We start from the raw sequence: 57057 nt of genomic DNA on the forward strand, positions 1-57057 counted from the left end.
TATTTAGAACGGAGAGGGAGGGATTTGAACCCTCGAAGGATGTTAACACCCTTAACAGATTAGCAATCTGCCGCTTTCGACCACTCAGCCACCTCTCCAAGATGACAGTAACTAACTATAGCACACACATCTTCTTTTTGCCAACCCCTAATTCAAAAATTCCTCAATCCCTTACTCTGTATACTTTCCGCCGCAGGCAAAAGGCAGATTTTACTCAATATCCGCCTCTGGCCCAACTCCAGACTCCAAACCTATTCCCCAAAGCCCCGAGCCTTCAAGTGCTTCTCCCAACTAAAATTGGAACTCAAAAAGAACCTTTTAGTATACAAATACCCCAAGCGGTACAGGTGAGCCTTGCGATCGCCATCGAGATTAAAGTCCGTCGTCGTCACCCCAGCTTCAGTCACATCAATATTAATCACCCTGCCCTTATCCATTTCCCGCTGGTGATAGCGGTCTCTTGCTTTCATCATCGTTCTGAACATCGCCGCCAGCATCGACAGGGGAGTATCAATCTTAGCTTTAGTCTCAATTCCGGTATCGACTAATCGAAACCCAAAGGTAAACCAGCGCGGCGACGCAGGAGTCGCACCGACGGATTGTTTGTCATAAATCCACAGGGGGAAATTGCTCAAAATTCCGCCATCTACAATTAAGTCATCGCCGAGTTTTCCTGGTTCAAAAAATAGGGGAATACTCATCGACAACCGAACGGCTTCAGCCACGCTAAAATGTTCAGCGCTTGGGAGGTGCAACTGCTCGTACAAAGCATCGGAATCTGTCGATTCGCGCCGATGTAAGTCGTCGGGAAGCACCAACATTTCACCGCGAGTGAGGTTGGATATTACTACTTTTAATTCCCGGTCTTTTACGATTTGTTTGACATCGGCAAAAGTGTGCAAGTTACCTCGACCGAGCATTGCTTCCAGCCACTGCCGGAACGGCTGCGCCGAATATTCTCCCATCTGACGGCTAACTGTTAGGAAAAGCAGCGTCCAAGCAGGAGATTGCAAGTCGTCGGCGGGGTCGCCGTTTAAAATTAGAGGACTATTTTTTTTAGTTAAAAATATGCTGTAATCGAGCTGACCTAAAATTTCCTCTAAATCATCAATTGACAAGTCGGTTGCCAATACTGCGGCAGTAATTGCACCTGCCGAAGTGCCGGCTAATTTTCGCCACCGGATGCCCAAATCGCTACAGCACCTGAGTGCTCCTAAAAATGCAACTCCGCGCACGCCGCCGCCTTCAAAAACCCCATCGGCATAGATTTGACCGTTTTCGTCGGGAGGCGGAAATTTGCTGAGAATTGTTTGTTTCTCGGTTGCGGTGATTCTGACACCGGGTTCTTGCAAAATTTGCTGCGGATACCACTTGCTCATGGGAAATACCTCCGATCAATTTTGGGTTTTAGATTTTAGATTTATATCTATTGTTCTTGATTTTTGTCGGCATCCATTGCCTCTTTGACGTATTGTTGAACTTGCGATCGCACTTGTTCGTAGGCCACCGACGCGCACCAAGGTCGGAGAGATAAAATAGTTGTATCGGGAGTAATCTCGGCCACCAAACAAGTCGGGGGCGGATTCTCCAGTACCAGCGGGTGAGAGTGGGCAATCTCTAATAACTCAGCCACTGTCTGACGGATCGGTCGATCGCCAATATCAATCTTCAAGTCTACTCGCCTCGTTCCCATTGCCGTTGTATTTTTCAATGTACCGTTAAACAACTGATTGTTCGGGACAATAATTTTTATGCGATCGTCTGTCACCACGGTTGTTGAAAAAATCCCGATGCTGTCCACCACTCCCTTAACATCCCCAGCTTCGATCCCATCTCCGACTTCAAAGGGGCGCAAACTAATCAACATTACCCCAGCAGCAAAGTGCGACAAAGTATTTTGCCACGCCAAACCGATCGCCAAACCCGCGGCACCCACCACCGCAACCACACTGCTAGTTTGAATTCCCAACTGACTCAAAGCGGCGACTACTCCCACTACCAAAATCGTAATTTCAGCAGCTTGAACTAAGAATTTCCGCAGCGTGGCTTCGGTGCGACTCAGTGCTCGGCGAGTCACGCGGCCCGCAAAGCCGATCGCAAATCGCGTAATTAACAAAATGCCGATCGCCCACAGCAGTTGAGGTACAATTTTAAACCCCAATTCTACGAATTTTTTCGAGAATTCTTGGGCTACTTCCAAGGCTTGTGTTCTTTCTGCATTTAGCTGAGTATAGAAAGTTTGAGCTATTGGTAAAAACGTCTGAATAACTGTCATATCAATTGGGAATTGGGAATTGGGCATGAGGAATTGGGCATTGGGCATTGGGCATTGGGCATTGGTAAACGCAGTCTCAGTCTTCTGCATAAGTCGGAGAGTCCGACAGGGGTTAAAAACCCCTGTTTCATAGCGGAAGTCCTCTAAAAGAGGACTAAAGTCGATAATTTTATCCTTCAAACTCTTGAGTCGGTTTTAACCGACTTTTGCTATGAGGCAGGGGTTTAAACCCCTGCCGGACTACTGCTAATAGTGTACTGCTACGCGGGGCAATCGGTGTTTAAAACTGCAGAGAATTTCCCACGAAATAGTTCCTAAAGTCGCGGCCCAATCGTCTGCAGTAATTTGATATTCCCCATCTTTGCCCAACAGCGTCACCACTTCGCCGACTTCTAAATTGGGAATATCAGTTACATCCAGCATTAATTGATCCATCGTTACCGCGCCCACTTGCCGCACGAACTGACCCCGGACTAAAACCTGCATTTTATTAGAAAGATTGCGCGGAATGCCATCTGCATAGCCGATACCAATTACGGCAATCTGTGTCTGGCGCTGAGCTATAAATTGATAGCCGTAACTGACGCCGGTTCCTGCTTCAATTGTTTTCACCTGCGTTACCCTAGCTTTTACCTGCATTGCAGGCTTCAAATTGGCGATCAACTGCAAGTGAGGAGCTGGATAAAGACCGTAGGTAGCTAAACCGACTCGCACTAAATCGTAGTGCAAAGCCGGGTCAGCGAGGGCTGCTGCAGAGTTTGCCAAGTGGAGGCGAGGGGGGTTAACTCCTGCTATTTTAATTTGCTCGATCGCCTGTTGAAACCGCTGGTGCTGCTCTATCATAACTGCGGGGTCGGGACTATCTGCTGTCGCCAAGTGAGAGTAAATACTGGCTAATTTTAAATTGGGCAACCGCTTGACTAATTGCACAAATTCTGTAGCTTCCTGCCAGGGCGTACCCAAGCGAGACATTCCCGTATCCAACTTAGCGTGAACCGGCAAAGATTGGTTAAGATCGGCGAGAACTTCCGAAAAAATTAGGGCTTGTTTGGCAGTACAAATAGTGGGCTGCAAGTGCCAATGGGCGATCGCCTTTACCTGTTCCGGTGTATGGGTTGCCCCCAACAGCAAAATCGGCGCTTCTATCCCAGCTTCTCGCAATTCTATTCCTTCGGGAATTGTCGCCACTCCCAGCCAACTAGCCCCTGCTTGCAATGCTATTTGACTGACTGCAACAGCACCGTGACCGTAAGCATCGGCTTTCACAACTGCCATCAGTTCTGTGTGGGGAGATAAGAGCTTTTTAAGCTCTTTTACATTGTGAGTTAAAGCTGCTAAATCCATTTCTACCCAAGCCCGCTGGCAAAGTCCCCCGTCGCCGTCCCCCAGCAACGTCTGGCGGGATTCTTTTGTCGTTGATTCTGCGGTTGTTTTTTCCCCACTCCACATTGTCGATCGCTCCTACTTGCTTGCACCATTAAAAACTGCTTGGAGATTTTACCCTAAGTTTGATTATAATAAGATTCTCTCTTTCATCAAAGTTAACTGGTGTATCATAGCACCAAAAATACCCGGTAAAAACTATGGACGGACTGGCCTACCTACATTTAGCTGAAAGTTGGGAAACGGCTGCGGGTCAAGCTCGATCGACCCACTCAAAAATGCACCGGAATTTAGCCTATACTCCTTTACTTTTCTTTACGATCGCTCTCACAATTGTCAATTTAGTCAATCCCGCACTCGCCATCAAAAAAGGTGATTCAGGCCCGGAAGTAGCCCAACTTCAGAAAACTCTACAAAACGCAGGCTATTTTAGCGGTAAGGCTACAGGATTTTACGGTTCTCTCACCCAGGCTGCTGTGAAAAAGTTTCAAGCAGAGAACCACCTGAAAGTTGACGGAATTGTTGGCCCTAAAACCTTGTCAGCACTGAAAGGTAAGCCGGAAGATACCAGCATGGAAGCTGCGGAAAAAATCTCGCCAAATGTCGATCGATCTTCGCCATCTCCTACCGCCACAGATAACACAAACGAACTCGACGAAGAGCAAACTAAAACTCAGCCCCAAGAACCTCTATTTCAAGAACCGTCTTTGCCACCATTTAAAAGTGAAAATTCCGAGGATAAAGAAAGTGAATTACCACCCCCAACCCTCGTAAATCCTCCCGATAATACTCAAGGAAAAATGACCTTGAAAAAAACCATTTACGGTAACATTTCGCCAAAATCAATAGTTTATTCGGGAGCGGGTTTGTTTTTTGCTCAAAACATGATGTACCGCCACACAATCACAGTTTACGACAGGAACTTTAAATTAGTCAAGACTATTCCCGATACAGTAAACTTGTCGAACTTCGGCTTTTCTAAATTCAAAGGCAATTATAAAGGCTCTCCCGTAGAAGCGGCTTTTTCAACCGATGGCAAATATGCCTACGTCTCCAACTACAAAATGTACGGTTCCGGGTTTAGAAATCCGGGAACCGACAGGTGTTCTCCAGCGGCAAAACACGACCAAAGTTTTCTGTACCGCATCAATACCCAAACTTTGAAAATAGAAAAGGTAATTCCTGTAGGTGCAGTTCCGAAATTCAATGCTGTTTCACCTGACAATCGCTTCGCGCTCGCTAGCAATTGGTGCAGTTGGGATTTGAGCGTAGTTGATATCAATAAAAATCTCGAAATCGAGCGAGTTAAACTGGGTGCATATCCTCGGGGTATTGTTGTTACTCCCGACTCAAAAAATGCCTATGTTGCCATCATGGGTTCTTCCGATATTGCGAAAGTGAATCTCATCGACTTTTCGGTAGAATGGCTGAAGAATATTGGCAATGCGCCGCGTCATTTGACGATCGATCCCAATGGAAAGTATCTTTATGCCACTTTAAATGGTGAAGGAAATGTGGCAAAAATTGACCTAAAAACGGGTAAAGTGGTAGACAAAGTTTCTACAGGAAAAGCACCTCGCAGCATGACAATTTCCGATCAGGGAAAACTGCTTTATGTGGTCAACTATTTGTCGAATACTGTTAGCAAAGTTAGGACGAGCGATATGAAAGTGCTGCAAACAGTGAAGGTTAATTCAAGTCCTATCGGGATTACTTACGATCCGGAAACTAATCAGGTTTGGGTAGCTTGCTATTCGGGCAGTATTATGGTGTTTCAAGATTAATTTAGCTGCTTCGTAGTGAAGGCTTCAGTCCTGACTACAAACAATAAGGATTAAATGTTATTGTGGGGCGGGCTAGGAGCAACGCCCCTAAAATATTATTTGGGCAACTTTACAGGCTTCACAACATACTCAGAAGACTTAGCAGGTACTTGGCCTTTTTTGGCCATAGCTTGGTAAACCATGGCTGCTACTTCAGCTCGAGTTGCTGTTTTATTAGGCTGCAAAAGTGTGCGCTTCGGGTGGTTGACAACAATGCCAGCTTCTGTGGCTGATGCTACTTTGTTAACTGCCCATTTCGGCACTTTTGCCCTGTCTGTATAAACTTGTAAAGTTTTGGTTGCTTTTGTGGATGGTTTCAGGCTCAAACCGCTCGCTAAAGCTGCGATGACTTCGACACGCGGAATCTGTTTTTCGGGACGGAACTCATTGTTTGGGTATCCTTTAAGATATCCAGTTTTGACGGTGTGGTCGATCGCAGGACCGGCAGGACTCTTGTCTTTTACGTCTTTAAAATCAATTGGTTTTCGGATCGGTTGTTTGTCGTCGGACATTCGCTGAATTAAGCGCGCTAGTTCGGCTCGCGTCATCGGTTCGTCGGGGCGAAATTTGCTGTCGGTGGACTCAGCAAAAATTTTCCGATCGACTAAAGCTACAATGAACGGACGCGCCCAATATTTGTCTGGAACATCGGAGAATCTAACGGGCCCAACTTTGGGTTTATCGGCGTTGGGTTTATCAGCTTTCGGTTTGGTAATTGCTGGAGCGGGAGTCGATCGCGCAATTGGCTTGGGAGGAACAACGATTACACCCACCGGAGGATTTTGCGGTAAAACCGGCCCTAAAGGTCCCACAGGTGCGGCATCCGGTTCTGAGGGAAGGAGCGTTTTAGCGGGCGATCGCAAATCGGAACTGGGCGATTCGGGTGTTAATATTCCCGGAGTCGCGGGCGTAACAGCAGGTTGAGAAAAAACGGCTGGAAATTGCCAATTTCGGGCATTCAATCGATCGGGATTTTTACCTGTTACCCAAAATAAAATTGCTCCCATCGTGCCGAAGGCAACCAAGATCGCAATCAATTCATCCAATCCTAGAGGGTTTCTTTCCCCTGAGGGGGGTTGTGAAGAAGACATATTGTCACCTACATATCAATGTAGAAATTAAATCACATATTTTTTGGGTCTGGTAGTGACTGAAATAAATAAATCAACTATTCTAAGGTTTTCACTGTTAATACTTGCGGGGGCGTAGAATCGGGAGGATAAATAAAATCAATTTTTAGAGATCGCGTTTCTGTCGCAGCTAACCTCAACTTTACCATCGGTTCCACAACTTGACCGACACGATGCCATAAATGCAAGTAGCGAGTTACATCGTAACCTCCATCATCTTGGTAGCGCAGCCGCACAGTACCTCGAAAATAGGGAAAATCTAGGGGAGGTTGACGAAATCGCAATCCATTTGTTGAGAGTCGATCTTCTTTTAAAGGCGTTTCCAAACTCACCGCTACCGTTTGCGGTTTTTGGGCAGTGTTATGCAGCGGCAAAATCAGATTGTAGTGTACGCCGTAATTGCCGTGGGCTTCGTAAGCGGTGTCGGGATAGCGCGCCAGCATTTTTCCGGCTTGCACTTGTTGGGTGCCCAAAGTGCCCCCGCGCAAGCTAGAGATCGCATAGGATATCGCTTTTCCAGTCTGGGGAATTGCCAGATTTTTAGCATCGCGATCGACTAATTCCGCTTCCCATCCCGAACCTTGCTGTACCCCTGCCACGCGGCCGTAAATCAGGCTTCCCGAAGTCGCGTCGGGGGGAGTCGGGGTTTTGTCGCGGGGGCCTGCCAAACCGCCATTATTCAGCAATTGCTGCCATTCTTCCAGAGTTGGCGCGCGATCGCTCCCATCAGCATTTTCAGGTGCATACATTGCCAAAGTTGCGGCGTAAACCTTGCCACTACTCTTGAGTTGCACAAAGGTAGAACGACCATTTATCGGCTTTTCCAGACCCCGCACGGGAATAGGGCGATTCATCAACAATGCGGTTTCTCCCGGTGCAACGAGCAGTTTTTCGGGAAAATCCGGCTGCCGGATTCCCCGCAAAACGCTATCGACAGCGCCAATCCCAGGGCCGGAATATACTTCGCCGTTGGAATTCTCACTTAGTGCGGGTTTTTGTTTGAACGGTGCGTCTGGTTCCATCAGGTAACTCGCTGCCTGCAAAACTTCCACCGTCACGGGTTCGGATCTGGGATTGTAGAGCAAAGCACCGATATACAAAGTTCTAAAATTCAGCGGAGTGTGAGAAAAATGGTGAGCAAACAGGTTGAATTGCCCTTGAAAGGCAAAGTTAAGGTGAGCTGCGGGGACTTTTTTGCCGTCTGGGGGAAAGGTTGAGAGCAAAATGCCTTCTTTTTTGACCCATTCGGGACTGTTGCTGTTGAATAGGGGGATGCTGTCGAGTTTTCCGGGGAGCGATCGCACTTCGGCATCTAGTACAATTTCCTCTGGTGCTGGTTTTGCGGGAATAGATTGTACGGGTTTTTTAAGTAAAAAAAATCCGCCGACTGCACAAAGGGCGAGTGTAGAAATACCAGCAATTCGAGAAAAGAGATTTTGTTTCTGAATCATGAAAGTTAACTGTCAACCCAATCTCTGTACATCTTCCACCGACAGCGACAGCGCCTGAGCCACTTGCTCTACGGTTAAACCCATTGCCAGCAGTTGGGGAATCGCATCCCGTTGGGTTTGTTCTGCGCGCTCGGCCCTTTGGCGTTCCTGTTCGGTCTGGAGGCGTTCGAGTCTAGCTTGTTCGCTACCAGTTAACAACAAATTACCCTCATTATCCCACCAACGCAACCATCGCTGATGCTGATTTTGATAGCTACCTTCCCACACACCTAACTCTACTCCCATCAGGTCGATCGGATAATGTCCGCGATCGTTCGGTTGCAAACGGCGATAACGAGTATTCACCCAGTTATAGACTTCCAATTCGCTCGTTTTAATGATGTATATCGCATAGTAAGGAATGTGAATAATCTGCTCGTATACCCAAAACTTTCCGGGTTTCTGGTTGACACCTTCTGGTAAGCGAGATAAGGGAGTATTGTTTCGTTCTTCAGAGCCATTACCACTAGCAAATTCGATCGCAATCAATGGCACAATATACTCGCGCCAAATCACGTAAGAGCGGCGAATTTCCCCATCTATTAGGGGCGGAACGTTGGGAACGTAGAACCAGTCAGGCGCTTCGGCTCCCTTTTCTGGAGGGTCGGTTTCGCGCCAGTAAATGCCACAATCTTGCCCGATCGCATATTGTCCGTCCGGGTGGAGGGTTTGCAGCGTAGTTTCCAGTGAGTCGGTGAGTAGGATACTCTGGGGATGTTCTTGGAAGTTTTTCACAAACGTGCCGTCGGAGTCTGGGAGTTGCGTGTGATCGGGAAAAGCGGGGGGTAATGTTGTGGGGTTGAGGCTTTGGGTCATGTCAGCTATCCGATGGTGAAAGGACAGATGCTTTATTAATTAGAGCATAGCGATCGCCGATTGAGGGCTTTAGACTGACAAAATCGTGTCTATCCAGCGCTGTTTATCCCAGCCTGTAGCGATAATCCGTGGGATCGGTTAAAATTAAAGCGTTTATCGCCTCAACTATATTTTTTAGGGTAGTAAAGATGGTTGACTTTAAAAAGAAACTGGGTTTGAAATCAATAGAGAAAAAGGTAAATCCAGTTGAAATTTACGATGAGTTAGACAGAAGAAGCCAGACCGGCCCTCTTCGTACAGTACAAGAAGAGGTGCTAACAAACTGGTGGTTAAATCGAAAAGATGAAAAAGATTTGGTCTTAAAGTTACATACTGGACAAGGTAAAACCCTGATTGGTTTATTGATACTTCAGTCCAAACTTAACCAAAAGAAAGGCCCCTGCTTATATATATGCCCTAATATATACTTGGTGGAGCAGACGTGCCAAGAAGCAGAAAAGTTTGGTATTGGATATGTAACTGTTGATAACAGCAAGTCTTTGCCCGATCAATTCTTAAACTCGGATAAGATATTAATCACCCACGTTCAGAAGGTTTTTAATGGAAAATCAATTTTCGGGATTGGCGGAAAATTTGCGAAAGTAAATACGATTATTTTAGACGATTCACACGCTTGTATAGATTGCATAAATGAATCTTTCAAAATAAGGGTGGGCAATGATCATAAGCTCTATCAGAGGCTACTCCAATTGTTTGAAGATGATTTAAGAGAACAAGGTGAAGGGAGTTTTTTTGAGATTAAAAATAATGGTGACAGTACAACTTCCCTGCCAGTACCTTACTGGAGTTGGCAAGATAAAAAGTCAGAAGTTGTACAAGTTCTTCTTGAACACGCAAATGATCGAAAAATAATGTTCACTTGGGACTTAATTAAAGACAATATCGATAATTGTCAATGCTTGTTTAGTGGAAAAGAATTAGAAATTTCAACATTTTTTAGTCCAGTGAACCAGTTTGGTACTTTTAGCAAAGCTGAACATAGAATTTTAATGTCAGCAACTACACAAAATGACTCTTTCTTCCTCAAAGGTCTTGGATTAAACATTGAAGCCCTAACCAACCCGCTTATTCCAAGGCAAGAAAAGTGGTCTGGTGAAAAAATGATCTTAATTCCTTCACTCATCCATGAAGATTTGAATAGGGATTCCATTATTGTCAGATTTTCTAAGCCAGATACAAGTCGAAAAGCAGGTTTTGTAGCAATTACATCGAGTTTCAAGAAATCGGAGGCATATCAGAATCAAGGTTCTGTGGTTGCTGAAAGTAAAAATATTTTTCAAGAAGTCAGTAAGCTAAAGGCAGGTGAGTATAGCAATACAGTGGTTGTTGTAAATCGCTATGATGGAATAGATCTCCCAGATGATTCTTGTCGTCTCCTCATTATTGACTCTATGCCATATTCAGATTCATTAACTGAGAGATACGAAGAAGAATGTCGGTCAAATAGCGACTTAACAAATATTAAGGTTGCTCAAAAAATAGAGCAAGGTCTTGGCAGAAGCGTAAGAGGTGAGAAGGACTACAGCGTTATTCTTATCATCGGAGACGATCTAGTGAAGTTTCTGAAAAGCGCTAGTTCAAATCAGTTTTTTTCGTCTCAAACAAGAAAGCAGATAGATATTGGGCTTCAAGTCTCTAAGCTGGCAAAAGAGGAAGATTTAAAGAGCGATAATGATTATACGAAAGTAATACTTGACCTAATTAATCAATGTCTAAAAAGAGATGATGGCTGGAAGGAATTTTATCGAGAGAAAATGGATACCAGCATCAGTGAAAATTCGATTTCTACAGGCAATATACTAGAAATTCTAGAGTGAGAAAGAAAAGCAGAAGAGAGTTTTTACCAAAACGAGCCTGAAAGTGCAGTTAATCATGTGCAAAAAATAATTGATTCATACTGTACTAAGGATCAGACAGAGAAAGGATGGTATCTACAAATTCTTGCCCGATTCAAATACAAAATTAGTAAGGTAGATTCTAATCATACCCAAAAAAGTGCTTTCAAAAATAATTCTCAGCTTCTGAAGCCTAAAGGAGGCATTAATTATAAAAAATTAAGTTATATAAGTGAAAATAGAATAAAAAGGATTCAGGCTTGGATTTCTTCGCATGATAATTACGAAGAACTTATTATGGCTGTAAATGGCATACTTGAAAACTTAAGTTTTGGGCAGCCTTATGAGAAATTTGAAAAAGCACTCCAAGATTTGGGTGACGCGATTGGTTTCTTAAGTCAAAGACCAGATAGAGAGTTTAAGAAAGGAGCAGATAATCTTTGGTGTGTTTCAACTGATGAATATTTCATGTTTGAGTGTAAAAGCGAAGTCGAGGATTCACGCCGCGAAATAACTAAAACTGAAACAGGACAAATGAATAATCATTGTGCTTGGTTTGAGCAAGAATATAAAACGGATAAGGTCAAGCGAATACTGATCATTCCAACAAAAAATGTTTCAACACAAGGAAACTTTACTCATGAAGTCGAAATTATGAGAAAAGGAAAACTTAAATCACTAAGAGATTGTGTAAGGTCGTTCTTTAAGGAATTTAAGGATTACTTACTCACTGAAGTTAGTGATTCCAAGATGCAGGAATTACTATTTTTCCACAAACTTGATGTTGAATCTCTGAAGAAGGAATACTCTGAAAAGCCCTATCAGAAAAACTAAAAGAACGGACTGTCACTACTGGCTCTCTCGTATTTATGGTGATAAGTGATGCTGATGATCTAGAAAAATCAAGGGTTTCAGCTTTCATGGTTAATGAATTTAGTATTATTTGCTACATTTGTCACCAAACGTCCCAGAGAGCCAGCACGAATCTCTTGAACTCCTATGTCTTGCAGAGTAACTGTCAACTGTCAACTGTCAACTGTCAACTGCTATAACTCCATCTACCTTGGTAGTTGTAGGGTGTGTCCCTGCAGGAAACTTCCCACTAAGGCGCAGATATTCGAGGGCGACGCACCCTACATTCTTACCGCCTTCTGCTGCCAAAAGAACGACTCCGACTCGGTTGACGAGAATTCCTGCCGCTACCAAAACTCGGACTCCGCCTTTGCTGCCGGGAATTTGAGTTGGGCGATCGCCTCAAAGTGCTGCCACCGTAACCCGAACCGGTCGATCGATTGCCATTTGGGCGTGCTGAGGGTCTTACTGGCTGGTTATAGGTGGGCGATCGCAAGCGGCCGGTCGTCCTTAAAACTTGACGGTTTCTCACAGCCGGAGGCGGAGTTCGATAGCGAGTTTCATACTGCTGAACAGCTTGGCCGTAAGTATTACCATACCCGCCATATCCTGTCATAATCCCCGGCTGATAGACTGGCGGCATATAATATCGCGGTCTAAATAACAAACTGCCGATCGCCTGACCGGCTATAGCCCCAGCAAACGGTGCCCAGAAGCCTGATTGCTGTCTCACTACTACGGTTTGGGGCTGACCTGTTTGAGGATTCGGAACAGTTTCGGTAACGTTGTGAACGTACTCAATTTTAAAATCTTCTGTCAAATGCAAAACCGCTTGATTGTTATCCACATTTAGATAACTTTTCTTGCCTGCCGATATTTCTTCATCTGTTAAGCGAGCCATTTGCAAATCCCTAGTGCGGTAAACTGGGGGACTTCCGGGGGGAGTATTCAGCAACATCAAACTGTATTCGCCATCAGCATCGTCGTAGGTAGCTTGCTGTACGGGATATTGGCCTTGAGCCAAGTTATTGTTTGGTGCCGGGCGCACTGTGTTAATATTTGGATTGCCAGCAGGATTTGTATAAGTTTGTGTGCGAGGTGAACCGCAGCCGATTGCCGTCCCCAAAAAAGTTAAAGCCATTAAATAAATTGTCAGTTTTCGCAGCATCATAAATAGTAATTGGTAATGAGTAAATACAGCCTATTCCATCTTTAACAAGTACAGTAGCAGCTATATTGTGTGGTATTAATCTGTAGGGTGCGTCCCTGCAATATAGTGGATAAAACTTGCAGATTGTTGCTAGCGACGCACCTTAATCCCTAGAAAATTCTGTGTACTACATATACAGGGAATGTGCTGTGGTAATTTTGGTAAATAGTAATTTGTAATTTCTCCCTCTTCCTTCTTCGTTCCTTAAATGGGAATAAGTTCCGGGAAATTGACCAACACTTGGTCGTTGGTAAGTTCGTCTCCCAACTGTGCGGGAGAAAAGTGAACTTGCACAGCTCGGAGCCTTTCTTGGTAATGTAAATTAATCAGGGCTTTTAAACCGACTTTCAGCGTGCTGATGTCAGCGAGGTCAGTTTCTAGGGCAGGAACTTCGCCTTCATACGCAACTGTCAGCATCACTACGATATTTCTAGTTATCGGCAAAGACAAGGGGGATTTTTGATCGTAAACAGATGTGCTGTATTGAGGCTCGCTGAGATAGCGATCGGCTGAATCAATGAAAAGTTCATCAACATAATCGCCGGCTTCCCCTTCATTCCAAAAAACATCGCCCTCATTGGCGGCTGACTGCCAGTAGTTGTCGTACTGCAACAGGTGATTGCAAATTTCTACAAGACCTTCTCCTAAAACTACTATGTCGCCATCGGCATCGATTGCTTTTCTAGCGGTGCGGTTGAGAACTCCTAACAGCGGTGCAACTTCTTCGCCTGTTAGGTGAACGAACACCCGGCAAACTGCCAATCTAGTTTTACCTGTAAATTGATTGAATCGATCGCGCCAAGCATTCATAATAACCTATAGTTGTAATCTGTAGGGCTATATTTTCCACCATAGCAGGGGATTTGAACTCTTGCCGTCTACCCTCAGATTGATCTGAAGAGTATTTTTAGCGATCGCCTCTGCCGGGTACTGTTTCGCTTTGAGTCATCTAATTTTATAGCAGTTTTCACTCGGATCAAATACAGTTCAAATACATTAGGGAAACGCCACAGCCTTGTCCTGACAAAGAGCGGCGACTTTTAATAATTAATTAGTATGAAATTGATGATTGTAGCAAGAGTTTTTTTAATTGATATTAATTTAGCGCTCGTTTGCTTGGCCGGAATATAATATTGTGTGCTATCGATTCATCTGTCTATTGTTTGCAGTGCTTCGCGAGGGCAATGACAAGAAATTGTAGGCTAGATAATTTCCACTCAAAAAACCTCCAATCTTGGAAGATTGGAGGTGCGCTAAGCGAATACTTTGGTTTGAGATAACTATTTGACGATCGCGCTTTGGACTTGTTCGATCGCAATTTCAGAACTCAACTCGGCAACTGGCGAAACCGGCAAATCCAGCTCACCGCCAGGAGCTTCTGGGTGTTCGCGAACGGCTGCAACCGAATCTGCTGACTCAGCTACAGCACCCGCCGGCGCCAAATCGAGCAAGGCAGGAACTTCCATGTGTCCAGAAACACCTGCATCTGCGATCGGAGCCGACTCTTCAAAAACTTCAAAATTATCGGTCATCGCAGCGCAAGCAGCAGAAGCGCGCTTGCCGGCGCGGTAGCTCATGTAGGCCGCACCACCACCCAAAACTCCCGCCAAACCTAGGAAACCGAGAGCTGCTGTTTTGTAGGATTTCCACGGATTGATTCGCTCCGAGCCGCCGGGACCTAGGATCGTTGTCGCAGAACCAGATTTAGCCGCCCCAGATTTGCTGTAGGAACAGGGGAAAGCAGATGCAGCGTCACCTATGGCGATGCTGCTTGCGATCGCGACGACGGAAGCAATGCCAGCTAACACTTGAAACTTCTTCATGGTGCTCTGGAGATTGTAAAGGATAATTAAAAAATTAATGGTAACAGCTCTTTACAAATGTATCAACTCTGCGCGCCGCCCATATCGAGGATCGATCGCAAAAGTCAGCTATAGCCTCACGCAATTCAAATTTAAATTTGCCTGCTTAAAAATTTGCAATGCTTGCTCTGTAAGCGTTTGGGCTAACAGCTCGGTAGAAGTTCAAGTTTTGTGAACCAATACTTCGATCGCGCCCAAATTAGAAAATCTGAGGTGAGATTGTAGAAAATTTAGTTACATGGCCGCAAACACTTGGTGACAAACTACTTTTAAGGCTACTTTTGTAAAGGCTTAGTTATTGGAATAACTCTTATTTTTATGACAGACAACGCGACCCAAGGCATTGAGCGAGCCCCTCGCCGATTGTTGGTGACGGGCGGGGCTGGATTTATCGGCTCGAATTTTGTGCATCACTGGTGCAGCAGCTATCCGGGCGATCGAGTAGTCGTACTCGACGCTTTAACCTACGCCGGAAACCGACAAACCCTGGCAACTTTGGAAGGAGGCGAAAATTTTCGGTTTGTGCAGGGGGATATTTGCGATCGTACCCTAGTCGATACCTTGCTCAAAGAAGAAAACATCACCACAGTCGCCCACTTTGCCGCAGAATCCCACGTTGACAGGTCAATTATCGGGCCTGCAGCCTTTGTTCAAACAAACGTGGTCGGAACCTTCACACTTTTAGAAGCCTTCCGCAAGCATTTTGAAGCAATTGATGAGGCATCTCTCAAAGCACAAATGCGCTTCCTCCACGTTTCTACCGACGAAGTTTACGGCAGTCTCGGCCCCGATGACCCAGCCTTCACAGAAACAACTGCCTACTCGCCCAACAGTCCCTACTCAGCCTCCAAAGCTGGCAGCGACCACCTCGCCCGCGCCTATTTCCACACCTACGGCGTCCCGACAATTATCACCAACTGTTCCAACAATTACGGCCCCTATCATTTCCCAGAAAAGCTCATTCCATTAATGTGCATCAATATGCTATTGGGCAAACCGCTGCCTGTTTACGGCGACGGTCAAAACGTGCGAGATTGGCTCTACGTTCTCGACCACTGCCGCGCTTTAGATGCCGTTATTCACCGTGGTCAGCCTGGGGAAACCTACAATGTTGGCGGCAACAACGAGGTAAAAAATCTCGATTTAGTAAAAATGCTGTGTCAGCTAATGGACGAATTAGCTTCTGATTTACCCGCCCGTCCTTGCGAACAATTGATTACATTTGTCAAAGACAGAGCCGGGCACGATCGCCGTTATGCTATTGATGCCACCAAAATTAAAACTGAGTTAGGTTGGACTCCCTCAGTAACAGTTGAAGAAGGTTTGCGGCAGACTGTAGAATGGTACTTAGCCCATCGGGAGTGGTGGGAACCCCTGCTTTCGGAGGAATATCAAACTTACTACCGGAAAGTCTACTCTAATTAATCTACTCTTGGACGCACGGGCTACCAAAAACCAGCACCGGTAAAAAACTGGTTTTCAAGCTCAAGAGTGCGTCCAAGAAATCTTTCTGTCTTGCCTTCAAGCTTTACATTTAAACTCTAGGCGCAGAAACCGGGTTGGAGGGAAGAAAATCTTTCGTGGAGTGCGATCGATCACAGTTAAAAAACCTGTTTTCTTTAATCTTTGCGCCTAACTTCAGATTTAATTAGGTGGAGGTAACTATCACACCCATTCGCCATTGTCAATCTTTGTGAAGATTTAGTTAAAAATCACCCCAAAGGCATAAATTCAAGTGTTTGTAGCTGATAATTTTAATAGAGTTACAAGATTAAGCATTTTAGAAGCTTTTAGGAAAAACAAAAAGCACCAATGACCGAAATAAACTGGCTCAAGCACGTCCAAGAACCTAAATACTGGCTGTTAGGCATCGCCTCCGGTTTGATAGCCTTACACCTAACTCTGACTTCCAGAACCAACGACACTGACCTGTTCGGTACAATGTTCCTGTTTTGGGGAGTTGTAGCATTTCTCATTTGGGAAAGGCACGAATCCTTAACTTTTGAAAGCGGAGTTTTCAGCAGCTTATTTGGGGCATCGTTAATTGCTTTAATATTGCTCAAAAGTTCGTCGATATCTGGATACGACTTTTTTATCAGAGCAACGCCTTTTTTGTCTGGAATCAGTCTTGCATTGCTGGCTTCTGGAACAAAAGGACTGAAACAATATTGGCAGGAACTTCTAATTCTTGCGTATACAGCTATTCCTCCCGGATTGATCGGAGTCTTCGTTGATGTCCCCAAATTAACAGCAAAATTTTCAGCTTTCATCCTGCATTATATAGGATTTGAAGTTGTGCAGAAAGGGGTTTATCTAATCCTGGAAAAGGGCAGCGTGGAAGTGAATCACGGCTGTTCCGGGGTGAATGCGATGCTACAATTGTTAGGACTAGCTCTGGTTTTCTTACTGATGTTTCCTACCACTACGAGTCAGAAAATTGTATTGCCATTCGTCGCAATAATTACTGCATTTGTAGTGAATGCCGCGCGAGTTGGTCTCCTGGCCGTGCTGGTATCGCTATCTCAACCCGAAGCATTTGACTACTGGCACGAAGGAAATGGTTCGGTAATATTTTCTATGATTGCTGTATTTATTTTCGGGTTATTCTGCTGGTTTGCAATTTTGAAAGACCAACCCCAAAATAAGGAAGGACAGAATTGCTAATGGCTATTACCTCTTGGAAACCAGTTAGGCTTTCCCTGTTGGCTGTTACTTTGGGAGGGGTTTTGTTGGTTGCCGGAAAATTGGTTTTCTATCCCTCTGTAGGCAAAAATCTGGCAACCCCGTTTGAGTTTCCCGAGTCGGTGCCTCTAGCCGATTGGAAAATGCAGAAGAGCGCGCCGCTGAAAATTAGCGGCAATTCAGAATTCAAAGCTGCCAGGAAATATGAATATCAAAAAAATAGCATGGCTCTCGAAATAGAGATGCGCTATGCGGTAGACACCATTGGGCAAGTGGAAGGTATGATGAAAGGACATACAGTTCTCAAGTCGTCTCCTGGTAAACTAACATTGGCAAACACTCAAGCCGCGGGGTTTCACGGAATTTTGCAACAGCAAAATCGACTTTATTTGAGTTCGTGTATCAATCCTAATGGCAGTGCTACAGTAACTTCCCAACAGTTTAGATATAATCGAAATACTCGCGATTGGCAGCCAAACCGTATTCTGTTTTGGTTGTTGGGTAGGGGAAATATTCAAGACCGGCGCTGTTTGTGGACTCAGATGTCTGTGCCTTTGGATAAAACAACTCCAGAAGATGCCAAAAAAATTCTAGAGAATGCTTGGGTTTCTTGGTATGGGTGGTGGCAGCCGCGATTCCCCGAGCCTTGACTCGATTCAGTCGATTTTAGCTTTTAGCTTTTAGCTTTTAGATTTACTCCACAGGTGAATCGGGAAGCTTGAACAAAAGTCTAAAATTTTTGATTCTCCACGACTGTTGTCGGGGACTTGTATCCGTTATTGGGCGGGTTCAAGAGAGATTTTTCTTAACAACAACTCTGATTATTTTATGAATGACTTACAAGGCGAACAAGGTTTTTCTATCTACAGACTGCGTTGGATTGGCTACGGTCTCTTAATTCTGTCTCTATTAGATGCGATTGCAGTTCTTATACCAGCAAATTTTGGCAATCGCCTCTGGGAATTGCAAACGATTGGGGCTGTAGTTGAACGGGTGCCAGTTCCTTTACTGGCAATGGCGCTGATATTTTTTGGAGAAGGGTACGATCGCAGAGGTTTGGAAGACGTTTTTTTGAAGGTTTTGTCTTGGGTGTGTCTGCTGCTGGCCCTGGTTTTTCTGTTGATGCTACCTTTGGGAATTTTTGGCGCTATCTACGTCAACAACCAAAATAACCAGCAAATTACTACTCAAGCCAACCAACAATTAGCTCAGTTGCAGCAGGTGGAAGAACGGCTGAATAAGGGTAGTCCTGAAGATTTAAGGAATTTGGCCGGGGAACTTACCCGTTTGGGGGTACCAGCGGATACGCAAAACCCACAGCAATTGAAAGAGCAAATTCTTTCGAGAATTACTCCGGCTAAGGACCGGTTGCAGACGCAAAGCGCTGCGGTTAAGTCAAGTCAGCGCTTGGGGTTATTTAAAAATGCTATTAAGTGGCTGCTGGGCGCGCTGATTTCTAGTGTTTTGTTTTTTACGCTGTGGCGCGGTACTGACTGGGCTCGGTAGTAGTTTTGAGTTTTGAGTTGAGAGTTTTGAGCTAGTAAGGTGCGCTGCGGCGCACCCGGAGAGCGTTGTTGAGGACTAAGAGCCGCCCTGTGCACGCAGCCGGCTCAGGAGTGGCGAAGAATACCCTCAAACCCTGCAAATTTTGTTGGGGGGCTCGCTCGCTCTTCTTCTTTTCAAAAGATATCGGTATTGACATACTCACGCCCGCTAAAGCAACGGTGATTCTTGACACTTCGCTGAGATGTGCTAGCAAGCCAGTCTTACCTTCTCTCCATGTCCGTTTTAAGTCTCCCAATGCCCTACGGCGACTTTTCTGTTTTGTACGCAAGTAAAATACTTGTTTGCTTTTAGGGTTGGACTTCCATTGCCCGGCGTTGCTTCCCCTGTTTCTGATCGCAACTCTGACAGGACTTTCAACCAAGCTGTTTATTTTGGAGTATCTCAAATCTGGGCGGGTCTGTGACCAATCCTATTTTGACACAAAGCCGTGCTAGAAGCACGGGGTTTTAAACCCAATTTTCCGATAAATCTTGTTTATTGCCGATAGCCAACACCTAGAATGAGGCAAATCCGTCGTTAGCGCAGCCCTCGAAGACGATCGCACTTTCACAGAGCTGCCATTGTGCACTTCACAATAATCTAAAATCCACAATCTAAAATCCACAATCTAAAATCTAAAATCTAAAATCTAAAATTGATTGATGGTATTTTCTAGTTTGTCGGCAATCCCTTCAATCCAGTTTTCATCTTGTTTGGTGTAGCTGCGGGGCGCGTTAGCACCTAAGATTAAAACGCCTTGGCTGCCGATAGGTTGACAGATAACTCCTTGAGTATTTTCTGGCAAATAGTCAAATTCAATTCGCCCGGGATAAATATTGAGATTTACTAAATAAACTGGTTTATTTTTGTCGAGCACTCGCTGCAAAATCGGCCCGGGTTTAACTTCGGGATTGATGCCTAAAATACCGCGGCGCAATAAAACTTTTCCCTGATACACAATTACGATCGACCTTGTGGCGGTATTTGTCAACAGCAAACGCGACGCCCAGGCTAATTCTATTTTCACAGCCTCCGGCAAATCCGGCGCAAATTCAAAACCTTCTTCGCCGATAAGTTTTACGGAATCGGGCGATCGCGCTTGCACCTGCTGCCACAGCAAACCTGTTAAAATCAGCAAAGCGCTAATAATTACTCCCAAAGCGTCCGATCGAGCTTGAGAATCTGTGATTTGCTCTGTCAGCAAGCGGTTCACCATTAGCAGCGTACCTGCTAACCCTCCTGCAACTAAGGGCAATTGCCGCAAAACTTTATTGGGATCAGATTTAGTCATTAGTCATTAGTCATTAGTCATTAGTCATTGGTAATTGGTAGTTGGTAATTTAACTAATGCCAACTGCCAACTGCCAACTGCCAACTGACTTTATCCTACTTCTCCAATTTCGACAATTCGCTGGAAGAGATAGCCGGTGCCGCGGGCGGTAAGAATTAATTCGGGATTGCTGGGGTCGTCTTCCAACTTTGCCCTAAGCCGCGAGATGTGAACGTCCACTACGCGGGTGTCTACGTGCCGTTCTGGCGTGTATCCCCACACTTCCTGCAAAATTTCCGATCGCGAAAAAGGCTCTCCAGAACGGCTGACAAGCAGTTCTAACAGGCTGAATTCCATGCCCGTGAGCCGAATTCGTTCGTCGCCTTTGTAAACTTGGCGCTTGTTGGTGTCAATCCTAATATTGGTGACGTGGATGACTCCGGAGCTGGGAATACCCGATGCTCCGTTTTTGTCAACCCTCCGCAGTACCGAACGGATGCGGGCTTCGAGTTCTTTGGGAGAGAAAGGTTTGACGACGTAATCGTCGGCGCCCAATTCTAAACCGGTGATGCGATCGGCTACGTCTCCCAAAGCGGTTAGCATGATGATGGGCACGTCTGACTCTTTACGCAACTCCTGACAGACGCCGTAACCGTCTAGCTTCGGCATCATAACGTCCAAAACCACTAAGTCGGGTTCGGTGTTGCGAAATGTTTCGAGAGCTTCTTCGCCGTCAGCAGCGGTGACGACATCGTAGCCAATCATGGAAAGGCGAGTCTCCAGAATGCGGCGGATACTGGCTTCGTCATCGACTACCAGAATTTTTTCTTTATGGTTTTCCAAGTTACCGAGCACTCCTTAAGTTACATTTCAGATAATGTTAATTTTTTGTACCCTATCATAGAAGACACAAATTGAATTATGTGTGGGGATGGGTCTGAAAGCTTGATAAGTGCTTTAACTCAGACTTTTCTAAATGTTAGGGTGACTATTTATCATAGTAAACAATGCCTAAGCCTCGAATACAATATATTTGTCGGGAATGCGGGTATGATTCACCACAATATTTTGGCAGGTGTCCTAGCTGTCAGAAGTGGGATTCTTTTGACGAGCAGTTAGAACAACCTACTGCTGCTGTGTCGCGGGCTGGTTTAACTGGGGTGACAACTAAGACAGTGGGCGGTTCGCCCCCTGATAAGTCGAAGGGTCAACCAAGGGTATCTTTCAGATTATCGCAGATTTCCGACCAAACTCAGTCTCGCTGGCCTTCTGGTTACGGGGAGCTCGATCGAGTTTTGGGAGGCGGGATTGTTCCCGGATCGCTGGTGTTGATTGGCGGGGAACCGGGAATCGGGAAATCGACGCTGCTGTTGCAGGTGGCGAATATGTTGGCCCGCAAGGATCGGATACTGTATGTCAGTGCGGAGGAGTCCGGCCAGCAGGTGAAGTTGCGATCGCAGCGTTTGGGAGTAGCTAATCCGGTTGATTTGTCAAGCAACGGGGGGCATAAATCCGGCAGCAACGGGGAAGCTAAAAAGGATTCGGAGGACAATTCAGCGGAGAATTTCTATTTGCTTCCCGAGACGGATTTAGAAGTTGTTTTGCGGGAGTTGGAAGCGCTGAAACCGAATGTGGCGGTGATTGACAGCATCCAAACTATTTATTTTGCTAGTTTAACATCGGCTCCGGGTTCGGTGGCTCAGGTGCGGGAATGTACTTCGGCTTTGATGCAGGTTGCGAAAAGGGAAAATATTACTTTATTTATTGTCGGTCACGTTACGAAAGATGGAGCTTTGGCGGGGCCGAGGGTTTTGGAACATTTGGTAGATACTGTACTGTATTTTGAGGGCGATCGCTTTGCTTCTCATCGACTTTTGCGATCGATGAAAAACCGTTTTGGCGCGACTCACGAAATCGGTGTTTTTGAAATGGTAGCCAACGGTTTGCGAGAAGTAGATAATCCGTCGGAGTTGTTTTTAGGGAATAGAGATGAATTTTCTCCCGGTACTTCGACGACTGTTACTTGCGAAGGAACTCGACCGATTTTAGTGGAAATTCAGGCGTTAGTTAGCCCTGCAAGTTTTGGTTCGCCGCGCCGCACTACTACTGGTGTGGACAATGCTAGATTGCAGCAAATTTTAGCTGTTTTGGAGAAAAGGGTGGGGATTCCTTTATCTAAATTAGATGTGATTTTGGCGACGGTGGGCGGGTTGAAGGTGGATGAACCGGCGGCGGATTTGGCAGTTGCGATCGCCGTTGTGGCCAGTTTTCGCGATCGGGTGGTTGATGCACGCACTGTTTTGCTCGGGGAAGTGGGTTTGGGAGGACAGGTGCGGCCGGTTTCCCAATTAGAGTTGCGGCTGAGGGAGGCGGCGAAATTGGGTTTCAAAAGGGCGATTATTCCTAAGAATCAACCGGTGCCAGAGTTAGGAATGGAGATTATTCCGGTGGCGAAGGTAATTGATGCGATTATTGCAGCGATTCCGGCTACTCCTGCTCAGTTGCAGTCGGTTGATTTGGAGTTACAGTCTATTGATTTGGAGGAAGATGATTTGTTGAATTGAGTTAAAAGAGTGATGTTTGAAATTGATAGTAAGGAGCCACGAATTATGTATCAAGTAGACATTGTTGAAGCAAAATAAAAGCTTTTGGAATTAATCGAAGCGGTAATGAGAAGGGAAGAAATTGCGATTACTCAAGATAACCAGCCTGTTGTAAAATTGGTAGTAATATCAAATCCGTTAGCATCGGAATAGTAAATTCGAGTTCACTGTTGACGGTTGACTGTTCACGGCGTCAACAGTCAACAGTCAACAGTCAACCGTCAACATCATTCCGGTGTAACCGGAAATGATATAATTCCCAAACAAGCTAAACCCAATCGACAAGCAGGAAGTGCTAAAGGAATGGTTTGGATGTCCGATGATTTTGACGAACCGCTAGAAGAGTTTAAGGAGTAGATGGAATGAGGCTGTTGGACACTCATGCCTTTATTTTGATGCTTATGCGCGGCTGTAGTGAATTAAGTTAGTTGAAAAATAAAGAGGCGAAGATGAAACAATTTAGAATCATCCTTGAAAAACATCCTGATGGTTATGTAGGCTATCCCCTCGGAATCAAAAGTACCGTCGTTGGTGAAGGTGACACCTATGAGGAAGCCTTACCTGATGTCAAGTCAGCTATTCGTTGCTACATGGAAGTATTTGGCAAAGAAACCATGGAAAACGAATCACCTGCGATCGAGACTTTTTTAGTAGAAGCAGAGGTGGCTATTTAATGTCAAGTTTCCTGTCGATGCTTCTAAAAGACGAGTCATCAAAACATTTCAGTTGTTGGGTTTTCGGATTATTAGAGAACGCGAACATATGGTCATGGTGCGATAGAATCAGGATGGAACGGAGACTCCGTTAGTAATGCCTAACCACGATCAAATAAAATCAGGTACACTGAGAGCAATTTGTACTCAGGCGGGAATTTATAGATAGTAATTTTTAATAGCTTATGCACAAAGTTGAGTGCATAAGCTATCTACGATAACACTTGAAATATGTTAAATTATAGATTGCCTTTTGTGAGGTACGTTTTAACTAAAAAATGAAGAAATCAAAAAGACGCAAAAATCAGTGGTCAAATGAACTAAACGACATCATTCGAGGTGCATCGGGCGGCTTTTTGTTCGGTACTCCCCTGCTTTATACGATGGAGGTTTGGTGGATCGGTTCGTATACTACACCAGCGGAAATGTCGATCGCGATCGCAACTACTTTTATCGTCGTTTTCTTGCTGACTCGCACTGAAGGTTTTCGCAAAACTAAGGACATCCGCTGGCTAGATGCTGCAATCGATACCGTAGAAGCGATCGCCATCGGCATTGTCTGCGCGGCTTTGATCCTGTTTTTGCTCAGGGAAATTACGCCGGAGACTCCACTGCAAGAAACTTTGGGGAAAATCATCTTTGAAGGCCTGCCGTTTGCGTTGGGAGTAGCCCTGGCGAACGGTTTTTTGAGCGGCGATCGCTATCAAAGTTCAGACAGCGACAGCGAACCTAATATTAACCCAACTTTAGCAGATATTGGCGCTACTTTAATCGGCGCGATGATCATTGCTTTCAACATCGCCCCAACTGACGAAATTCCCATGCTAGCGGCAGCGATTTCGCCGCCTTGGCAATTAGCAATTATCGCCGCTTCGCTGCTAATTTCCTACGGTATTGTATTTGTAGCAGGCTTTACTTATCAAGCAAAACGGCAGCAACAGCAAGGGATTTTTCAGCGTCCCCTCAGCGAAACTGTCATGGCGTATTTAGTGTCGCTGGCGGCTTCTGCATTTATGATGTTTTTCTTCCAAAAACTCAGTTTTGACGACCCGTGGTCGATTTGGTTGAGCTATACCTTAGTATTGGGATTGCCGGCGACTATTGGCGGCGCGGCGGGGAGGTTGACGGTATGACGGAAAGTAATAACGAACAGCAACCAAAAAGAACTTTGGCTGAAGGGGTGACATTTGCGATCGCCTGCTTCATCCTTTTTACCCTCACCGGACTCGTACTCTACAACTGGCTGGCTAAAAAGCAGGAACCTCCGATTATTTCGGTCACTCGCAACACGCCTATTCGCGAAACTCAAGGGCAATTTTACGTACCGTTTACCGTAACTAACACGGGCGGCGAAACGGCCGAATCAGTGCAGATTATTGCCGAATTGCGCGTCAATGGCGAAGTCGTTGAATCCGGCGAGCAACAAATAGATTTTTTGTCAAGCGGCGAAACGGAAGAAGGAGCTTTTATATTCAGCCGTAACCTCAGTCAAGGTGAATTGATTGTGCGAGCGAGCAGTTATCAACTACCTTAACAAAGTTTTCAACTCTCGTGTCCGGTAAGTGTGACCCTAATAAAATTTTGTCGCTGGGTGGGGGCGGGTTTAAAAATACTTTGGTTATTAAGCAGAGATACGGGTGAACCCGCCCCGACCTCAATATTGTAGTGCGATCGATCTACCGCTTCACGGCATTGTGTTCCCACTTCCAAACACAACTAGAAATCAAATTCGTACAGATATGAGCGGTAATTGGCACTAACAAATTCCCAGTAGCTAAAACGCTGTAACCCAACAGCAATCCGACAGCCGTCGCCCAAACAGCATAAGGCCACTGATCCATGCCTCCCAAGTGCAGAATGCCGAAACAAAAACTCGATAGAACTAAACCGATAACATTCAATCCTAAAGCAGACAGCATCACGCCTCGAAATAGCAATTCTTCGCTAAGTCCCGGCAGCAGTCCCAGCCAAATTAAATCCGGCCAAAACAAAGGTTTGAGCACTACTTCCAAGTAAACATCTGCACTGCGGCGATAACCGGGCCAGAGATGATAAACGATCGCACTGCCGCCTGTAATTGCCAGTCCGAGCGCACATCCTTTGAGCAAGTCGATTCCTATCAATTTGACTGGCAAAAGTGATACCGATCCAAATAGCAACCACAATTTAGCTACCGCCAGCAACATAATTGCTGTCACGCCCATTGCTACTAAAACTTGGGTGCGCGTCAAGGGTTCAATTTCTGGGTTTTCGGGAATTTTTTCTGCCACTTAATCACTTTTAGATTTGAGGTTTGAGATTTTAGATTTGTTTAGTTGAGTCAGACAAACAACGCAGGGAGGAGATGTCTGCACCCAAGGAAGCTGGACTGATGCCGGCCCGCAAAGCGACCAAAACTCCGATCGCCTCTAAATATGAGTTTACCTGCAAAGCTTTGATTCCGAGTTTTTCTGGAGTCGCCTGCATCTGGGTTTTGTTGTCCCCCACAGCGATGATTTGTACCGACGATCGCCCACTCAAACTCAGAATAGCACTGCCGCCGCAGGCTGTGGCGGGTATTACCACCGCATCGACTCGATCGGCGGTAATTGATAATTGATTGTGCTGCTGCCTTTCTGGCGCTACCAATTGCGGAGCTTTGCTGAGGCCGGCAAGCACGCAAGGTAGGAAAGTATAGCCGATTTCCTCAGCAGCCGATCGCGGGGACAGGTGCGGATCGAGGGGAAGCGCAGACAGCGCGGGGGCGTGGGCGCAGGGGATTTTAAACGTCCTGACGATGAGGTGGCTGATCACAGCTTCCGCGCCGGCGAGGGGGTCAACTCCTTTGCCGCGGCGGTAGTTTTCGAGGGCGAGGCTGCCTTCATCGTCGGGAAATCTGGCTACAACTGCGATCGCGTCTACTCTTGCTTGTTCGATTAATTTTTCTGCAGCGCGCAATAAACTGTCGGGATTGCCGATGGTTCCCCAGGATGCCCCTGATTCAGAAATACGCAATTCTACTTGCAGGGGGCGATCGGTTAAAACACAATCAGTTATATTCAAACCCAATGTAGCTCTCGCTGCATCCGCCGCTTGCAAGTGGCGCAACTGCAAGTCGGGTTCGATCGCGGCATCGAGGATTAAGCCGATGCGATTTTGATGTACCGGTTGCAGTCCCCAGCATCCGGCAGCAAATTTGTCAAGGGCGTAACCTTCAACGTAGAGAGCGTTAGGTATCGGCCAATAAAGTTGAGCGCCGTTGAGGACGTTGGGGTGAGTGATCAGGGTGTCTGAAATTTGGGCGATCGCCCTAGCCACCGGCAGCGCATCTCCTGCAAACCCACCAATCGAGGCTCCAACGCCTGTGGGGACTATCAAAACCACTGTCAAAGGGCGGGGGTTCACGATGTTGCGGAGGATGCTTCCACGAGCACGTAGCCTTCTACCACAGCCTTTTGCCGATCGACATCCACGTCTGTGACTGCCCACCGCAGGGGTTCGCCGTACTTTTGCAGTTCAATTTCAATAGCCGAGTGCAGTTGCTCGGCCGTCTCGTGGAGGTCAACTTCTGCGGAAATGAAATGGGTGGTCATAGGGCGATCCATAGTGGTTTTACCGCTAACGGTACTTAGGTCAATTTTAGCTTAGTCCTAGGATTTACCGAATTGGCGATCGTACACAATGTCTTCTTTTTCGGTTTCTATCTTCAAGTTCGATCGCGGATAAGCAATGCACAGCAACACATAACCTTCCGCCTGAAGTTCGGGACTGACACCCATGCAATCAACTTGCTCAACTTCACCCTCAATAACTTTAGCAGCGCAAGTAGTACAAACCCCTGCATTGCAAGAGTTAGGCAGATCAATGCCCGCAGCGTTTGCCGCCTGCAGAATTTGTTTATCTTCCGGCACTTCTACGGTATAGGTAGAGCCTTGGTGGATCAATTCAACAGTGTAAGTCTTAGACATATTTCAATTATTGGTTTTAATTCCCCAATTGGAATTTACGCTACATTTGCAAACAAAGCAATCAGTATTTTACCGCTGTTTATGCTTTTGTGCAATTTTACAACTGCATTTTTTAGTGATAATTTTTTTTATTAATTGCCTGGGGCGAACGATCGGCATTTTGTCAATGACTTTTTCACAAATTATTACACACCTCACGGCGGAACTCGGCCACAAAGCACTTATACCTAATTAATTTTTTGCCTTCAAGCCAACAACTCATCCACCGCAACACTAAAACCTGGCAGCACTAGCTGAGTGCTGACTGTAGAACCCAGGTTAAAGGTTAACTTTTGACTTTGAGTCATGAGCAATATCCAGCGACTTTCTGGAAAAACAACCCCAGCTTCCAGACAATCCGAATCTAAATATTCTTGTGCTTTTAGAAATATTTCTTCCGCAATATCAGTAGGAGAAACTATTTCAGCAATTAACGGCGGACTTTGAGGCAAAGTAGGAACATCGCCATATTGAGCAACAAGTTCAGGAGTCAGATAAGCTACATCAGGACGGCGCACTCGCCTGTCAGTACGGCAAGGAACTTCTGTATACACTTCGCCGCCTGGTCCGCTAGATATCTTATAACTTCTCCAACAATAATCTAGTCTAGATTGGATTCGACTGTGTTTTACTGTCATGCCATTTTTCTCCGCGATTTGCCCGTCCACCCATTCCATGCACTCGGGGGGATTAGCCATAAAGTCTTCTAGAGAAACATTTTCTGATAAAACGGCAGCCATTACCATAGCCATTTACTCTCTTTTGCAGAATTCACTCATATTGTAGCAATCAATTGGTAATGGGTTATTGGGAATTGGTAATTGGGAATTGGGAATTGGAACTAACAAATAACCTATGCCCTATGCCCCATGCCCTATGCCCCATGCCCAATTTACTCAATATTAATTTGATTGGGAGGTTTAGGTTGAGCCGCTGTCTCATCCTTCAAAGTTTTACGCCCAGAACTAGCATAATCCTTATACAAATCCACAAACATCTTTGTCAACTGCTGCAAAGAAAGTTGTTCCCCATTAACTTGAGCTTTCATATAAGCTTTAAGCACCTCAATGTAAGCCAAACCGAGGGCAAGCGTGAGAGCTGCTGCCGTTGCACCGGAGATTGCACCGCCGACAACAGTACCCGCACCAGGAATCATTTTAATCAAATTAGTAACAATACTTCTGCCAACAGCAGTAACCCCGCCTGTGCCGCTAATAGCAGACAGCATCGCCGAAATAAAGCCCTTATCAAAGGGCATTCCAAAAATCACAGTAATATTAGCAATCATTGCTGTTTGCATCGCCATCAAAATCGGCGCATCAGCAAACGGTACAGGAGTCGCACCGACAATTGCAGAACCTGCAACATAAGCACTTAGATACTTAAACGCCATATCGGATTTGAGCGCAATATTAGCAATTTGTTCTTTAACAAAAGCTTTTTTAGCTACTTCCGGCAGCAGTTGAACAGTTGCATCTACCAACTTGTCTAAACCGTGAGATTTTACTGTATAATCCTCATCTATTTCTTCCGGTTCAGCCATGACGGGGATAATTTGACTCACTGGTAAATTCATGTGTTCCAGTTGCTTGAAAAACTCGCCCGGCTTTTTAGATGTCGTCTGGGTCAGCACTAAAAGAACTGGTACATCTTTGACTTCCATTTCTTTTAGCCAGCTTTCCTCCACAGATTCTATTCTATTGGCGCTGTGATTGATGCAGTACCAGATGACGTGAATGTGTTCTTTTGGGTGCAGGAGTCTTTGGTCTTCAATCAGTTTAGCAACGTTTAATTGAATAACTTTAATTTGTTCGGCGTTGAGTTCTAGTCCGGGAGTATCGTAGACTGTAATTGGGCAATTCGGTTTTGTATATTGGCGGATGCCTTGAGTTATGGGGCGGCCGACTCCGGTTTCTGCTAAGCGTTGGCGAAAAACGGAATTTATTAGGGTACTTTTGCCGACGCCGGTTTTGCCGATGACTAAAACATTGCACTGTCCCACTTGGTTTTCTGCGTCTTTGAAGGCGTAGTAACTTCTATTTAAAAGCTCGTCTAAGGAAAAGTCGTCTGACATGGCGGTTTGCTCCGATAATGGTGGGATATTAATTCAATACCACCGAATAGAATTCCGATGCTCTACAAACGAAGTCCGCGAAGGCGGACTGAGGAGTCTTAAACATATTGTAGCAATTTGATTTCAGAACGGGTGCAACGGGTAGAGGAGAGTTTTGTGTCGCGTGCTGCTAAATGAAAGGTTGTAGAATTTAGTTTAAGCTAGCAATCGATCGACATCGATGCTAAAACCGCTCAGGATTTGTTGGGTGCTGGCGGTATCGCCGGATCTAAATGTCAATATTTGATTTTGAGTCATCACAAATACTAAATGACTTTCTGGAAAAACTAGCCAGACTTCCTGACAGCTAGATTCTAAATATTCCTGTGCTTTGAGAAAGACATCTTCAGCGATATCGGTGGGTGAAACTATTTCGGCAACTAAGGGGAAACTTTGGGGTAAAGTGGCAAGGTTGCCAAATTGTGCAACTAATTCGGGTGTGAGATAAGCGACATCGGGCCGGCGAATTTGTTGGTTAGTGCGGCAAGGTGGTGAAATATAAACTTCTCCTCCTTGTTTGCTGGAAATCATGTAATTTGCCCAAGCACAACCCAGGCTTGATTGAATTTTACCATGCTTGAGCGTGGCTCCATTTTTCTCCACGAGTTGTCCATCCACCCATTCCATGTTGTCGGGGGGATTAGCCATGAAGTCTTCTAAAGTAAAATTCTTCTGTGCAGCAGTAGCAGTGACCATAGTTATTTATTCGCTTTTAGCAAACTTACTTGTTACTATTATGAGCGCTCGGCAAGGGCGATCGCACTTTGACTACAAAAAAGACAAATATCACCAACTCCACATCCTCAGTTATCAAGCGGTTTTCGGTTATGTTTTTGACAACGGCTTTCTTCAGACCAGTTTTTCAGCATTGACCATATATCTCAACTCCTGATTTATTTGTTATTGGCAATGCTTGACAAATCTACTGAGTGATGATAAGGTTAAATTTTACTTAATAGCATAACCAATTAAAAATTTTTGTTGGTTTAATTCATTATGACGAAAAAAAATCGTAAAATTCGTTGCGGTATTAATTACAAACATACTTTATTAGAACTATCTGTTAATAGGAAAGATCCATGTGAAGTAATTAGAGAACTAATTTCCAACTCCTATGATGCTACAGCATCTGTTATTGAAATATATCCTTTACTTCAATATGAAGGGTTTATATTTATTGATAATGGGATTGGTATAAGCTCTGAAAAAGAAGTTAATGGAGTAGCTCCAATAGATGCTTTTTTCTCAATAGGTCTCTCAACTAAAACTCTTGGGGAATCTATAGGCTACAAATGTCAAGGATCAAAACTTTGCTTTGCTTCAGGAAAATTTGCACTTATTACCCGATGTAAAGAGGACACTGAATCTTACTGGCGTTCTGTAGTTATAGATAATCCAAGAGATACTTTAGACTCTGAACAAGATAACATTGAAATTCAAGAAGATATACAACCTTGGTTAACATTAAGAAAACTATTACCTCAGCCCGATGCTAGAACAGTCGCTATTATTCAACATTTAGATGAGACATATTTTCAATCAAATTTAAAAACAGGAACAATCATTATTGTCAAAAAATTAGAAGTAGATAACTTTTCCAACTATTACGGTACAGACAAAAAATATCCCTATATAAAAAGTTATATTAGATTTTATACCAGACATGGGGATGTCAGAAATTTAGATTATGAGAGAACAGGGTTTAGCGCGAAAGGAGCTACAACTTTTAAAAATTCATCTCCTACCTATAATGAGAAATGTCAGCTTTTTATTTGGAAAGGCAGTGAAAAAAACAGTAAATTAGAAAAAATTCCTCCTGGATACCCATACATTGAAAAACCAAATGTTATTCCAGGTATGGAAGATCATTTCTGGAAACCGCCAGCAGAAATAAAGCGACTGAATTCAGGTAGATTTTATTATCGTAACTCCCATGCGTTTAAATTTCACGGAATTACGTACTGTTTGGTATTAGCTATTGATGGTAATCGAAGAGCTTTAGAATACTATGAAGACTTAGATCGCCAAGGAAAAAAGCAGTCAGGTATTGGATTTAGTTCACAAAGAGGAACTTTTGTTTGTTCGGAAGGACTAAAAATATGTTCTTATAATGAAATATTTAATCATAGCTTATTACACGATTATAGAGTTTTAAGTGATAATAAAGCTCAGACCCATTATGCTTTGATGATTAACGGTAGTTTTCTGCTAGTAACAAACAGGAATTCTTTAAGTGAATCATCAATTAAAATTTTAAGAAATGACGATTTTTTAGAAGAAATTAAAAAATTCCTCGATAGATCCTTGAATGATGGCAAAGTTTTTAAACAGTTGATAGAGAGAATAGGAAATGAAGTTAGTGAATCAAAAAGCGAAGTTCAAGTCAAGCAATTTAATAAAGTTAAAAATTCAATACTTCAAAGAGATCATTTTTATATTTTAGATATTGAGATTTTAAAAAGTAAAAAATTTTTTGTTCCTAGTGTAGGAGAAGAACATGGAGTAGGTGCGTTATATACACTCTTAGCTCATTTGGTTTCTGTAAGCTCTCCTTACTCTAAGTTTTGGTTAAGGCCTTTAAATTTTTCCGGTCAAGGAATTGATAGTTTAGCCACCGAATTTAATGATGAAAAATTCCAACAAGAACTCAAAGGATTAGAATATAAATATATATTTTCAACCTATGAGCTATTTAACCATCCATTAGTCGTCACCGATCATATTGTATGTTGGAAACTGGATGAATCTTTGCAAGAAGGTGATTCTGTTGATGATGGAGATTATAAAGGAGAAATTTCCTTTGCTAATGATTTAGAAGGTATAGGCTGTGAAATTATTAATATACAAAATGGATATGGTTCTTGTCATAATTCTAATATTAAAGTCATTTGCTTAGAAAAATTAATAGGTAAAACTTTCCGGTGTGAATGGAAAAGAGGTTTTAGCAGTTTAGCTTCACAATCATCAAGGAGACGAGCCAGATAGTTAAAAGTTATAAACATCAATAGGATTGATTTCGTTATCGATTAGAGTTCCTTAGCCAGAAAGAATTGCTCTTTATCAGTCCCCATTATTGGGCGGGGTTTGTGTCGCAGGGTTTGGCGTAGGAGAAACAAGAGCATTTACATTCCTGGACACATCACAACCACAGCACTGATCGAAGCCGAAGTGTTTACCGTATCTGCGGGCTGTAACGCATCTTCTCGTCAAAAAACCTGGTTTCTAACCACCCGTGCGTCTAGGACTAATTTAGAAATTTTCCAGCAGAGATTTCTCTTGTGCATAAACCTTTCGCAGCGACTCCACGGCTATTGCTCGCAACATCAATTTAATCACCCCCACCATTTCCCCCCACTCGAACAATTCAGAAACACAAACAGCTTTCTGAAATCTCGCCGCATAAAAATCCACCCAAAAATCCGGCGCGTGTCTCTCTTTCTGACTCGCTATCCGGCGCTTCCAATAACCAAAATCTAAACCAGAGGGCGATTCCACTCCCAAAACAGGCGGAAAGTCCGCATAACTGACAAACCGACTCATGCCTTTGGCGTGCACGTACAGGATATGCGCCCAGCACTCGAAGCGATATATTTGTTCTACCTTGATTTTCAGCAGCCGCGCGATCGCCTCTTTCGTCACAAACCGGCTCAATCTGTGTCTGGGGGTTGATTTTCGCGAAAATTTTGTTAACATGATGTTAAGCAAATCCTTTGTAAAGAGTACAAACTTTTGTAAAGGGATTTAATTTGGATAGGCGATCGCTTTTTAGTTTTCCAGACCTGGGAGCGATCGCTTTTTACGATATTTTTATTAAAAACTAAATCTAGTTTTTTGTCAATGGGTTTAATTAGATTGCGGGTTAAAGAATTTGCTGCTGAGAAAGGCTGGACGATCAAAGAGGTTTCTGAGCGATCGGGAGTCATTTACAGCACACTCACCACCTATTCACGTTCTCCGGGAATGGCAATGGTTGATTTTACTTGTCTGCTGAAGTTGGCACGTACTTTTGACGTGATGGTGGAAGATTTGGTTGAGGTCGTCAAAGAGTAGGCGATCGCTTTTTACAGTACAATTCTCTGACTTATATTAATCACATCTCAAGAGGTTATGGGCTTAATTAAGTTGCGGGTTCGAGAGTTGGCTGCTGAGAAAGGCTGGACTATCAAAGAGGTTTCAGAGCGATCGGGCGTAGTCTACAGTACCCTCAGAACCTATGCCCGATCGCCCGGATTAGCAACAGTTGATGTGACAGCCATGCACAAGTTGGCGAGGACTTTTGATTTGTCGATCGAAGATTTGTATGAGATTGTGCAGGAATAGGCGATCGCTTTTACGAACTAATTATCCAGTTAATATTACTCGACAGTTGCTAGCATCTGATTGACAGACTCGCTTTGTTGTAGCGCTTCCCAATCAGATGTAACAGGTTGGTAAGAACAGTAACACACCACAATTCGCTCCTCAGTATCGGAAGCAGAAAACTGCTGAACGCGAGTAACTACCCAATCTCCATCTTTCCCGTGGGTGACTCCATTACCGGGGTCAGATAGATTTTCATAATCGCGGGTTTTGTCCCCTACTTGAGGAATTTCTGGGTTTTCTTCCCAAGTCCAATTTTCCCAAAGTATATTAGTGAGACTGCCCCTCGGCATAAGCTGACGTTCTTCCCAGCCCGGAGCACTCATGCTTTCGGTTTTGTAGACAATCCAGATTTTTTTGGCCATTTTTTTAAAGACGATCGCACAATCGCGTTCAATACTTCGACTATCTCACAGATGAAAGCTCCTGCCGCCGAATTATCTTAAAAAAAGCGCCTGAGTTCTCTCAGACGCATACCATAAAATCAACAAATTGTCAACCCTAACCTAACCATTCAAAGCCTCAGCACCGCCGCAAACTTCCAGGATTTCCTGAGTAATTGCCGCTTGCCGCGCCTTGTTATAAGTCAGCGTCAAACTACCGATCAAATCGCTAGCATTCTCACTAGCATTGTTCATCGCCGTCATCCGCGCCGCCAACTCGCTAGCAGCAGACTCTTGCAAAGCGCGCAGCAATTGGTTGTTCAAATACAAGGGCAAAAGAGCCTCCAGAATTTGCGCCGGATCTTGCTCGAAAATCATGTCTCTGGGCAAACTCTTCGTAGGTGAAGCAACCTTCTCGCGCGATACTTGAAACTGTCCGCCTTGCGATGTCAAGCGGAAGATTTCATCATCAGGAGTTTCCAAACCTTGGGGGTCGAGGGGCAGCAAAGTTTGAATTACCGGACGCGAACTAATTAATGACACAAACTTGGTGTAAATTAGCTCAACTCTGTCCACAGTTCCTGACAGGAACAAGGAAAGCAATTCGTCAGCAATTTGTGCCGCTTCCGGTGCTGTGGGAATTTGTTCCAAGTTAGCGTAAGTAGCATCAATCGGCTGTTCGCGGCGCTGAAAATACTGAGTAGCTTTGCGTCCTACCAACACGTATTTGTAATCTAAGCCTTCAGCTTTGATTTCCTTAGCGCGATTTTCCGCGTATCGGATGATGTTGCTGTTGTAGCCGCCGCACAAACCCCGATCGCCCGAAACTACCAACAGTCCCACCGATCGCACTTCGCGTTTTTTCAGCAGCGGCAAATCCAGGTTTTCAAACTGCAAGCGTTCCGCCAAACCGTATAATACCTCTGCCAGTCGATCGGCAAAAGGCCGAGTAGCAGTCACCTGTTCTTGAGCGCGGCGCACCTTTGCAGCGGCCACCAAACGCATCGCTTCTGTAATCTTTTTAGTGTTCTTGACCGACTTAATGCGATCGCGAATAGTTTTCAGATTTGCCATAACTTTCTCCTTACATCCTTGCCCGCATCTTCTTAATTAAAACCGCAGATTAACGCAGAGTAACGCAGATTAACTTCAGATTATCTGCGTTAATCCGCGTTCATCTGCGGTTCAAAATTCCTACTTGTCTACTACGCAGAAACTAGAAAACTTTGCTTGTATTCAGTGATGCCTTCTTTCAGCAGCTTCTCAGCTTCATCAGTCAAAGCTTTTCCGCCTTGAACAATTTCGCCGTACTTCGGCTTGCTAGTCCGCAAATAGTCGCGCAAACCAACAGTAAACTTGCTGACTTTTTCCACTGGGATGTCATCCATATAGCCGTTAATACCGGCATAGATTACAGCCACTTGTTCATTCATCGGCAGAGGCGAACTTTGGGGCTGTTTCAACAGTTCCCGCAAGCGCTGACCGCGCGACAATTGATTCTGAGTAGCTTTATCCAAGTCAGAAGCAAACTGAGAAAATGCTGCCAGTTCTTCAAACTGCGCCAATTCCAATTTCACCTTACCGGCTACTTTTTTCATCGCCTTAGTTTGAGCCGCCGAACCTACCCGCGATACCGAAATACCGGGGTTTACTGCCGGACGCAAACCAGCGTTAAACAAGTCAGAAGAAAGGAAGATTTGACCGTCGGTAATCGAAATTACGTTCGTCGGAATGTAAGCAGAAACGTCACCAGCTTGGGTTTCGATAATTGGCAAAGCAGTCATGCTGCCTTCGCCCAAATCGTCGCTCAATTTAGCAGCGCGTTCTAGCAAGCGAGAGTGCAGGTAAAACACGTCTCCGGGATAAGCTTCGCGACCGGGAGGACGGCGCAGCAACAAGGACATTTGGCGGTAAGCTTGTGCTTGTTTGGAAAGGTCATCGTAAATGACCAAAGTGTGCTTGCCTTTGTACATGAAATACTCAGCTAAGCTAGCACCTGTGTAGGGAGCCAAATATTGCAGGGTTGCGGGGTCGCTAGCGTTGGCTGCTACTACGATCGTGTAGTCCATCGCGCCCTTTTCTTGCAGGACGTTGACGATGTTAGCTACTGTAGAAGCTTTTTGACCGATCGCTACGTAAACGCAGATCACGTTTTCCGATTTTTGGTTAATAATCGTGTCGATCGCGATCGCAGTTTTACCGGTTTGTCTGTCACCGATAATCAGTTCCCGTTGTCCTCTTCCCACCGGAATCATCGCATCAATAGCGGTAATTCCTGTTTGCATGGGTTCGTAAACAGAACGGCGAGAAACAATCCCCGGTGCCGGAGATTCAATCAAGCGAGATTCAGTAGTTTTAATTTCTCCTTTGCCGTCAATCGGACGGGCCAAAGCATCAACTACCCGTCCCAACATTGCTTCACCCACGGGGACTTCAGCAATTCTGCCAGTAGCAGTAACTGCCGAACCTTCTTGAATGCCGAGGCCTTGGCCCATCAACACTGCACCGACGTTATCTTGTTCGAGGTTCAGTGCAATGCCCACGGTGCCGTCGGCAAATTCTAGCAATTCCCCAGACATGGCTTTATCCAAGCCATAAATCCGAGCAATGCCGTCGCCTACTTGCAGAACAGTACCGACGTTAGAGACTTTTACGTCTTGGTCGTACTGTTCAATTTGCTGGCGAATAATGCTGCTAATTTCGTCAGGTCTGATTGCTGCCATGTCAGTTGTTTTTTGTCAGTTGTTTGTTGTCAGTTGTCAGTTATCAGTTGTTCAAAACTACCAACCGTTAACTGCTAATTAAATTAGCTAATAGTCATCAGCTATTAACTCTCAGGAATTCAAGCGAATTCCTAGACGGCGCAATTGTCCCCGCAGGCTGGCATCAATTACTTGAGAGCCTACTTTGATTACCACACCGCCGATTAAATCTGCGTCTATTTTGGTTTCAATTTCTACTTGACTAGCGCTGGTCATCGCCTGCACTTTCTCGCGAACAGTCTGCTGTTGAGCTTCTGAAAGCGGGACTGCCGATGTAACTTCAGCCAATACTGTTTGGTTTAGTTCTCGGAGCCTTGCCAAGTATTGTTTGCCAATTCCTTCTAAAAAAAGAATTCTTCCTTTGTCTACTAATAGCTTCAGAAAGCTGTGCATCAAGGGGCTCATTTCTTCACCCGCTATTTGCTGAATCACGGCTTTTTTAGCATCCGGTTTTACCAGCGGATTGGCTAAAAATTGACGCAAGTCTTCCGAACCTTCTAGCAGGCTCAGCAAGGAACGAATATCTTCGCCGAACTTCTCTGAGAGATTGTTGGACTGAGCCAGTGACATCAAGGCAGATGCGTAAGGCTGTAAGACTTCTGTGCTGACTGTACTCACGTTTTAGCCTCCCAGTAACGCAATGCTGCGATCGATTAATTGGTGTTGAGCGCTGTCGTCCAAGCTAGTTTTTAGCTGGCTTTCCACCTTTGCTAATGCCAGAGATACAACCGCCGATCGCAGTTGGGCGATCGCTCTTTCCCGCTCTGCTTCCAACTCTTGACCTGCTGTTGCTCTCATTCTTTCAACGTCTTGCGCTGCCTGAGCTAGAATTGCTTCTTTTGCTTTCTTGGCAGTTTCTTCAGCAGCGGCCCGAATTCGTTCCGCTTCTGCTTGCGCTTGAGTCAATTTTTGCTGTTGCTCTGCTAGAGCTGCTGCTGCATCTTTTTGGCGTTTTTCTGCTTCTTGAATCGCCTCTTGGATGCCCGAACGCCTCTCAGTCAGGATTTTACCTACAAATCCGCGCCCGAAATAAAACAGCACTGCAATAATAATGACCAGGTTAATCAGGTTGGTTTCTAAAATATCGAAATTTAAACCGAAACCACCTTCGCCGCTAGCTTCTGTGGCTAGCAATAAAACAGTCCCCATGATACTCTTCCATAATTGCGCGTGCAGATTGGGTGAAGCGATTTTAGATTTAAGATTCCATCAAAAATCTAAAACTCTTCTGTCTCGCTATTTGGCCAGCGACTGCCCTAATAGCTTTTCGAGAATTTGGCCGCTGAGCGCGTCTACTTGTTGTTCTAGTGAGCGCATTGCTTCTTGCTTTTGCTGCTCTATTTCTTGCCCAGCCTTTTCTCGCGCGACTTGAGCTTCTTGTTGAGCCTCAGCTACTTTGGCTGCCCCAATTTTTTGGGCATCAGCTTGAGCAGCAGCAATTACTGATTGAGACTGTTTGCGAGTTTCTCCCAGTTTTTGCTCGTACTGCTGCGCTAGTTGCTGAGCTTTTGCCAAGCGTTCTTGCGCGGAGACTTGAGTGTTGCGAATGTAATCGGCGCGATCGTCAATTGACTTGCTGAGTGGCTTGTAAAAAATTACATTCAAGACTGCGACTAGAATTAAAAACTGCACCGCCATCAGAGGCAGCGTAGCATCTATATCAAACAGTCCCCCTTCCTTAGCCGCTTCTTCAACTGCTAGTAATACTGTCCAGTGCATCATGATTTTTTGACGGCTTCCATCTAATTCGCTTAATCGATTTTAGATTTGAGATTTTGGATTAGAATCGCCAAAACCTCAAATCTAAAATTTCCAATTATTATGCGAAGGGGTTGGCAAACAGCAGCACTAGGGCTACGACCAAACCGTAAATTGTGAGCGCTTCCATGAACGCCAAACTCAACAGCAAGGTGCCGCGAATTTTACCTTCTGCTTCCGGCTGACGGGCAATCCCTTCTACAGCCTGACCTGCTGCATTACCTTGACCGATGCCAGGGCCGATTGCAGCTAAACCTACTGCCAAAGCGGCGGCAATTACGGAAGCGGCAGCAACTGTTGGGTTCATGATGATTTTCCTTATCTAAAGTACAAAATTGAGAACAGAAAGCCTACAGAATTGTCCGATGTGACGGGAGGAAGTTTGAGCTCAGAAATTTTCTTTTTCCTCCTTCATTCTTCGCCGTTGATCGTTAGTTAATCGTGGTGTTCTTCGCCGTGACCGCCTTCTAGAGCTTCACCTATGTAGGCTGCGGCTAAGGTTGCAAAAATCAAAGCTTGAATTGCACTGGTAAATAGTCCCAGAACCATCACTGGCAGAGGAACAAATAAAGGCACTAGCAACACTAGCACTCCGACCACCAATTCGTCCGCAAGAATGTTGCCAAACAAACGGAAACTTAGGGACAGAGGCTTAGTGAAATCTTCTATGATTTTGAACGGCAACATGAAAGGCACCGGTTCAACATAGTGGGCGAAATACCCCAAGCCGCTTTTGCTGAGACCTGCATAAAAATATGCTAGAGAAGTCAGCAGTGCAAATGCTACCGTCGTATTGATGTCAGCGGTAGGAGCTCCCAATTCGCCTGATGGCAGCTTAATCAGCTTCCAAGGAATTAGAGCGCCAGACCAGTTTGACACAAAGATGAACAGAAATAATGTACCAATAAACGGTACCCAAGGGCGATATTCTTTTTCCCCAATTTGGTTTTTAGCCAAGTCCCGAATAAATTCCAGCGCATACTCCATAAAATTTTGCATTCCGCTGGGAATTCGCTGGATTTTGCTGGTTCCTAAAATCGAAACTACGACTAAAACAGCAATTACAAACCACGAGGTTAGAAAAACCTGCCCGTGCACTTTCAGATTGCCGAGTTGCCAGTACAACTGCTGGCCAACTTCCAATTTGGCGAGGGGGAAACGATTAAAGGTGTTTAGAACGTCAAGCATTGCCATTCAACGGGCTTCCCCATACAAATCGATGAGTTGAGTTTTGCTCGAATTGCCTGACCTACCTGTAGTCTAGTGCTAATGCACTTCGGATCACGTAAACCAACAGCGCAGCTTTGTAAGTCAGAAATCCCAAAAATATCGGTAAAATCTGTAGCTGATTCCACTGTGTTCCTACTATCATCACCGCTAAAAACACACCGAGCCGTGTCTTGCTGATGCGCTGATTTTGGCTGCCGATTCGTTCAACGTCTCTAGCCAACATCTTTAAGTAAACCACACCTGTGCTCGCCCCAAGCAAATAATTCAGGGCAATGTTGAGCGAGTAAAAAATCCAAACGGAGATAAAAATAATCGCCGTAAATGCAAGGGTGTACGCCAACAACTCTTGTTGGAGGCGATAAAAGTCTTGCATGGGATTGCTAGTCTCGGACGAGACTGTCGAGACTGTCGAGACTGTGCCAGCCTGAGGAATATCCTCGTTTGCTGGTGTGGGTTCGGTGGGTGTGTTTTGCGTGTTCACGAAGCTCAGAAACTAATGCAGGTAGCAGGCGAGTGCTTTGCAAACTCAGAAAAATAATACCACGCTGCGGTAACAATACTTAAAATTAAATTAATGCTTTTTTTGGATTTTGGTGTTGGGCGCTTCGGAAATCTCAACCCGTTAAATGTCCGATCGACCTCACCCTACATCTCCCACCGCCCGACCGCACTCTCTTACACATTGTTTTTATTTTTCTTACTTAGTGAGTCTCACTTAGTGAGTGAGAACTGAGGACGATCGGGCAAATAGATGAGCAGACTCTCCCTTCTCGCACTCTGCGCCCTCTGCGCCCTAGAAGAGTCAATTAAAACTCGATCTCATTCAATAACCTTAAACTCTTGAAGTGCCGGGATGAAATTTTTATTCTCGTGGCTCGATCGACTAAGCTTAATCAAAGCAAATCGCTGTAGAGGCTGCAAACTTGCCCACTGTCCCAAAGTAATTGTCACGCCGAGCTCTTGCGCTTTTGTAGAAACCGACTCCGGTACAGTTGCAGCATCCATCCACGGGGGATTTTCATCAACAGCCAAATCAGTTCCCAGTTTCCCTGTCTGTTTAATTAACACTTGGTTGAGCTTTTCTCGGTAGTCGATAATTTCTGCTTCTGTCAAGCAAGGTAACTCTACAAGACTTTGCCGTTCTGCTTGGTTGAAATGATTCCAATCCTGCAACTTCAATTTAATGCCGCAAGTATCTAACTTGAGACGTACCTGCATCGGAATGCAGCGCAAAGCTTCCACAAAATCAGCTTCAAATTCAAAGAACATAAATTTAGCAATTTTAGATTTTAGATTTTAGATTTTAGATTTACTCTACAGCCGGGAGCTGGGGGCTTGTATCCCTTTTTGGATGATATTAATTGTATTTTAGATTATAGATTTTAGACTAGAGATTTACTCTACAGCCGATAATTGCAGAAAATTGAGTCAGCATTTATAATTAAATAATATTACAAACTATTGACATGGATACCGTAGACTACCTTCGGATTAGCTTGATAGACCGCTGCAACTTCCGCTGTCTCTACTGTATGCCGGAAGGTAGCGAGTTGGACTATGTATTGCAGCAACAGTTGTTAACTCACTCGGAATTGCTAACTCTGCTGCGGGAAGTTTTTATACCGGTGGGATTTACCAAGTTTCGGTTGACTGGTGGGGAACCGCTGCTGCGGCCTGGGGTGGTGGAATTGGTGAGGTCGATCGCCTCAATGCCGGAAACCCGAGATTTATCCATGACAACCAACGGCTTTTTGCTGGCGGGAATGGCGGAAAATCTCTACAATGCTGGTTTGCGCCGGATTAATATTAGTTTGGATTCCTTGGAACCGGAGACTTTTGATAAGATAATTGGCAGTCGGGGACGATCGCGGTGGACGCAGGTTTGGGAGGGAATTCAAGCGGCTTATCAAGCTGGATTCGACCCGCTGAAACTGAATGTTGTGGTAATTCCCGGTGTGAATGACAGCGAAATATTGGATTTAGCGGCGTTAACAATTAACCGGAATTGGCACGTTCGTTTTATTGAGTTTATGCCAATCGGGAATGGGGATTTATTTGGGGATAAAGGTTGGGTAGCCTCGGCAGAATTGCGACAACAAATTAACGACAAATACGGGTTAGCCGAGTCAGGAGTTCGCGGAAATGGGCCGGCGGATGTGTTTCAAATTCCGGGGGCGAAGGGCACTTTAGGATTTATCAGCCAAATGTCCGAGTGTTTTTGCGATCGCTGCAACCGGATGCGTTTGTCCGCTGACGGGTGGCTGCGGCCTTGTCTGCTGAACGAAACGGGTCAAATTGACTTAAAAACTGCTCTGCGTGGTGGGACTCCTACAAGCGAATTGCGCGATCGAGTGCGGCACATATTAGAGATTAAACCGGAGATTAATTTCAAGCAGCGGGATTCGGGAACTACTCAAGGAAATTACAGCCGCACCATGTCTCAAATTGGCGGCTAATTATCTATTATCAGGGATAAGTCAGTGTTGATTCGCCCTCACGTTGCGCGGAAGAAGATCGATCAGAAGCTGGCGTTCGCTGTCCTAGGTCGCAGGAATTCGATATTCAACTCTAGTTTCTCTCCTAGCCACAAAGAATGTTTCGTATGGTCGGCCACATCGTCGCCTGTTTCAGGGTGAATGAGAATATCGAGCTCCTGACGATTCAGCATTAACCAGGGAACCACTTTGCCAAAGTGGTCTGGTAAAAATGCAACTTGATACATCGCTTGGGGGTGGGGGCCAATGGGTTTGTCATGCCAACGCCCAAGCTGCACCTCAAACTGAGTCAATCCTTCTCGTACACGCGCTGCGGCATCGCGATTATCAGCGTCGAAGTAAATATGTGCATGAAAACCAACGATTGTGATAGTGTCTTCTTTCATCATTTTCAGTAAATTATTCAGCCGATATCAAAAACTTTTATTACCTTAACTTGCTGGATATTTTCTTCTATCCTGTAAACTCCTTAAGTTGATAGCTCCTCAGTCTTTGCTCCTTTGGTTCCATGCTACGACAATACCAGTATACTCTCTGCTTCTCTATCTCCAAACTGACTAATGATGTCGATTTCATCTTGTAGCACTTGAACAATTTTAGATGTTGAGCAATTGCCAACACGGAGATAAATAAATTTGGGAGGATGACCGTAAAGTAAACTCCGTTGGTGAAAGTCAGAATCTTTGGAAACAATCACAAAATCATTTGTAGTTGCATATTCCCAAATTTCTGCATCATCAGTATTTGTCAGTCCTAAGGTTTTGATATAAAAAGAATCGGGAGAAAAACCGATAACTCTCTAAGTAATTCGGTCTGAGAGGTTTTCGTCCAACAGTAGTTTCAGAGGGAGGCCACAAATAATTTTTTCTCACGATCTGCGGCAAAAGCAAGACAGGCCTTGATGTCTGCCGAAGTTAATTCTGAAAAATCTTTCATAATTTCTGCTTCCGTCATGCCACCTGCGAGATACTCTAAGATGTCGTAGACGGCGATTCGCATTCCCCAAATACATGGTTTGCCACTGCATTTTCCCGGTTCAATTATGATGATGTCGTGGGAGTCCCTAAAGCAATAATTGGTATAAATATTGGTTGACATTCATAAAACTCAAGACTAAATTGTCTTATATCAAAATAAACTCAAAAGCGATCGCTACCGACGGCAAATCTGGGGAAGCCACCGACATACACCGTTTTGTAAAAGTGCAAAAATTAACTGTCACAATTGGTCGCTAGCCTAAACTTATCATCGCCTTGAATGGTAAGATAACCGTCGTCGAATTGGACTACCACAAACTTGCTATTAACTGCGCGTTTTATAATGCCCTTTTGTCCCGCGTATTTCCAATTTTTAATTAAGCAGATAACGTTCTGTCCTGTGTGAAACTGAGAGTCTCCATATTGTTGTTTGCCGTGGCGATCCAAAATTCGTGCCTGGTGTGCTGAAGAAGCCGATTGCTTTAACTGCCGTAATTCCTCCACCGTAATCCCTAACTTCTGTGCATCCTCTATCTCTTTTACCGCTGCGCGTCTTTGCGCGTTTTCCTGACTCTGACGCTCTTGTTCACGCCAATAGGAATGACACTTCTCTAGTGCTGCAATGGCTAGGTGATCTCCTTTTCCAGCCAAACGAGATAGAGCATCTTGAGCCGCATAACGTGTTTTAGGAATATTTCCCCTGGAGGATCGCTCTAGTGCTGCGATAGCTTCTGGGTCGCCCTGACCAATCTCACCTAATTTGGTCAAGATTTTAACACCAGTGCTATCATAATTACCCCAGTTATACCACCTGCGGAGTTCTTCTAATAGAGCCGCCACGGTTGTTGCGATTCGGACACGAGCCAGAATTGAGTCATCTTCAGTACCACCGCCACCGTAACTCATGCTGGTTTTCTATATTTGAATAAAAGGGATAAAAAGCAATCTTGGAATAAGGACACTTTCAAGCCCGAACCCAATCAACCTACTGTTAATAGTCATAAAATAACGCTTTTGGGATAAATTCCGCGAGCTAGTTAAGGACTACCTCAATTATAAAATTCCAATGCACAGGGATTTGATGTAAAACGCTCTGCTTTTAGCTCCCCGACAACTTCGGCGAAGTCGGGGAGTTGGGTATTCTGTTTTTTTAGGTGGGCTTAGTTAGTTCCACATTCTTGTCTGTCGAAAATTAAATCACCATTTGGGATTTTAGATTTGACCAGGCCTTAGCAAAATTAGCTGTTTTGATAAGATCGATCGCACTTCATCCAATCCCATCTCCACATCCGCCAAAATATCTCCCACAGTTCTGGTATTGCAACCTTGCAAAAACTCAAATTCCGCACTTGACAAATTGATCAATTGGTAGTTGCAATCAAACACTTGTTGACTAGGCCAACCGTGCATACAACTACTCAACTCTGGAATTGCCGCCAAAAGTGCCTGATCGTCCGACCAATCAATTTTATTAACAGGCTTTTTGCCCAAGAAAAACTCGTAATGAGTGATTTCCGTATCTAACAATTCAATTAATCGATAAAGCTCTCTTTCCGTCAAACCCTGAGCTCTTTCTATCAATTCCGGCGCTTTCGCCAAAAGTCTTTCTAACTGCCAATATCCCGGATTTGAGAAACCAATAAATTCCAATCCCGAAGCGTCAATTAACTCGAACAAAGTCTCAATATTGTAGTCAATTTCCTGCGGGTGAACGTACATATCAGCAAAACATTCGTCCCGCCGATTTTCTCCTGCCCAACGCTGTTTTTCGTACTTGACAAGACGGTTGTTTTCTGGTAAAGAAGCAAAGATTTGACGGCCGACTTTCACACCATCGGGATAGTCACCTTTTTGCGGGCCTTGGAGAAGCGCGATCGCCTTTTGCATGAGTTGAATTTCCCAGCGTCCGAGCTCAGCATACACAAAAATGTGCATCAAACCACCCTCCGCCAACTTCGCCGCCAGCGCTTGAATGCCCCGGATCGGATCGGGTAAGTGGTGCAGCACGCCCACGCAGTTGATCAAATCAAACTCGCCTTCTAACTGGGCGGCATCGTACAGGCTGAGGTGGCGAAAATCAGCTTCTCGCGCTCCCGATCGCCGACAGCGTTCTTGTGCTACTTTCAAAGCACCTTGACTCAGGTCGATCGCCGTCACCGAAGCTTCAGGATTGAGGTGAATCAGATAATCGGTGCTCGAACCAGTGCCGCAGCCAGCATCTAAAATCCGAATATCCAGTTTTGGCGGCTTTTGCCCGGTGCAAAAATTGTAAGCATCAGGCCAACTCCAGCGCCAGTTGTACCCAGGGGGCGGTTCATCTGACAAAGGATCGGGCGGGAAAGGGAAAGTATCGTAAAGCCGCCGCACGGCAGCGCTGATATCAGGCGTAGTATCCATAGGTGAGGTAATAGTTCGTGGGTTTTGTTTGAGATTGGTTGTCAGTAGCTACGGGGTAACAGCGCTACGCCATGCACTTCTGTGGCTGCGTTACTCGCAACAAAAATGTCGCTTCGCTGGCGTTGGGCAAGCCTCAAACAGAGGGATCGGGCGATCGACCAACCCATGACTGCCAAGCCCTGACAGCTCGTGCGTAATAAAACTTATCATTTTTTCTCATATAGGCTCTCTTAAATCTATACAATAAATGTCGGCAGGCTTTTTAACAAACAAGGACTGTCAATAACCCACCGCGGAGCTTTCGGGTGAAGCGGAGGCGTCTTTCCGCAGAAAGTCACAGATCCAGAAAAAGGCAGAAGAAAATTTTTGATTTTCTTTTCCCTTAATTGACGGCACTTGCTGCAATCGCCCAAAGGCAACTCTCCTGCCGAGTCTTTTTTTCCACGGGTATGCCGGCGGAGCGCAGCGGAGGGAGTACCCCGTGCCTGCCTTCGGATCGGACATTTCCCGGCAGGCAGAAAGATGAAACCAAAACATTTTAATCTAAGAAAGTAAGCGCGCCCGAACCTCGTGACAGGTAAAGGCAAAAAGTAAACAAAGCAAAAATACCTACTTTGACCTGCATGAGAAGGCAAGGTTAGTCGGGTTAAATGCTGCAACTATTTGGATAGGGAGCGAAAGAGTCTAATGACTGTAAAAGCAAGTGGTGGAAGCTCGGTTGCGCGTCCGCAACTATATCAAACTGTACCGGTCGCAACAATTTCGCAAGCAGAACAGCAAGACCGCTTTCTACAGCGGGGCGAACTCAGCGAACTGGCAAGTTATTTCAGTTCAGGGGCTCTTCGGATCGATATCTCTGCGACGCTGACCAAAAACTCGGAACTGATAGTATCCCGCGCAGCCAACCGGATTTTTACCGGCGGTTCCCCGCTGGCATTCTTGGAAAGACCACAAGAACCTGCGATGGCTGTAGCAGGCGCGGCTCGCGGCGGCTCGGGGAATGTCTCTGAAGGCATGAAACTGGGAACTGTTACCTACGTTGAAGGTCGCGCAGGCGGCGGCAACGGCGGTGGCGGCGGTGGTTTCTTGGGGCTAGGAAATCTATTTTCTGGCAACGGTGGCGGCTACAGCGGCCCGCTCCCAGCAGGATTTCAGCCGATCAATGTCTCGCGCTACGGCCCGGGCAACATGACCAAATCTCTGCGGGATTTGAGCTGGTTTTTGCGCTACATCACCTACGCGATCGTAGCTGGCGACCCGAACATTATTTCGGTGAACGTGCGCGGATTGCGGGAAATCATCGAAAATGCTTGCTCTTCCGCGGCCACAATTGTGGCAATGCAGGAAATGAAGGCAGCATCTTTGGGCTATTTCAGAAATAATGCAGAGGCAGCGGCGATCGTCGGACAGTATTTCGATGTAGCTATTACCGAATTCAAAGCTCCCACACCTTCAGACAAGGTGCGGCAGCGCGAAAGCAACGACCAGCAAGGGCTGCAACTGCCCCAAATCTACTTCAACGCATCCGAGCGACGGTCGAAATTCGTCATGAAAACCGGCCTGTCTTCGGCTGAAAAGCTAGAAGTAATCAAAGCAGCTTACCGCCAAGTATTCGAGCGCGACATTAGCCGCGCATACAGCCAAAGCATTTCTGACTTGGAATCCAAGGTCAAAAATGGCGAAATCTCGATGAAAGAGTTTATTCGCCGCCTTGGCAAATCTCCTCTGTACCGTCAGCAATTCTACGAGCCGTTTGTCAACAGCCGCGCTGTAGAATTGGCCGCCCGTCACTTCCTAGGCCGCGGTTTGAGCTCGCGGGAGGAATTTAGCAAGTATTTTGCGATCGTCAGCAAAGGCGGCCTGCCAGCCCTTGTAGACGCGATGGTCTATTCCCAGGAGTATTCCGATTACTTCGGCGAAGAAACAGTGCCTTACCTACGCGGTTTGGGCCAAGAAGCTCAGGAGTGTCGCAACTGGGGCCCGCAAATTGATTTGTTCAATTTCAGCGCTCCGTTCCGCAAGGTTCCTCAGTTCATCACCTTGTTTGCCGGCTACACCCAGCCTCTGCCAGACCAGCACGTTTACGGTGTTGGCAACGATCCGCTGGAAATTCAGTTCGGCGCGATTTTCCCGCAAGAAACTCGCAACCCCAAGAGCCGTCCCGCTCCCTTCGGCAAGGACACCCGCCGCATCCTGATCCGTCAAGGTGCGGGGATTGAAAACCAATTGAGCAACCCGGAAGCCCGCGGCAAGGCTCCCGGCTCTCTCGGCCCCAAGGTCTTTAAATTAGACCAGTTACCGGGTGGCTATGTGGCTTCCAAGAAAACCGCTCGCGGTGTCTCTAGCAGCTACAGCAACAGTTCCAGTGTCAAATTTACCGAAAGTTCCACCCAAGCGGTGATTCGGGCAGCTTACCTGCAAGTGTTCGGTCGCGACGTGTTCGACGGCCAGCGCCAAAAGGTAGCGGAAATTAAGCTGGAAAACGGCGAGATTCCGATGCGCGAGTTTATTCGGATGTTGGCGAAGTCGGACGTGTTCCGCAATATGTACTGGAGCAAGCTCTACGTTTGTAAGGCGATCGAGTACATTCACCGCCGACTCCTGGGACGCCCTACCTACGGCCGCCAGGAAATGAACGCTTACTTTGACATTTGTTCCAAGAAGGGTTTTTACGCGCTGGTCGATGCCATCCTCGACAGCACGGAGTACAACGAAGCTTTTGGGGAAGATACAGTTCCCTACGAGCGCTATGTGACTCCCGGTGGTTTGTCGATGCGGACGATGCGATCGGGTTCCGTCGCTGAGCAAAATGTCCAAGCTCAGACGCCAGAAACTCCTCGGTTTATCGAACTCGGCACTGCGCTCGATCGGGGCGAATTCGAGTTACAAAATAGCCTCGCTCAAGGTGTCAGCAAGCGGCGCGAACAAACTAAGGTGTTCAAGCTGACGAATACTTCGGACAAAGTAGCTTTGAAAACTTTAATTCAAGCTGCTTACCGTCAAATTTTTGAGCGCGACATCCACCCCTATGTTGTGAAGAATGAATTCACGGCGCTGGAAAGCAAACTGGGCAACAATGAAATCAATCTCAAGGAATTCATTGAGGCTTTGGGCTGCTCGTCGCTGTACATCAAACAGTTCTACGCACCTTATCCCAATACTAAGGTGATTGAGTTGGGAACGAAGCACTTCTTGGGCCGCGCTCCCCGCAATCAAGCGGAGATTCGGACCTACAACCAAATCTTGGCAAGTAAAGGGATTAAGGGCTTTATCAACGCAATGTTGAACAGCGTTGAATATGCCGAGGCGTTTGGCGAGGATACTGTTCCTTACCGTCGCTTTCCGACTCTCCCTGCTGCGAATTTCCCGAATACCGAAAGGCTGTACAATCAACTCACCAAGCAGAATGATGAGTTGGTGGTTCCAAGCTTTGAGCCAGTAGCTGCTACTGACAGAAGCTAGATTGATTTGAGGTTTGAGATGTTAAATTAGCAATAATTTAACATCTCAAATTAGTTGAAGGGCTGGCGTAATTGCCAGCCCTTTTTTATGACAGGTTTGTAGTTGCGCTGTCTTGATAAATTTTGAATTTTTAACCGCTGATGAATGCTGATGAAGAGGATATTATACCAGTTGTCATTAGGATGAGGTACAGGCTCAGAATGCCCAAAAGAAGAAGTTCCTCGTTTGGGGTGTACTTCATCCAATTGCCAACCGCTATAAGTTGAGATGAGAACTCAACCAATGCGTATCAACCAGCAGCCCCTAGAAATCTCTAGAAGCACTTGTACTATGAGGGTTCAGCTTGGTTTTCACGTGACCGCATTTAGCCAATTCGATTATTTGCTTTGATAATGTAGAGGCAACTTATTTATATAGAGGTTCCTTACTACGAAGGTTTGTCACCGTTAATCGGCTCGGCTAAATTCATTCTACATGGCATAAAGACATCTTGTAAATGTAAGTGATTGTTAGCAAATGTCAGAAAAAGTCTTACAGTTAATCAACCCTTTCTTCCCTTCAAAATCTAGTTACTTCCTTGCTCAGTCGTCAAACTCAGAGCAGTAATATTTAGGAGCCAGAGCGTTAAGCGCATCAACTTCAGCATTGCCTTGAGGTTGCAGCAAGTCGATCGACATTCCCGCACTGAGCGCATTACATATCCCGCGCGCACGTTCGATAGCCGCTTGGGGATTTCGCTGAACGCGAGATACGGCATCGGATGAGGCTGAATTGAGCCGTTTGCTCAACGATCGTTGATAACTATTAAGAAACGCCTGGTCATTGGGATCTAAAGCGATCGGGCGGCCTCTGCCACTACTTCCACAAAGCTTACCTAAGTCGATCGTTCGACCCTCACTCGTCTGTATATAGCAAACATAATCAACGGGTATTTGAGCGACTGAATCCCTAGATTGAGATAAATCAACGCCAAAGGCGATCGACACCATTACCAGAGAATAAAACACTCGTTTCGACTGGCGGACGTATTGCACTACTCTTCAAACTCCCACAAACCGTTAAACTTTCATAGGCTTATAGAGAACCCACACCGGATGTTGCCACAATCCGGCGTGATTCACCATCTTCTGCATAGTGCGAACATAAGAGCGTTTTACAGGCAAATAAAATGCTCGCACTATAAGACAGTAATGTTATGCTCCTCGTTGAGACCTCCAAGGACCCCAAATGGCAAACGTGATGCCTGGGGTTTGGATATTAACGAACATAGTTCGACCATCCGGCGAGAAGCAGGCTCCGGCAAACTCCCGATCGTTGAGCGCATTTTTTGCGAAACGATACAGTTCCCCGTTGGGAGTTACGCCCACCACGAACTGCTCATCATTGCCATCTTCGCAAATAATCAGATCGCCATGAGGTGCCACAACAATGTTGTCAGGACCATCGAGTTCGTCAGCCGATTTAGCCTCAACAAAAAGTTCGATCATATCTTGATCGGGAAGATACCGCCAAACCTGACCAAATCCGTTCGGTCTGCCAGTGGCAGCATCAACAGAGCCACCATTCGAGCAACAGAAGTAAACTTCACGATTGCCGTACCAGATGCCTTCCCCACGAGTAAACTGGGCAGCACCTTTACCGAAACCTTCGACCCGTACTGTATCCGTAGCCGGGTCAGGATTGTCAATTGTCACCCATTCCACGGACATCGGTTGGCCCTTGGGAAAGCCTGCAAAAGTCTTTGCCTTAGGCATATTCTTAATCTTCAGCGCTTGCAGAGTACCCCCGGCGCTTAAATTGTTCCGTTGATTGGGGATAAAGCGATAGAAGAGGCTATCTCCTCGGTCTTCAGTCTCGTAGACAATTCCGGTTTTGGGGTCGATCGCCACCGCTTCATGGTTAAACCGTCCCATTGCAACTAAAGGTACGGGATTCACAGGAACCGTTGCGAGAGCCGGAACTTCAAAGTTGTAGCCGTGAGATTTGGAGACATTTCTCGCATCGCCCGGTGCTCTATTAGTCGCCACAGTCGAGACATCCTCCTCGCAAGTAATCCAAGAACCCCAAGGAGTCGGGCCGCCCGCACAATTTCGATAGGTGCCGGTAAGCGAAGCGTAGTGCTTGATGAGCTGACGATTGGGTCCAACCTGTAGTGTGGTTGTCCCTCCTTTGCAAAGAGGATCGTAAGGATTTGGACCCACAACTTGTGTTGAAGAATTCGGACTCAGTTCGTGATTGCGAACCAGAATCACCGTGTTTTGGGGACCTGGGAAAGCCGCCATGCCATCGTGACCACCGGGCACAGGGGAACCGTCGCTCATCATTTCGCCCGTTCGTGAAAAAGCCCGATACTGAAAGTCATCGGGTAAATCTAACAATCCATTCGGATCGGGTACGAGGGGTCCATACCCTCCTCCAAATACTGATTCACCATTGGCCTTTCTGGCATAAAGCGCTTCTAGAGGAGACATCATCAAAGTGCCAGCAGCGCTCGCTCCTGCCAATGTAAAAAACTTTCGTCGTGATAGTTGCATGAGCTTTTCCGGTGAATTAAACAAAGCATACTAAACTTGCATCAAGGCTAAGATAAGGTTGGTTTAACTTCTCATTAAGGTTGTTTCATAGTTGTTAAATGTCAATCCCAGTGGCTCGTAATTGCGCTGCTAACCGGGCTGTTCGCTGCTCTATTTTTTCAGCCTGTTGATGTTTTTATTCAGTAGGAATTTGCAGGATGGACATTACCTTAATCGGCTTTCTTCAAGAGATTCTTATAAAAAACTCTCTCTGTCTTAATATTTTAAAAATTAAAATAAGTCACTAAAAATTATGAATTTTGTGTTGATCTGGTTATTTTTGCGTTGACATTCTCTATCTTTTTTAACAGCTTCTATTTGTAAAAATTTACCCATAAAATCGGTTTAAACTTCTACACAACTGGACTGAGTTCAAGTAGTTATACGAAAATGGCCCATTGAAATAGCGGTTTGCAATTGGATAAAGTACACCCCAAACGAGGAGCTTATTATTTTCTGTTTTTTTTACCCAAGCAAACTGCACACAAGTAGTCGCAAAGAACCCTAAAGCCAAATCCCGATGCAACGGCTTGTCTAATTGCTCTTAAATTGGGTACGAGCAGTTTTGGATGAACGTCAATTATTCTGCGAAATACAACTCGCCAAAAGTGGTGGGGGACAGGTGGCGCGAGTGGAACATACTCTCAATCCTGCACAAATTGACCCCGCAGAACATGGCGCTATTTTCTACGCTGGGGGACACGGTACAATGTGGGATTTTGCTGATAACCAGGAACTTGCTGGGATTGGTGCTATTTATGAAGCAGATGGCATTGTTGGTGCTGTCTGTCACGGGCTGGCGGCGTTAGTTAATCTTAATTTTCAAGTTGGCGTTGTGGCGAGCGAGAGGCTCGTCACAGGCCAAAATCCCGCTTCGGCTGCAGGTGTCGGTCACAAAATGGTAGAATTGCTCAAAAATAAGTAGATCCAAAAAAAATATCACACCGAGAAACCCGGTTTCTTACACAACACCTTCGGGCCTCAGTCAAAATGCTCTAAGAAAGTAGGTTGGGTTGAGGCACTCGTACCCAACGTCATCAATTTTAGATTTTACATTTTTGCTGCCATCTAAAATAGCCAATCTAAAATCTTTTGTTGGTTTCGCTCCACTAGGGTTCAACCTACAAGGTTTTATTAAAAAAACCTGGTTTATGGATACCTGATTTCTACCTATTTTTTATTCGGTTAACCGTACTTCAATCCTCACTTTATTGGAGAACCTTACTGTCATTTTTTCGTCTGTACTGTCAATGAATTCGCGTTCGCTATACGAGGATACATTACTGATTTATGGGAGGTTTTAGTGGGTTTTATTTATTCCCAGTACCCCAAAAAAGTATAATTTTGGAGTGCTGAGTTAGGCAGGTATCAAGATATTGATTGCCCCGTAAAACAGCGAAATCAACTGAGAAGTTGTGCTGATTATTACCATAGCGAAACGAATAAGCTATTAGGGCATAATGTTGTGAAAGATGGAACAGGGTATGGAACTAAATTTACAGAAATTTTATAGCGCCTGCAATCCCAGCTACACCCTGGCAGTAGCAAATCAAAAAGACCGACAATACTATATCGATTTCTCTTCAGTGCGGGGCGGCACAATCGTCGAACAATTGGAGCGCACCATCAGCCGTCTGTCCCCCGATGCACCTACCTGTCAATTATTCACCGGTCACATCGGCTCTGGTAAATCAACTGAATTGCTGCGGCTGCAAGCTCAATTGCAGCAACAAGGATTTCATGTTGTTTACTTTGAGTCGAGTAAAGACTTAGACATGGCAGATGTAGATATCACTGACATTTTGTTGAGCGTTGCTCGTCAGGTGAGCGAAAGCATCGAGAAAATGAAAATCAAGCTGCAACCGAGGGGTTTTAAAGCTTTGCTCAAAGGGGTTGCTGATGTTTTTCAAACTCAAATAGACTTGAGCGCTGAAGCTAATGTCCCTGGTGTTGGGGAAATAAATGCCAGCACGGAGGGAGAATTTTCTCTGGCGCTGGGAATTGGCAAAATTACTGCTAAGGCGAAAGATGCTCCGAATCTGCGATCGGAGTTGAGGCAATATTTGGAGCCGCGAACTAACGTAATTTTAGATGCGCTTAATAAGGAGTTGCTGGAGCCGGCTAATCAAGAACTCAAACGCCAAGGGAAACAAGGACTTGTAGTAATTATCGACAATCTCGATCGCATACACCTGTGCGCGAAACCGACGGGGCGGCTTCAGCCGGAATACCTGTTTGTCGATCGCGGCGAACAGTTGGCAAGACTAAATTGCCACGTCGTGTATACAATTCCTTTGGTGCTGATTTTCTCTAACGATTTGGGCCAGTTGACCAATCGATTTGGGGTAGATCCGAAGGTTTTGCCCATGGTGCCGGTGCAGTTTAGCGACGGTTCTGAGTGCTCTGAGGGTCTGGAATTGCTGCGTCAGATGGTTCTGGCGCGGGCTTTTCCCACAGTGCAGCCTTCGCAGCGCTATGCTTTGGTTGGCAAAGTTTTCGACTCTGCGGAAACTCTCGATCGCCTGTGTCGAGTCAGCGGCGGTCATGTCCGCAATTTGCTGCAACTGCTGTATAGCTGTCTGCAGAAACAAGACCCTCCTCTGTCGCGGGAAACTTTGGAAAATGTGATCGTCCAGCGCCGCCACCAGCTTACTTTGGCGATCGAACCCGATGAGTGGCAATTGCTGCGCCAAGTATCCGCTACCAAAACTGTGAGTGGGGAAACTAAATACCAAATCTTGCTGCGTAGTCTCTGGGTGTTTGAATACCGTTACGGCGAGGATTACTGGTTTGATGTCAATCCGATTTTGGCTGACGCCAAAGAGTTTCGGGAAACAGTTGACGGTTGACAGTTGACAGTTGACGGTTTACAGTCACTCGGCGAGGAAAATCGCTTCTGAACCAATGAAGTTCACTCCTAGCCGACTAAAGAATAAGGGCCAAACTGTAGCAGGATGTGGTATGAAAACTAACAAAACTCAACAGTCAACCGTTAACAGTCAACAGTCAACTAACAAAAATGATTAAAGGCACTACTAAACTGTTGGGAGTAATTGGTCATCCCGTCGAACATTCTCTGTCGCCGGCGATGCACAATGCTGCTATTTCCCACTTGGGAGTCGATTTTGTTTACCTGCCGTTTCCGGTAAAACCAGGGGATTTAAAAGCTGCTCTTGCAGGATTTGCGGCGATCGGCGTTCGGGGATTTAGCATCACGATTCCGCACAAACAAGCAATCTTACCGCTGCTGTCGGAAGTTTCCCCGATCGCCCGAGCGATCGGCGCAGTCAATACCGTATACCTAACTGACAAAGGTTGGTGCGGCACAAATACTGACGTTGAAGGCTTTCTCGCGCCGCTGCCAACCCCCCCAACCCCCCCTTACCAAGGGGGGGCTAAAGACGCGATTTCTCCCTTAGAAAGGGGCAATACCGCTGTGGAATCCTGTCCCCCCCCTTACCAAGGGGGGGCTGTGGAATCCTGTCCCCCCCCTTACCAAGGGGGGGCTAGGGGGGGTTCCGATTGGAGTCAGAAAGTAGCGGTAATTTTGGGGAATGGCGGGGCGGCGAGAGCTGTTGTGGCTGGATGCGCTCAATTGGGATGTGCAGAGATTCACGTTGTCGGCCGCAACGAACAAAATTTAGCGGAATTTCAGCAGAGTTGGGTCAATTCTCCGATGCCCGTGCAGAATTTGCAGGTGGATACTTGGGAGAATGTGTCAATGTTAATCTCGCAGGCAGATTTGCTGGTGAACACGACGCCTGTGGGGATGTATCCGCATGGGGAAAAGTCGCCGGTTGCGGATGGTGCGCTCGATCGAATTTCAGCAGGTGCGATCGTCTATGATTTAATTTACACCCCTAATCCTACCCAGTTTCTCAAAGATGCACAGCTTCGGGGAGCGCGAGCTATTGACGGACTCGAAATGCTAGTTCAACAAGGAGCAGCCGCCTTAAAAATTTGGCTGGATAAAGAATCCGTCCCAGTTGATGTGATGCGCCAAGCCTTGCGACAGCATTTAGGTCTAGACTAATGCCATTTCTTCAAAAAGTAGCTGTAGTTTTCAGAATTCCTATAAGTAGGAATTAGAGGCTGAATTCGCGCTAAGCTGAGAATTAAAATATACTTGCCCCGCCATTTATGAAATTTCGAGCTATCAGCCTTTTTTTTGCTACTTGCCTAATCGGAATTTTTAGTTTGGTATTCACTCCACCTGCTTGGGCTCTGACGCAGATTAAACTTTCCGACCTTTCTTATCGCGAATGTCCTGCCGAAATGGGAGAAGGAACAGTCACCAGCGGCAGTTCTATGGAAGCTACCTGCTTTTTGATTACTGGGAAAGCTGAAAATAGCACCGGCAAACCAGTTGTCAATGCCGATATTTTCGGCCGCATTTATGATGCCGACGACAATCCGGTGATGCAAAATCGCACTCGCTTGGGTTCTATAGAAGAAGTTCCTCCCGGAGTTAGCGATTTTCAGCTCAGAATTTCCGTTGCCGCCAATCAACGAACACCTTTGAAGCTCAAGCAATTTAAAGCTACAGGTTTTACGGGCGTGGTTCGCCGCTAACAAAACTCTTTGAGATTTTAGATTGCTGAGAAAGAGATTTTGGGTTGGCTGCCCGTTAAACCGATCTGCAGTTTTAGATTTGAGATTTGTGATTTGAGATTGTTGAGTGGCTGGCAATTTCTCATTTCTAATGTACGATGAACTCCCCAGCTTTTCAACCAGGGAGTTCATCTAAAAATGTCAAATCTAAAATTTAGTTGCAGGCAGCTAGGTCTGCCAAACAATTTACGCTCGATGCTTAAAAACTTAAGCTTTTCAAACTACAAGGATGTTTGCAAGCTGGTCAAAAGACCGATCAAGAATTCCGAGCCGAACTGAAGTACAAAAAACGCAATCAGTGCCGAAAAGTCAATCCCTCCCAAGGGGGGGATAATCGATCGGAATAGATTTAGGTAAGGATCTGTTAACTGACTCAAAATCGAAAACGGGGGGTCGTACCAA

60 protein-coding genes, 1 tRNA gene and 1 pseudogene (1 of these 62 only partly in view) are annotated in these 57057 nt (G+C 45.5%); 23 read left to right on the top strand and 39 right to left on the bottom strand.

What is annotated here, in order from left to right; translation table 11 throughout:
- Positions 1-9: 9 nt before the first annotated feature.
- The 4 genes from QUA47_RS14860 to alr all read right to left on the bottom strand — a co-directional run bounded on the left by QUA47_RS14860 (position 10) and on the right by alr (position 3724).
- A tRNA-Ser gene (locus QUA47_RS14860) sits at positions 10-98 on the bottom strand.
- A 153-nt stretch (positions 99-251) separates the two neighbouring features.
- Positions 252-1379, bottom strand: a complete 1128-nt coding sequence (locus tag QUA47_RS14865; protein ID WP_333431292.1) for a patatin-like phospholipase family protein — start codon at positions 1377-1379, stop codon at positions 252-254.
- A 47-nt stretch (positions 1380-1426) separates the two neighbouring features.
- Positions 1427-2302 carry a mechanosensitive ion channel family protein gene (locus QUA47_RS14870; protein WP_333431293.1) on the bottom strand — a complete coding sequence of 292 codons (876 nt, stop codon included), beginning with the start codon at positions 2300-2302 and terminating at the stop codon, positions 1427-1429.
- A gap of 219 nt (positions 2303-2521) precedes the next feature.
- Complete coding sequence (gene alr, locus QUA47_RS14875; RefSeq protein ID WP_333431294.1) at positions 2522-3724, bottom strand: alanine racemase; 1203 nt, start codon at positions 3722-3724, stop codon at positions 2522-2524.
- 134 nt (positions 3725-3858) lie between these two features.
- Here alr and QUA47_RS14880 point away from each other — a divergent pair, with 134 nt between their 5' ends.
- Entirely contained in the window at positions 3859-5442 is a 1584-nt protein-coding gene (locus tag QUA47_RS14880; protein ID WP_333431295.1) for a peptidoglycan-binding protein, read from the top strand.
- 95 nt (positions 5443-5537) lie between these two features.
- Here QUA47_RS14880 and QUA47_RS14885 read toward each other — a convergent pair whose 3' ends face one another.
- The 3 genes from QUA47_RS14885 to QUA47_RS14895 form a co-directional block, all read right to left on the bottom strand.
- The gene (locus tag QUA47_RS14885) at positions 5538-6572 is read right to left on the bottom strand and encodes an S-layer homology domain-containing protein (protein WP_333431296.1); all 1035 of its coding nucleotides are present in this window, start codon (positions 6570-6572) and stop codon (positions 5538-5540) included.
- Between the two features lie 77 nt (positions 6573-6649).
- Entirely contained in the window at positions 6650-8062 is a 1413-nt protein-coding gene (locus QUA47_RS14890) for a DUF3370 domain-containing protein (protein WP_333431297.1), read from the bottom strand.
- A gap of 12 nt (positions 8063-8074) precedes the next feature.
- Positions 8075-8917, bottom strand: a complete 843-nt coding sequence (locus QUA47_RS14895; RefSeq protein ID WP_333431298.1) for a Uma2 family endonuclease — start codon at positions 8915-8917, stop codon at positions 8075-8077.
- A gap of 188 nt (positions 8918-9105) precedes the next feature.
- Here QUA47_RS14895 and QUA47_RS14900 point away from each other — a divergent pair, with 188 nt between their 5' ends.
- Both QUA47_RS14900 and QUA47_RS14905 read left to right on the top strand, forming a co-directional pair.
- Complete coding sequence (locus QUA47_RS14900) at positions 9106-10794, top strand: DEAD/DEAH box helicase family protein (RefSeq protein ID WP_333431299.1); 1689 nt, start codon at positions 9106-9108, stop codon at positions 10792-10794.
- 57 nt (positions 10795-10851) lie between these two features.
- Positions 10852-11646, top strand: coding sequence for a hypothetical protein (locus QUA47_RS14905; protein WP_333431300.1), 795 nt, complete (start codon positions 10852-10854; stop codon positions 11644-11646).
- Positions 11647-11953: 307 nt separating this feature from the next.
- Here QUA47_RS14905 and QUA47_RS14910 read toward each other — a convergent pair whose 3' ends face one another.
- From QUA47_RS14910 to QUA47_RS14920, 3 genes are all read right to left on the bottom strand, one after another.
- The gene (locus QUA47_RS14910) at positions 11954-12835 is read right to left on the bottom strand and encodes a hypothetical protein (RefSeq protein ID WP_333431301.1); all 882 of its coding nucleotides are present in this window, start codon (positions 12833-12835) and stop codon (positions 11954-11956) included.
- A 243-nt stretch (positions 12836-13078) separates the two neighbouring features.
- Entirely contained in the window at positions 13079-13684 is a 606-nt protein-coding gene (locus QUA47_RS14915) for a DUF1517 domain-containing protein (protein ID WP_190657330.1), read from the bottom strand.
- Between the two features lie 470 nt (positions 13685-14154).
- Positions 14155-14697, bottom strand: coding sequence for a hypothetical protein (locus tag QUA47_RS14920; protein WP_333431302.1), 543 nt, complete (start codon positions 14695-14697; stop codon positions 14155-14157).
- A gap of 357 nt (positions 14698-15054) precedes the next feature.
- Between QUA47_RS14920 and rfbB the strand changes: the two genes are divergently transcribed.
- The 4 genes from rfbB (at position 15055) to hpsJ-A (ending at position 18924) form a co-directional block, all read left to right on the top strand.
- Positions 15055-16161: a dTDP-glucose 4,6-dehydratase gene (gene rfbB, locus QUA47_RS14925; RefSeq protein WP_190735191.1), complete on the top strand. Its 1107-nt coding sequence runs from the start codon at positions 15055-15057 to the stop codon at positions 16159-16161.
- A 387-nt stretch (positions 16162-16548) separates the two neighbouring features.
- On the top strand, positions 16549-17400 hold the full coding sequence (crtA, locus tag QUA47_RS14930; protein ID WP_333405282.1) for a cyanoexosortase A: 852 nt from the start codon (positions 16549-16551) through the stop codon (positions 17398-17400).
- Complete coding sequence (locus QUA47_RS14935) at positions 17400-18068, top strand: cyanoexosortase A system-associated protein (RefSeq protein ID WP_333288502.1); 669 nt, start codon at positions 17400-17402, stop codon at positions 18066-18068. The genes crtA and QUA47_RS14935 overlap by 1 nt, the downstream gene beginning before the upstream one ends.
- Positions 18069-18246: 178 nt before the next feature.
- Complete coding sequence (gene hpsJ-A / locus QUA47_RS14940) at positions 18247-18924, top strand: HpsJ-like protein, cyanoexosortase A-associated (RefSeq protein ID WP_333431303.1); 678 nt, start codon at positions 18247-18249, stop codon at positions 18922-18924.
- A gap of 31 nt (positions 18925-18955) precedes the next feature.
- Here hpsJ-A and QUA47_RS14945 read toward each other — a convergent pair whose 3' ends face one another.
- The 3 genes from QUA47_RS14945 to rpaB all read right to left on the bottom strand — a co-directional run bounded on the left by QUA47_RS14945 (position 18956) and on the right by rpaB (position 21076).
- On the bottom strand, positions 18956-19252 hold the full coding sequence (locus QUA47_RS14945) for a hypothetical protein (RefSeq protein ID WP_333431304.1): 297 nt from the start codon (positions 19250-19252) through the stop codon (positions 18956-18958).
- 360 nt (positions 19253-19612) lie between these two features.
- Complete coding sequence (locus tag QUA47_RS14950) at positions 19613-20254, bottom strand: cofactor assembly of complex C subunit B (RefSeq protein WP_333288500.1); 642 nt, start codon at positions 20252-20254, stop codon at positions 19613-19615.
- Between the two features lie 90 nt (positions 20255-20344).
- Positions 20345-21076 carry a response regulator transcription factor RpaB gene (gene rpaB / locus QUA47_RS14955; RefSeq protein ID WP_071587789.1) on the bottom strand — a complete coding sequence of 244 codons (732 nt, stop codon included), beginning with the start codon at positions 21074-21076 and terminating at the stop codon, positions 20345-20347.
- A 164-nt stretch (positions 21077-21240) separates the two neighbouring features.
- Between rpaB and radA the strand changes: the two genes are divergently transcribed.
- The 6 genes and pseudogenes from radA to QUA47_RS14980 all read left to right on the top strand — a co-directional run bounded on the left by radA (position 21241) and on the right by QUA47_RS14980 (position 25083).
- On the top strand, positions 21241-22797 hold the full coding sequence (gene radA / locus QUA47_RS14960; RefSeq protein WP_333431305.1) for a DNA repair protein RadA: 1557 nt from the start codon (positions 21241-21243) through the stop codon (positions 22795-22797).
- 216 nt (positions 22798-23013) lie between these two features.
- Positions 23014-23193, top strand: a complete 180-nt coding sequence (locus tag QUA47_RS14965; RefSeq protein WP_333431306.1) for a DUF2281 domain-containing protein — start codon at positions 23014-23016, stop codon at positions 23191-23193.
- A gap of 92 nt (positions 23194-23285) precedes the next feature.
- Positions 23286-23510: a hypothetical protein gene (locus tag QUA47_RS14970; protein WP_333431307.1), complete on the top strand. Its 225-nt coding sequence runs from the start codon at positions 23286-23288 to the stop codon at positions 23508-23510.
- Positions 23511-23637: 127 nt separating this feature from the next.
- Positions 23638-23718 (top strand): annotated as a pseudogene (locus QUA47_RS31005) (type II toxin-antitoxin system HicA family toxin); the annotation flags it as partial.
- Between the two features lie 109 nt (positions 23719-23827).
- Positions 23828-24682: a TIGR02587 family membrane protein gene (locus QUA47_RS14975; RefSeq protein ID WP_333431308.1), complete on the top strand. Its 855-nt coding sequence runs from the start codon at positions 23828-23830 to the stop codon at positions 24680-24682.
- Positions 24679-25083: a TIGR02588 family protein gene (locus QUA47_RS14980; protein ID WP_333431309.1), complete on the top strand. Its 405-nt coding sequence runs from the start codon at positions 24679-24681 to the stop codon at positions 25081-25083. The genes QUA47_RS14975 and QUA47_RS14980 overlap by 4 nt, the downstream gene beginning before the upstream one ends.
- Before the next feature lie 142 nt (positions 25084-25225).
- On the opposite strand, the gene QUA47_RS14985 is transcribed toward QUA47_RS14980, so the two are convergent.
- From QUA47_RS14985 to QUA47_RS15015, 7 genes are all read right to left on the bottom strand, one after another.
- On the bottom strand, positions 25226-25819 hold the full coding sequence (locus tag QUA47_RS14985) for a CPBP family intramembrane glutamic endopeptidase (RefSeq protein WP_333431310.1): 594 nt from the start codon (positions 25817-25819) through the stop codon (positions 25226-25228).
- Between the two features lie 31 nt (positions 25820-25850).
- Complete coding sequence (locus QUA47_RS14990; RefSeq protein WP_333431311.1) at positions 25851-26933, bottom strand: DUF3326 domain-containing protein; 1083 nt, start codon at positions 26931-26933, stop codon at positions 25851-25853.
- Complete coding sequence (locus tag QUA47_RS14995) at positions 26930-27121, bottom strand: hypothetical protein (RefSeq protein ID WP_333290318.1); 192 nt, start codon at positions 27119-27121, stop codon at positions 26930-26932. Before QUA47_RS14995 ends, QUA47_RS14990 begins: the two co-directional genes overlap by 4 nt.
- Positions 27122-27178: 57 nt before the next feature.
- Positions 27179-27496: a 2Fe-2S iron-sulfur cluster-binding protein gene (locus tag QUA47_RS15000; protein WP_006631117.1), complete on the bottom strand. Its 318-nt coding sequence runs from the start codon at positions 27494-27496 to the stop codon at positions 27179-27181.
- A gap of 245 nt (positions 27497-27741) precedes the next feature.
- Entirely contained in the window at positions 27742-28287 is a 546-nt protein-coding gene (locus tag QUA47_RS15005; RefSeq protein WP_333431312.1) for a Uma2 family endonuclease, read from the bottom strand.
- 140 nt (positions 28288-28427) lie between these two features.
- Positions 28428-29609 carry a GTPase gene (locus QUA47_RS15010; protein ID WP_333431313.1) on the bottom strand — a complete coding sequence of 394 codons (1182 nt, stop codon included), beginning with the start codon at positions 29607-29609 and terminating at the stop codon, positions 28428-28430.
- A 195-nt stretch (positions 29610-29804) separates the two neighbouring features.
- Positions 29805-30344, bottom strand: a complete 540-nt coding sequence (locus tag QUA47_RS15015) for a Uma2 family endonuclease (RefSeq protein ID WP_333431314.1) — start codon at positions 30342-30344, stop codon at positions 29805-29807.
- Here QUA47_RS15015 and QUA47_RS15020 point away from each other — a divergent pair.
- Positions 30337-30540: a hypothetical protein gene (locus tag QUA47_RS15020; protein ID WP_333431315.1), complete on the top strand. Its 204-nt coding sequence runs from the start codon at positions 30337-30339 to the stop codon at positions 30538-30540. The genes QUA47_RS15015 and QUA47_RS15020 overlap by 8 nt on opposite strands.
- 104 nt (positions 30541-30644) lie before the next feature.
- Entirely contained in the window at positions 30645-32633 is a 1989-nt protein-coding gene (locus QUA47_RS15025; protein ID WP_333431316.1) for a hypothetical protein, read from the top strand.
- A 264-nt stretch (positions 32634-32897) separates the two neighbouring features.
- On the opposite strand, the gene QUA47_RS15030 is transcribed toward QUA47_RS15025, so the two are convergent.
- The gene (locus QUA47_RS15030; RefSeq protein WP_333431317.1) at positions 32898-33341 is read right to left on the bottom strand and encodes a hypothetical protein; all 444 of its coding nucleotides are present in this window, start codon (positions 33339-33341) and stop codon (positions 32898-32900) included.
- Between the two features lie 144 nt (positions 33342-33485).
- On the opposite strand from QUA47_RS15030, the gene QUA47_RS15035 reads away from it, so the two are divergent.
- Both QUA47_RS15035 and QUA47_RS15040 read left to right on the top strand, forming a co-directional pair.
- Positions 33486-33698 (top strand): helix-turn-helix domain-containing protein, encoded by a 213-nt coding sequence (locus QUA47_RS15035; RefSeq protein WP_006631112.1) that lies wholly within the window; start codon positions 33486-33488, stop codon positions 33696-33698.
- Positions 33699-33755: 57 nt separating this feature from the next.
- Positions 33756-33968, top strand: a complete 213-nt coding sequence (locus QUA47_RS15040) for a helix-turn-helix transcriptional regulator (RefSeq protein ID WP_333431318.1) — start codon at positions 33756-33758, stop codon at positions 33966-33968.
- Positions 33969-34003: 35 nt separating this feature from the next.
- Here the strand turns inward: QUA47_RS15040 and QUA47_RS15045 are convergent, their stop codons facing one another.
- The 10 genes from QUA47_RS15045 to QUA47_RS15090 form a co-directional block, all read right to left on the bottom strand.
- Positions 34004-34372, bottom strand: coding sequence for a hypothetical protein (locus tag QUA47_RS15045; protein WP_333431319.1), 369 nt, complete (start codon positions 34370-34372; stop codon positions 34004-34006).
- Positions 34373-34513: 141 nt separating this feature from the next.
- Positions 34514-35464 (bottom strand): F0F1 ATP synthase subunit gamma, encoded by a 951-nt coding sequence (locus QUA47_RS15050; protein WP_006631110.1) that lies wholly within the window; start codon positions 35462-35464, stop codon positions 34514-34516.
- Positions 35465-35595: 131 nt separating this feature from the next.
- Positions 35596-37113 carry a F0F1 ATP synthase subunit alpha gene (atpA, locus tag QUA47_RS15055; protein ID WP_333037344.1) on the bottom strand — a complete coding sequence of 506 codons (1518 nt, stop codon included), beginning with the start codon at positions 37111-37113 and terminating at the stop codon, positions 35596-35598.
- A 111-nt stretch (positions 37114-37224) separates the two neighbouring features.
- Positions 37225-37770 carry an ATP synthase F1 subunit delta gene (gene atpH, locus QUA47_RS15060; protein WP_333431320.1) on the bottom strand — a complete coding sequence of 182 codons (546 nt, stop codon included), beginning with the start codon at positions 37768-37770 and terminating at the stop codon, positions 37225-37227.
- Between the two features lie 3 nt (positions 37771-37773).
- Positions 37774-38301: a F0F1 ATP synthase subunit B gene (locus tag QUA47_RS15065; RefSeq protein WP_006631107.1), complete on the bottom strand. Its 528-nt coding sequence runs from the start codon at positions 38299-38301 to the stop codon at positions 37774-37776.
- An 87-nt stretch (positions 38302-38388) separates the two neighbouring features.
- Positions 38389-38874 (bottom strand): F0F1 ATP synthase subunit B', encoded by a 486-nt coding sequence (locus QUA47_RS15070; RefSeq protein WP_006631106.1) that lies wholly within the window; start codon positions 38872-38874, stop codon positions 38389-38391.
- Positions 38875-38971: 97 nt separating this feature from the next.
- Positions 38972-39217: an ATP synthase F0 subunit C gene (gene atpE / locus QUA47_RS15075; protein ID WP_006631105.1), complete on the bottom strand. Its 246-nt coding sequence runs from the start codon at positions 39215-39217 to the stop codon at positions 38972-38974.
- A 128-nt stretch (positions 39218-39345) separates the two neighbouring features.
- Positions 39346-40104 carry a F0F1 ATP synthase subunit A gene (atpB, locus tag QUA47_RS15080; RefSeq protein ID WP_242717111.1) on the bottom strand — a complete coding sequence of 253 codons (759 nt, stop codon included), beginning with the start codon at positions 40102-40104 and terminating at the stop codon, positions 39346-39348.
- Positions 40105-40159: 55 nt separating this feature from the next.
- Complete coding sequence (locus QUA47_RS15085; RefSeq protein ID WP_333286684.1) at positions 40160-40621, bottom strand: ATP synthase subunit I; 462 nt, start codon at positions 40619-40621, stop codon at positions 40160-40162.
- A 338-nt stretch (positions 40622-40959) separates the two neighbouring features.
- Entirely contained in the window at positions 40960-41409 is a 450-nt protein-coding gene (locus QUA47_RS15090) for a nitrate reductase associated protein (protein ID WP_333431321.1), read from the bottom strand.
- A 197-nt stretch (positions 41410-41606) separates the two neighbouring features.
- Here QUA47_RS15090 and moaA point away from each other — a divergent pair, with 197 nt between their 5' ends.
- Entirely contained in the window at positions 41607-42596 is a 990-nt protein-coding gene (gene moaA / locus QUA47_RS15095; protein ID WP_333431322.1) for a GTP 3',8-cyclase MoaA, read from the top strand.
- A gap of 62 nt (positions 42597-42658) precedes the next feature.
- Here the strand turns inward: moaA and QUA47_RS15100 are convergent, their stop codons facing one another.
- The 5 genes from QUA47_RS15100 to QUA47_RS15120 form a co-directional block, all read right to left on the bottom strand.
- Positions 42659-43024, bottom strand: coding sequence for a DOPA 4,5-dioxygenase family protein (locus tag QUA47_RS15100; RefSeq protein ID WP_333431323.1), 366 nt, complete (start codon positions 43022-43024; stop codon positions 42659-42661).
- A gap of 122 nt (positions 43025-43146) precedes the next feature.
- Positions 43147-43428: a DUF5615 family PIN-like protein gene (locus QUA47_RS15105; protein ID WP_333431336.1), complete on the bottom strand. Its 282-nt coding sequence runs from the start codon at positions 43426-43428 to the stop codon at positions 43147-43149.
- 47 nt (positions 43429-43475) lie between these two features.
- Entirely contained in the window at positions 43476-43733 is a 258-nt protein-coding gene (locus QUA47_RS15110) for a DUF433 domain-containing protein (protein WP_333431324.1), read from the bottom strand.
- Positions 43734-43846: 113 nt separating this feature from the next.
- Entirely contained in the window at positions 43847-44518 is a 672-nt protein-coding gene (locus QUA47_RS15115) for a hypothetical protein (protein ID WP_333431325.1), read from the bottom strand.
- Positions 44519-44824: 306 nt separating this feature from the next.
- Positions 44825-46009 carry a class I SAM-dependent methyltransferase gene (locus tag QUA47_RS15120; RefSeq protein ID WP_333431326.1) on the bottom strand — a complete coding sequence of 395 codons (1185 nt, stop codon included), beginning with the start codon at positions 46007-46009 and terminating at the stop codon, positions 44825-44827.
- Between the two features lie 687 nt (positions 46010-46696).
- Here QUA47_RS15120 and QUA47_RS15125 point away from each other — a divergent pair.
- Positions 46697-49471, top strand: coding sequence for a phycobilisome rod-core linker polypeptide (locus tag QUA47_RS15125; RefSeq protein ID WP_333431327.1), 2775 nt, complete (start codon positions 46697-46699; stop codon positions 49469-49471).
- Between the two features lie 581 nt (positions 49472-50052).
- Here the strand turns inward: QUA47_RS15125 and QUA47_RS15130 are convergent.
- Positions 50053-50505: a hypothetical protein gene (locus QUA47_RS15130; RefSeq protein WP_333431328.1), complete on the bottom strand. Its 453-nt coding sequence runs from the start codon at positions 50503-50505 to the stop codon at positions 50053-50055.
- Between the two features lie 159 nt (positions 50506-50664).
- Positions 50665-52005, bottom strand: coding sequence for an alkaline phosphatase PhoX (locus QUA47_RS15135; protein ID WP_333431329.1), 1341 nt, complete (start codon positions 52003-52005; stop codon positions 50665-50667).
- Positions 52006-52609: 604 nt separating this feature from the next.
- Here QUA47_RS15135 and QUA47_RS15140 point away from each other — a divergent pair.
- The 4 genes from QUA47_RS15140 (at position 52610) to QUA47_RS15155 (ending at position 56616) form a co-directional block, all read left to right on the top strand.
- Positions 52610-52969: a hypothetical protein gene (locus tag QUA47_RS15140; RefSeq protein WP_333431330.1), complete on the top strand. Its 360-nt coding sequence runs from the start codon at positions 52610-52612 to the stop codon at positions 52967-52969.
- Positions 52970-53528: 559 nt separating this feature from the next.
- A complete protein-coding gene (locus QUA47_RS15145) occupies positions 53529-54893 on the top strand; it encodes a P-loop NTPase fold protein (RefSeq protein WP_333431331.1) in 1365 nt (454 codons plus the stop codon).
- 170 nt (positions 54894-55063) lie between these two features.
- Positions 55064-56077 (top strand): shikimate dehydrogenase, encoded by a 1014-nt coding sequence (locus QUA47_RS15150; protein WP_333431332.1) that lies wholly within the window; start codon positions 55064-55066, stop codon positions 56075-56077.
- 107 nt (positions 56078-56184) lie between these two features.
- Positions 56185-56616 (top strand): hypothetical protein, encoded by a 432-nt coding sequence (locus tag QUA47_RS15155; protein ID WP_190657424.1) that lies wholly within the window; start codon positions 56185-56187, stop codon positions 56614-56616.
- 260 nt (positions 56617-56876) lie between these two features.
- Here QUA47_RS15155 and QUA47_RS15160 read toward each other — a convergent pair whose 3' ends face one another.
- Positions 56877-57057 carry the 3' portion of a YggT family protein gene (locus QUA47_RS15160; RefSeq protein WP_190657426.1) on the bottom strand. The gene runs 107 nt beyond the window's last position, so the window shows 181 of its 288 coding nt (coding positions 108-288); its start codon lies beyond the right edge, outside the window — the gene reads right to left on this strand; the stop codon is at positions 56877-56879.

Origin of the sequence: Microcoleus sp. MON2_D5 (assembly GCF_036701905.1) — a bacterium.
Lineage (GTDB): Bacteria > Cyanobacteriota > Cyanobacteriia > Cyanobacteriales > Microcoleaceae > Microcoleus.

Coding starts and splice junctions, on each gene's coding strand:
- rfbB (WP_190735191.1), top strand. CDS start 15,055: ATGACAGACAACGCGACCCAAGGCATTGAGCGAGCCCCTCGCCGATTG.
- QUA47_RS14885 (WP_333431296.1), bottom strand. CDS start 6,572: ATGTCTTCTTCACAACCCCCCTCAGGGGAAAGAAACCCTCTAGGATTG.
- QUA47_RS14910 (WP_333431301.1), bottom strand. CDS start 12,835: ATGATGCTGCGAAAACTGACAATTTATTTAATGGCTTTAACTTTTTTG.
- QUA47_RS15000 (WP_006631117.1), bottom strand. CDS start 27,496: ATGTCTAAGACTTACACTGTTGAATTGATCCACCAAGGCTCTACCTAT.
- QUA47_RS15035 (WP_006631112.1), top strand. CDS start 33,486: ATGGGTTTAATTAGATTGCGGGTTAAAGAATTTGCTGCTGAGAAAGGC.
- QUA47_RS15100 (WP_333431323.1), bottom strand. CDS start 43,024: ATGATGAAAGAAGACACTATCACAATCGTTGGTTTTCATGCACATATT.
- QUA47_RS15025 (WP_333431316.1), top strand. CDS start 30,645: ATGACGAAAAAAAATCGTAAAATTCGTTGCGGTATTAATTACAAACAT.
- QUA47_RS15030 (WP_333431317.1), bottom strand. CDS start 33,341: ATGTTAACAAAATTTTCGCGAAAATCAACCCCCAGACACAGATTGAGC.
- QUA47_RS15005 (WP_333431312.1), bottom strand. CDS start 28,287: ATGGCTATGGTAATGGCTGCCGTTTTATCAGAAAATGTTTCTCTAGAA.
- QUA47_RS15150 (WP_333431332.1), top strand. CDS start 55,064: ATGATTAAAGGCACTACTAAACTGTTGGGAGTAATTGGTCATCCCGTC.
- QUA47_RS15090 (WP_333431321.1), bottom strand. CDS start 41,409: ATGTTCTTTGAATTTGAAGCTGATTTTGTGGAAGCTTTGCGCTGCATT.
- QUA47_RS15110 (WP_333431324.1), bottom strand. CDS start 43,733: ATGTCAACCAATATTTATACCAATTATTGCTTTAGGGACTCCCACGAC.
- QUA47_RS14970 (WP_333431307.1), top strand. CDS start 23,286: ATGAAACAATTTAGAATCATCCTTGAAAAACATCCTGATGGTTATGTA.
- QUA47_RS14870 (WP_333431293.1), bottom strand. CDS start 2,302: ATGCCCAATTCCCAATTCCCAATTGATATGACAGTTATTCAGACGTTT.
- alr (WP_333431294.1), bottom strand. CDS start 3,724: ATGTGGAGTGGGGAAAAAACAACCGCAGAATCAACGACAAAAGAATCC.
- QUA47_RS14920 (WP_333431302.1), bottom strand. CDS start 14,697: ATGAAGAAGTTTCAAGTGTTAGCTGGCATTGCTTCCGTCGTCGCGATC.
- QUA47_RS14950 (WP_333288500.1), bottom strand. CDS start 20,254: ATGACTAAATCTGATCCCAATAAAGTTTTGCGGCAATTGCCCTTAGTT.
- QUA47_RS15145 (WP_333431331.1), top strand. CDS start 53,529: ATGGAACTAAATTTACAGAAATTTTATAGCGCCTGCAATCCCAGCTAC.
- QUA47_RS15015 (WP_333431314.1), bottom strand. CDS start 30,344: ATGGTCACTGCTACTGCTGCACAGAAGAATTTTACTTTAGAAGACTTC.
- radA (WP_333431305.1), top strand. CDS start 21,241: ATGCCTAAGCCTCGAATACAATATATTTGTCGGGAATGCGGGTATGAT.
- QUA47_RS15135 (WP_333431329.1), bottom strand. CDS start 52,005: ATGCAACTATCACGACGAAAGTTTTTTACATTGGCAGGAGCGAGCGCT.
- moaA (WP_333431322.1), top strand. CDS start 41,607: ATGGATACCGTAGACTACCTTCGGATTAGCTTGATAGACCGCTGCAAC.
- atpB (WP_242717111.1), bottom strand. CDS start 40,104: ATGGCAATGCTTGACGTTCTAAACACCTTTAATCGTTTCCCCCTCGCC.
- atpE (WP_006631105.1), bottom strand. CDS start 39,217: ATGAACCCAACAGTTGCTGCCGCTTCCGTAATTGCCGCCGCTTTGGCA.
- QUA47_RS14915 (WP_190657330.1), bottom strand. CDS start 13,684: ATGAATGCTTGGCGCGATCGATTCAATCAATTTACAGGTAAAACTAGA.
- QUA47_RS15010 (WP_333431313.1), bottom strand. CDS start 29,609: ATGTCAGACGACTTTTCCTTAGACGAGCTTTTAAATAGAAGTTACTAC.
- hpsJ-A (WP_333431303.1), top strand. CDS start 18,247: ATGAATGACTTACAAGGCGAACAAGGTTTTTCTATCTACAGACTGCGT.
- QUA47_RS15125 (WP_333431327.1), top strand. CDS start 46,697: ATGACTGTAAAAGCAAGTGGTGGAAGCTCGGTTGCGCGTCCGCAACTA.
- QUA47_RS14975 (WP_333431308.1), top strand. CDS start 23,828: ATGAAGAAATCAAAAAGACGCAAAAATCAGTGGTCAAATGAACTAAAC.
- QUA47_RS14895 (WP_333431298.1), bottom strand. CDS start 8,917: ATGACCCAAAGCCTCAACCCCACAACATTACCCCCCGCTTTTCCCGAT.
- crtA (WP_333405282.1), top strand. CDS start 16,549: ATGACCGAAATAAACTGGCTCAAGCACGTCCAAGAACCTAAATACTGG.
- QUA47_RS15050 (WP_006631110.1), bottom strand. CDS start 35,464: ATGGCAAATCTGAAAACTATTCGCGATCGCATTAAGTCGGTCAAGAAC.
- QUA47_RS15120 (WP_333431326.1), bottom strand. CDS start 46,009: ATGGATACTACGCCTGATATCAGCGCTGCCGTGCGGCGGCTTTACGAT.
- QUA47_RS14995 (WP_333290318.1), bottom strand. CDS start 27,121: ATGACCACCCATTTCATTTCCGCAGAAGTTGACCTCCACGAGACGGCC.
- QUA47_RS14865 (WP_333431292.1), bottom strand. CDS start 1,379: ATGAGCAAGTGGTATCCGCAGCAAATTTTGCAAGAACCCGGTGTCAGA.
- QUA47_RS15045 (WP_333431319.1), bottom strand. CDS start 34,372: ATGGCCAAAAAAATCTGGATTGTCTACAAAACCGAAAGCATGAGTGCT.
- QUA47_RS14890 (WP_333431297.1), bottom strand. CDS start 8,062: ATGATTCAGAAACAAAATCTCTTTTCTCGAATTGCTGGTATTTCTACA.
- QUA47_RS14900 (WP_333431299.1), top strand. CDS start 9,106: ATGGTTGACTTTAAAAAGAAACTGGGTTTGAAATCAATAGAGAAAAAG.
- QUA47_RS15115 (WP_333431325.1), bottom strand. CDS start 44,518: ATGAGTTACGGTGGCGGTGGTACTGAAGATGACTCAATTCTGGCTCGT.
- atpA (WP_333037344.1), bottom strand. CDS start 37,113: ATGGCAGCAATCAGACCTGACGAAATTAGCAGCATTATTCGCCAGCAA.
- QUA47_RS15070 (WP_006631106.1), bottom strand. CDS start 38,874: ATGATGCACTGGACAGTATTACTAGCAGTTGAAGAAGCGGCTAAGGAA.
- QUA47_RS14880 (WP_333431295.1), top strand. CDS start 3,859: ATGGACGGACTGGCCTACCTACATTTAGCTGAAAGTTGGGAAACGGCT.
- QUA47_RS14935 (WP_333288502.1), top strand. CDS start 17,400: ATGGCTATTACCTCTTGGAAACCAGTTAGGCTTTCCCTGTTGGCTGTT.
- QUA47_RS15065 (WP_006631107.1), bottom strand. CDS start 38,301: ATGGGGACTGTTTTATTGCTAGCCACAGAAGCTAGCGGCGAAGGTGGT.
- QUA47_RS15040 (WP_333431318.1), top strand. CDS start 33,756: ATGGGCTTAATTAAGTTGCGGGTTCGAGAGTTGGCTGCTGAGAAAGGC.
- QUA47_RS15155 (WP_190657424.1), top strand. CDS start 56,185: ATGAAATTTCGAGCTATCAGCCTTTTTTTTGCTACTTGCCTAATCGGA.
- QUA47_RS14980 (WP_333431309.1), top strand. CDS start 24,679: ATGACGGAAAGTAATAACGAACAGCAACCAAAAAGAACTTTGGCTGAA.